Origin of the sequence: Pseudomonas sp. dw_358, from assembly GCF_018449655.1 — a bacterium.
Taxonomy (GTDB): domain Bacteria; phylum Pseudomonadota; class Gammaproteobacteria; order Pseudomonadales; family Pseudomonadaceae; genus Aquipseudomonas.
The window spans coordinates 1-56860 of record NZ_JAAVUX010000003.1 but is presented as its reverse complement, the minus strand read 5'-3'; the positions used below and the strand labels follow the sequence as shown (position 1 = coordinate 56860).

Genomic DNA, 56860 nt, shown 5'->3' with positions numbered 1-56860 from the left:
GCTGTGGCGGCAGCGACTGCAGCGATGGCGGGCGCGATGGCGTCCAATGGCTCGCGCAGTTCGCGGACGCGCTCGACACGTTCGTCACCGCCACGGGGACGGCGGTCGCCACGGGGGGCACGCTCCTCACGGGGGGCGCGCGGTGCACGTTCCTCACGGGCGACCGGTGCGACGACCTCTTCGCGAGGCTCGCGGGGCGCGCGCTCTTCACGGGGAGCACGGTCTTCGCGCGGTGCACGCTCTTCACGAGGCTTGCGCTCTTCGTCGCGGCGACTGCTGTTGCGGTTGCGGCTCTGCTGACGACCATTGCGGCGCTCTTCGTTGCGCGCAGGGCGCTCGGCGGCCACGACGGGTTTCTCGACCACCACCGGCGCGACAGGCTCTTCCTTGCTGGCGAACAGGCTGACCAGCGACTTCACCAGGCCTTTGAACAGGCTCGGTTCAGCCAGTTGCGGGGCGGGTGTCGGCGCAACGGCAGTCGGTGCTTCGACGGTGGCCGGCATCGGTGCGGCAGCACGGGTCGGCGCGGTCTTCACCGCCGCTTCCTGGCGAACCAGGGTGCGGGTAGCGGCCGCCGGCTGGACTTCTTCGACCTCGGCCGCAGCGGCGGCGATTTCGTAGCTGGACTGGCTGTTCGCTGCTTCCGGGCTGTCATCACGCAAGCGCTGCACTTCGAAATGCGGCGTTTCGAGATGATCGTTCGGCAGAATGACGATGCGCGCGCGGGTTCGCAGTTCGATCTTGGTGATCGAGTTGCGCTTTTCGTTGAGCAGGAAAGCGGCCACCGGGATTGGCACCTGGGCACGAACTTCGGCGGTACGGTCTTTCAGGGCTTCTTCTTCGATCAGGCGCAGGATGGCCAGCGACAGCGATTCAACGTCGCGGATGATGCCGGTGCCGTTGCAGCGCGGGCAAACGATGCCGCTGCTTTCGCCCAGCGATGGACGCAGGCGCTGGCGGGACATTTCCAGCAGGCCGAAGCGCGAGATGCGACCGATCTGCACGCGAGCGCGGTCGGCTTCGAGGCATTCGCGAACTTTTTCTTCCACGGCGCGCTGGTTCTTGGCCGGGGTCATGTCGATGAAGTCGATGACGATCAGGCCGCCGATGTCGCGCAGGCGCAACTGGCGGGCAATTTCTTCGGCGGCTTCAAGGTTGGTCTGCAGCGCCGTCTCTTCGATGTCGCTGCCTTTGGTGGCGCGCGCCGAGTTGATGTCGATGGACACCAGGGCTTCGGTCGGGTCGATGACGATGGAGCCGCCGGAAGGCAGTTCGACCACGCGTTGGAACGCGGTCTCGATCTGGCTTTCGATCTGGAAACGGTTGAAGAGGGGGACGCTGTCTTCGTACAGCTTGATCTTGCTGGCGTACTGCGGCATCACCTGGCGAATGAAGGTCAGGGCTTCGTCCTGGGCTTCGACGCTGTCGATCAGCACTTCGCCGATGTCCTGGCGCAGGTAATCGCGGATGGCGCGGATGATCACGTTGCTTTCCTGGTAGATCAGGAAAGGTGCGGAACGGTCCAGGGAGGCTTCCTTGATCGCGGTCCACAGTTGCAGCAGGTAGTCGAGGTCCCACTGCATCTCTTCGCTGCTGCGGCCAAGGCCGGCAGTGCGCACGATCAGGCCCATGTCGGCCGGGGCCACCAGGCCGTTCAGCGCTTCGCGAAGTTCATTGCGCTCTTCGCCTTCGATGCGGCGCGAGATGCCACCGGCACGAGGGTTGTTCGGCATCAGCACAAGGTAGCGGCCGGCCAGGCTGATGAAAGTGGTCAGGGCGGCGCCCTTGTTGCCACGTTCTTCTTTTTCGACCTGAACGATGACTTCCTGGCCTTCGCTCAGGACGTCCTTGATGTTGACGCGACCCTCAGGTGACTTCTTGAAGTATTCGCGGGAGATTTCCTTGAGGGGCAGGAAGCCATGGCGCTCGGAACCGAAGTCGACGAAAGCGGCTTCAAGGCTCGGCTCGATGCGAGTGATACGGCCTTTGTAGATATTGGCCTTTTTCTGCTCGCGGGCACCGGACTCGATGTCCAGATCATAGAGGCGCTGGCCATCTACCAGGGCGACACGCAACTCTTCAGGTTGCGTGGCATTAATCAGCATTCTTTTCATGTAGTACCGTCGGTTTCCGGGCTGCCGGAAACAGCGTTCGGCACACACGACTTCTCACGGTCGGTGTCAGGTGCGTCAGTAGTGGCGGTGCTTCATCAAGGTGCCATTACCCTGTCTAGCGAGGCTCGGCCAGTGGGGCCGTTGTCGCGACGACGCGTCCTGCTTGCTGTGGTGTCAAAAGCACTCAGTCAGGAGGAGGAATCAGCCGCCGGTCGCGGGCACCATCAGGCGCCTTCAACGGGACCGGGGGTCGTCTCGCAAGGGCCTGTGGCCGCTTGCCAAGATGACGCCATACTGCACGGTCCGACGGTTGTGCATCTCCACCCTACACGTATCCCTGATAATTCGGGTGCTGCCGTGCGCTGTATCCGCAACGGGTTGGCATTTAGCGAACGCTCCGTTCGGGAACGCCCGCGTTGTGGCTAAGGCTCTGTGTTTCCGAAGCATCCGCCGAACAGAGCAAGAACGAACGCGCCGAGGAGGTGGCTTCGAAACAAACCCGGATACATGAAAGTTTCCAAGGTTCTTCCGGACTTCTCTCGTCTGCGCTGGTTACGTCTGCAATTGCTCCGTAAACGTGGCGAAAACCCCGTCGGACGGCCTCGCGTCCTCGTGAATTGCGTTGGAGCGGGCTGGCATCAGATCGGCCGATTGCCGGTTTGATCGCGCTTGCCCGTTTCCTGCCGCTGACAGGCGGCGTTCGCGACTATAGCAGCAATCATTAAGTGCTTCAATTCCATAAAAAATTGCTATCATCGGCGCCATGACGACTACTACACCCCCGACCTCCGGCGTTCAGCTGATCGAGGTTGCGCCGGAACTTGCCGGCCAACGCATAGACAATTTCCTGATCACCGCGCTCAAGGGCGTGCCGCGCACCCTTGTCTACCGCATTCTGCGCAAAGGCGAAGTGCGGGTGAACAAGGGGCGGATCAAGCCCGAGTACAAGCTGCAGGCCGGTGACATCATTCGTGTGCCGCCCGTGCGGCTGCCCGAGCGCGATGAGCCGGTGCCGGTGGCTCAAGGCCTGTTGCAGCGCCTGGAAGCGGCGATTGTCTATGAGGACAAGGCGCTGATCGTGCTCAACAAGCCCGCCGGTATCGCTGTGCACGGAGGCAGTGGCCTGACCTTCGGTGTGATCGAGGCGTTTCGCCAGATGCGCCCTGATGCCAAGGAGCTGGAGCTCGTGCACCGTCTGGACCGTGACACCTCCGGCCTGCTGATGATTGCCAAGAAGCGCAGCATGTTGCGTCACCTGCATGCGGCCTTGCGCGGCGACGGTGTCGACAAGCGCTACATGGCGTTGGTGCGCGGGCATTGGGCGACGGCCAGGAAGCAGGTCAATGCGCCGTTGCAGAAAAGCAACCTGCGCTCCGGCGAACGCATGGTGGAAATCAATGAAGAGGGCAAGGAAGCCTTGACCCTGTTCAAGGTGCTGAGGCGCTTTGGTGACTTTGCCACCCTCGTCGAGGCGCGGCCGATCACCGGTCGCACCCACCAGATCCGCGTCCACGCGCTGCATGCTGGCCACGAGATTGCCGGTGACACCAAGTACGGAGACGAGAATTTTTCCAGGGAAATCCGCGACCTGGGTGGCAAGCGTCTGTTTCTGCATGCCTACGCCCTGACTGTGCCGCTGCCCGATGGCGGCGAGCTCAAGCTCGAGGCGCCCGTGGATGAAATGTGGGCCAAGACTGTGGAGCGCCTGAGTGCCAGCTAACTATGATTTGCTGATCTTCGACTGGGACGGCACCTTGAGTGACTCCATCGGTCGGATTGTCCAGGCCATGAAACTGGCCGCGATCGACTGTGACGAACCTGTGCTCGATGACGATGCGGTCAAAGGCATCATCGGTCTGGGACTGCCGGAGGCGATTCGCACGCTCTATCCGCATGTTGACGATGACAAGGTGCAAGTGTTTCGCCAGCACTATGCCGACCGTTATATGGCGCTGGATCGTGAACCCTCCGAGTTGTTTCCAGGGGTGCTGGAGTCGCTTGAGGGCTTCAAGGCGGCGGGCTATCAGCTGGCCGTTGCCACCGGCAAGGCGCGTCGGGGCCTGGATCGGGTGCTCAAGGCGCACGGTTGGGAGGATTATTTCCAGATCACCCGTGGCGCCGACGAAGCCCGTAGCAAGCCCGATCCGCTGATGCTCGAGCAGATTCTGCGGCACTGCGGCGTCAGCGCCGGGCGAGCGTTGATGGTGGGGGATTCGGCCTTCGATCTACAGATGGCGCGCAATGCCGGGATGGACTGCGTGGCGGTCGGCTACGGGGCGCTGCCGCTGGAAGCGCTTCGGGTCTACGAGCCGGTGCTGGCTGTGGAGCATTTCTCTGAGCTGGGCGCCTGGCTCGCTCGGGCCCAATGAATTTCTGCATGGAGTAGGTGAACGATGTCGGATCAATGGAAGGCGCCGAGCGCCGGCGACGAAGAGCCCGTCGGCGACGCCAGAAGCTGGAAGCTGCTGGAAAAAACCTTGCTGGCCGGGGTTCAGGAGCAGCGACGTGCGCGGCGCTGGGGAATTTTCTTCAAGCTGCTGACCTTTGTATACCTGTTCGGTCTGTTCTTCATGTTCTCGCCCATGCTGAAGATGGAGAAGAGCGCCGGGCTGTCCAGCCACTACACGGCGGTCATCGACATCCGCGGCATGATCGCGGACAAGGAAGCGGCCAGTGCCGACAACATCGTCGGCAGCCTGCGCGCCGCATTCGATGACAAGAAAGTCAAAGGCATCGTCCTGCGCATCAACAGTGGCGGCGGCAGCCCGGTCCAGGCGGGCTATGTGTGGGACGAGATCAAGCGGCTGCGGGGTCTGCATCCGGACGTGAAGGTCTATGCGGTGATCAGCGATATCGGCGCGTCAGGCGCCTACTACATCGCCAGCGCCGCGGACCAGATCTACGCCGACAAGGCCAGTCTGGTGGGCTCCATCGGCGTGACGGCGGCCGGCTATGGCTTTGTCGGTACCATGGAAAAGCTGGGTGTGGAGCGGCGCGCCTACACCTCGGGCGAGCATAAATCCTTTCTCGACCCGTTCCAGCCGGCCAAGCCGGATGAGACCGCCTTCTGGCAAGGCGTGCTGGACAACACTCACAATCAATTCATCGATGTGGTGAAGAAGGGGCGGGGTGATCGCTTGAAGTTCAAGGAGCATCCGGAGTTGTTCTCCGGTCTCATCTGGAACGGCGAACAGGCCTTGCAACTGGGCCTGATCGACGGCCTGGGCAACACCGGTTCGGTGGCGCGGGACGTGATCGGCGAGAAGGAGCTGGTGGACTTCACCGCCGAGGATTCGGCATTCGATCGCATTTCCAAGAAGCTGGGCACCAGCGTGGCGGACCGGCTGGCGATGTACATGGGCTTCAATGGTCCGACGTTGCGCTGAACCTCACGCTGAGGTGCGAGTTTCAGAACTCGATGCCCTCCACCCGCAACATGTCCACCAGCCTGATCAGCGGCAACCCCACCAGGCTGGTGGCATCCTCGCCCTCCGTGCGTTGAAACAGACTGACCCCCAATCCTTCGGCCTTGAAGCTGCCGGCGCAGTCATAGGGCTGCTCGGCCCGCAGATAGCGCTCCACCTGCGCCTCGTCGAGCACCCGCATGTGCACGGTAAACGCTACCACGTCCACCTGGCAGCGACCGCTGGCGCTGTCCAGCAGCGCCAGGCCGGTCAGAAAGCTCACGCTGCGCCCGCTCGCGGCCAGCAGTTGCGCGCGGGCCTTGTCGAAGCTGTGGGGCTTGCCCAGCACCTGATCATCGAGAACGGCTACCTGGTCCGAACCGATGATAAGATGGGTGCGATGTGTCGGTGCCAGGGCGGCGGCCTTTTGTTGTGCCAGGCGGCTGACCAGTGCGTGGGGCGCCTCCCCGGCCTGGCGGCTTTCGTCGATGTCCGGCGAGGCGCACTCGAAGGGCAAACGTAACCGATTCAGCAGTTCGCGCCGATAAGGCGAGCTGGATGCCAGCAGCAAGGTGCGCATGAAGAGGTCTCCAAAGATGAACGGCAATGCTAACACGCTGTATCGCTCCGAATTTCCTTTGACAGGAGAGGGGGGCGTCCCTAGAATGCTGCGCCTATGTTGAATGACCCGATTCCACCTCACGTTGACCCGCGCAAATTGGCAGATCGTGGCGTAACCCTTGAAGGTTCGCTGCCCTTGGCCGATTTGGAGAGACTCTGCGACCCGCTTTCCGACACTGTCGGGACGGTGCAGGCCAAATTCGTTTTCGAACGAGACGAACGAAAAGCCGTGGTTATCCACAGCTCGCTGGACGTCGAAGTGAAAATGGTTTGTCAGCGTTGTCTTGAGCTGGTCACCCTGCCGATCCACAGCGAATGCAGTTACGCTGTGGTGAAAGAGGGTGCGAATACCCAGTCGTTACCGAAAGGCTATGACGTGCTGGAACTGGGCGAAGATCCTTTGGATCTGCAGGCATTGATCGAGGAGGAGCTATTGCTCGCCTTGCCCATTGTGCCTGCTCATCATCCGGAAGAATGCCAGCAGCCGGGGGGGTCAGATGATCCCGAGCCGAGCGAGGACGAGGTAACGCGGTCCAACCCGTTCAGTGTTTTGGCGCAGTTAAAGCGTGACCCAAACGTTTAGGAGTTAATCAATTATGGCTGTTCAGCAGAACAAAAAATCCCGCTCTGCCCGCGACATGCGCCGTTCGCACGACGCTCTCGAGGCTAGCACCCTGTCCGTGGAAAAGACCACCGGTGAAGTTCACCTGCGTCACCACGTATCGCCAGAAGGCGTATACCGTGGCCGTAAAGTGATCGACAAGGGCGCTGACGAGTAATTTCTTGTCCGCTCAGATCATCGCGATCGACGCAATGGGCGGGGACTTCGGTCCCCGTCTCATTGTCGAGGCCTGCCTCGCGCGCCTCGCTGCTTCCCCCTCGCTGCACCTGACCCTCGTCGGTCACCCCCAACTCCTTGCTGAACTTGTCGCCGGTTGCCCTGGCGAGATCCGCGCGCGCCTGCAGATTGCTGCGGCCAGCGAAGTGGTCAGCATGGATGACAAGCCTTCCCTGGCCTTGCGTGGCAAGCCGGATTCGTCCATGCGCGTGGCCCTCCAGTTGCTACGGGACGACAAGGTGCAGGCGGTGGTCAGTGCTGGAAATACGGGTGCGTTGATGGCGTTGTCCCGGTATGTGCTCAAGACCCTGCCGGGCATCGATCGCCCGGCCATGGTCGCGGCCATTCCTGTCCGGGGCGGGTATTGCCAGTTGCTTGACCTGGGCGCCAACGTCGATTGCAGCGCCGGGCAGTTGTTCCAGTTTGCCTTGATGGGCTCGGTGGCCGCGCAGGCGCTGGGGGTCGAGCGGCCGCGAGTGGGGTTGCTCAATATCGGCACTGAAGACATCAAGGGTAACCAGCAGGTCAAGCAGGCGGCCCTGCTGCTGCAGGGGGCGTCCGGGCTCAACTATGTCGGTTTTGTCGAGGGCGATGGCCTGTATCGCGGCGAAGCGGACGTGGTGGTGTGCGATGGCTTTGTCGGCAACGTCCTGCTCAAGAGCAGCGAGGGCCTGGCCAGCATGATCGCCGATCGCGTCGAAGCCTTGTTTACTGACGGCATGGTCGCGCGAATGATCGGTGCCCTCGCCTTGCCCCTGTTGCGTCGGCTGCGCAGCGACCTGGCGCCGTCACGCTACAACGGCGCCAGTTTTCTGGGTTTACAGGGGGTCGTGATCAAGAGTCACGGCTCGGCAGGGGTTGACGGGTTTCAGAGCGCCATCGAGCGCGCCGGCATCGAGATCCGCGAGAACACACCCGCTCGCCTGAAAGCGCGATTGCTGGCAGGCACGGCTGGCTGATTCGTGGCGGCTGCGCTTAAATGTGACGATTGGGTCGCCATTGCCATCCAAACCTCGGTTTTCTTCGCGTGCGGCCTGGGTTGCGCGCGTTTTCGAAAAGATCAATAAGGGCTTGTTTTTATGTCTGCATCCCTCGCGTTTGTATTTCCTGGGCAAGGTTCCCAGTCGCTGCGCATGCTCGCCGATCTGGGCGCACAGCAGCCGCTGGTCCTCGAGACCTTCAAGGAAGCGTCCGAGTCGCTGGGCTACGACCTGTGGGCGTTGACCCAGGACGGTCCGGCCGAATTGCTCAATCAGACTGACAAGACTCAACCGGCCATTCTCACGGCATCCATCGCCCTGTGGCGGTTGTGGCAAGCCGAAGGGGGGGGCGTTCCGGCCTTCGTCGCCGGCCACAGCCTCGGTGAATACAGCGCCCTGGTGGCGGCAGGCAGCCTGTCCCTGGCCGATGCCGCCAGACTGGTCGAGCGTCGTGGCCAGTTGATGCAGGAGGCCGTACCGGCCGGGCAAGGCGGCATGGCCGCTATCCTGGGCCTTGAAGATGCCGACGTGATTGCCGCCTGTGCCGAAGCGGCCCAGGGTGAAGTGGTCAGCGCGGTCAACTTCAACTCGCCGGGCCAGGTGGTGATCGCCGGGGCCAAGGCGGCCGTCGAGCGCGCCATCGAAGCCTGCAAGGCCAAGGGCGCCAAGCGCGCCCTGCCGTTGCCGGTCAGCGTGCCGTCGCACTGCGCACTGATGAAGCCGGCCGCCAAACGCTTTGCCGAGTCGGTGCAGGCCATCGACTGGCAAGCGCCACGGATTGCCCTGGTACAAAACGTCAGCGCCCAGGTGGTGACTGATCTGGATACGCTCAAGCGCGACCTTTTGGCGCAGCTGTACATGCCTGTGCGCTGGGTCGAGAGCATCCAGTGCCTGGCCGCCAAAGGCGCCACTCGTCTGGTGGAGTGCGGCCCGGGTACGGTCCTGGCCGGCCTCAACAAACGCTGCGCCGACGGCATCAGCACCGTTGGCATCAATACCCCGGATGCCCTGGCAGCCGCGCTCGCGGCCCAGGCCTGAACCCACTGAAGGAGAGCCTGCATGAGTCTGCAAGGCAAAGTAGCACTGGTCACCGGCGCCAGCCGTGGCATCGGCCAGGCGATCGCCCTGGAACTCGGTCGTCTTGGCGCCACGGTCATCGGCACCGCCACCTCGGCCTCGGGTGCCGAGCGCATCGCGACGACCCTCAAGGAGCACGGCGTCACTGGCACCGGGCTTGAGCTCAATGTGTGTGACGAAGCGTCCGTGGCTGCGGCCCTGGCAGCGATTCAGACGCAATTCGGCGCGCCGGCGATTCTGGTCAATAATGCCGGCATCACCCGCGATAATCTGATGATGCGTATGAAAGACGATGAGTGGACCGACGTCATCGACACCAACCTCAACAGCCTTTTCCGTCTGTCCAAGGGCGTTCTGCGCGGCATGACCAAGGCGCGCTGGGGCCGGATCATCAACATCGGTTCGGTAGTCGGTGCCATGGGTAACGGCGGGCAGGTCAACTATGCCGCCGCCAAGGCCGGCCTCGAAGGTTTTGGCCGTGCGCTGGCCCGTGAAGTCGGCGTGCGCGGTGTGACCGTCAACTCGGTGGCACCGGGCTTCATTGACACCGACATGACCCGCGAGCTGCCTGAAGCGCAGCGCGAAGCCCTGCTGACGCAGATCCCGCTGGGGCGTCTGGGGCAGGCTGACGAGATCGCGCAAGTGGTCGCTTTCCTGGCCTCGGAAGGTGCAGGCTACGTCACAGGGGCTACAATCCCTGTCAACGGTGGCATGTATATGTAAGGCGGATGTGGCGTCCGACTTGAAAAAAATGTCACACGAGCTGTTCGAAAATCCGTTATAAAGCTGCATCCAAATTCGGGGCGGCGGGTGGGTGTCACACATGGAATGCGCTTTCGGCTTGAAAAGCGGGGGCCTTTCTATAAACTTGCACACCGGCCAGCTGCCTGACTATGTCCATTAGGAGTGAAAACAAGGTATGAGCACCATCGAAGAACGCGTCAAGAAAATCGTTGCCGAGCAACTGGGCGTGAAAGAAGAAGAAGTGGTCAACACTGCTTCGTTCGTTGAAGATCTGGGTGCCGACTCGCTTGACACCGTTGAGCTGGTGATGGCTCTGGAAGAGGAATTCGAGACCGAGATTCCTGACGAAGAAGCCGAGAAGATCACGACTGTACAAGCCGCTATCGATTACGTTACTGCCCACCAGGCGTAACATTCTGTAATCGTAGCCTCTTGTCATGGAAAAACCGCACTGCCATTGCTGGCGTGCGGTTTTTTCTTTCAAACGAGCGGCACGGTGTATTTCATAGAATAAGGAGAGTGCTGTGTCGCGTAGACGCGTCGTGGTCACTGGTATGGGTATGTTGTCGCCACTGGGCACCGATGTGCCAAGCACGTGGCAGGCCATTCTGGCTGGCCGCAGTGGCATCGGTCCGATCGAGCATACCGATCTGTCGGCCTATTCCACCCGTTTTGGCGGCTCGGTCAAAGGCTTCAACGTCGAGGAATACCTGTCGGTCAAAGAAGCCCGCCGGCTCGACTTGTTCATTCAATACGGCCTGGCAGCCGGTTTTCAGGCGGTGCGCAATTCCGGCCTGGAAGTGACCGACGCCAACCGTGAGCGCATTGGCGTGGCCATGGGTTCGGGTATTGGCGGTCTGACCAATATCGAAGAAACCAGTCGCACGCTCCACGATGAAGGCCCGCGAAAGATTTCGCCGTTTTTCGTACCCGGATCGATCATCAACATGATTTCCGGATTCCTGTCGATCCATCTGGGTGTACAGGGTCCCAATTACGCCATCGCCACCGCGTGCACCACCGGTACGCACTGCATCGGCATGGCCGCGCGCAACATCGCTTACGGCGAAGCCGACGTGATGATTGCCGGGGGCGCCGAGATGGCGGCCTGCGGCCTGGGCATGGGTGGCTTCGGTGCCTCCCGCGCCCTGTCGACCCGTAACGATGAGCCCACTCGCGCCAGCCGTCCGTGGGACAAAGGCCGTGATGGCTTCGTGCTGTCCGACGGTGCCGGTGCGCTGGTGCTCGAAGAACTCGAGCATGCCAAGGCCCGTGGCGCGACCATCTATGCCGAGCTGATCGGGTTTGGCACCAGCGGCGATGCCTTCCACATGACGTCACCGCCCGAAGACGGTGCCGGCGCTGCACGTTGCATGGCCAATGCCTTGCGCGATGCGGCGATTCGCCCGGACGAAGTGCAATACATCAACGCCCACGGTACGTCGACCTCGGCCGGCGACATGGCCGAAGTCTCGGCCATCAAGACCGTCTTCGGCGAACATGCCTACCGTGTAGCGGTTAGCTCCACCAAGTCGATGACCGGCCACCTGCTGGGCGCTGCCGGTGCTGTGGAAGCGATTTTCAGCGTGCTGGCAATCAACAGCCAGATGGCACCACCGACCATCAACCTGGATGAGCCGGACGAAGGTTGCGACCTGGACTTCGTGCCCCATGTGGCCCGCAGCATGCCCATCGATGTGGTGCTGTCCAACTCCTTCGGCTTTGGCGGGACCAACGGTTCGCTGGTGTTCCGTCGGTTTGCCGACTGATGGAGGCATGGCTCGACGGGCTGCCGGCTGACTCGGTCGGCCTGCGCAATCGCGGCTTGGCCTACGGCGATGGTCTGTTCGAGACCATCGCCGTACACAACGGCCGCGCCGTCTTGCTGGAGCGGCATCTGCAGCGTCTGGCTGTGGGATGCCAGCGCCTGGCGCTGGGCCATGACGCCACACTGATCCTGACCGAAGTCACGCGCTACGCGGCCGCGATGGGCGAGGGCGTGCTCAAGCTCATGCTGGTGCGGGGCGATAGTCAACGGGGTTACGCCGCGGATCCGGGTCGACCTGCGATGCGTATCCTGCAAGCGAGCCCGCCTGCGGCTTATCCTGTCGTCCATGCCGAACATGGCATCAAGATGTTTCCTTGCGCCACGCGCCTGGCTGAACAGCCCATGCTGGCCGGCTTGAAACATCTCAATCGCCTTGAGCAAGTACTGGCCCGCGCTGAATGGCAGGATTCGACCTTTGCCGAAGGGCTGATGCTGGACACTGCCGGGCGTTTGGTGGAAGGGGTGTTCAGCAATCTGTTCCTGGTACGCGACGGTCGGTTGCTGACCCCGGACCTGAGCCGCAGCGGCGTCGCCGGCGTTATGCGCAGTGAGTTGCTGGCGCAAGCCGAGCGCGCCGGTATTCCCGTCTGGATCGGTGATCTGCGCCTGGACGACCTGGCACAGGCCGATGAAGTGTTTGTCTGTAATAGCGTTTATGGCGTCTGGCCGGTACAGGCTTTTGCAGCACTGAACTGGCCGGCAGGACCAGTGACCCGTAAACTGCAGGCCATTGCTCGCTCGCTATTGGATGCCTGAACTTGAGACGTAGAATTTTGCAGGTGCTGGGTGCCATGGTGCTCCTGGCGGGCCTGCTGACAGGCTTCGCTGCGTGGAAGCTGCACTCGGCGGTGCACCAACCGTTGCGTATCACCGAAGAACAATTGCTCGACGTGCCCGCCCGGGCCACGCCGATCGGCACCTTTATCCGCATGCAGGACGAGGGCCTGATCAGCGACGCCTTCTGGCTGCGGGTCTACTGGCGCTTCAATCGTGCCGGCCAGGCGCTGCATGCGGGCGAATACCGCATGACCCCCGGGATGACCATGGAAGACCTGTTTGGTCTGTGGCAGCGCGGTGAAGTGGTGCAGTACAGCCTGACCCTGGTGGAAGGCTGGAATTTCCGTCAGGTGCGCGCCGCACTGGCCAAGCAGGAAAAGCTCAAGCAGACCCTCGCCGGGCTGAGCGATGCCGAGGTCATGACCAGACTCGGCCATGCCGGCGAATTTCCCGAAGGGCGGTTTTTTCCCGACACCTACAAGTACGTGCGGGGCATGACCGACGAGGAATTGTTGACCCAGGCCTACAATCGTCTCGACGACGTGCTCGCCAAGGAGTGGGCCGAGCGTTCGCCGGACGCGCCCTATGCCGATGCCTATCACGCGCTGATCATGGCTTCGCTGGTAGAAAAGGAAACCGGCGTGCCCCAGGAGCGTGGCGAGATTGCTGGCGTATTCGTGCGACGCCTGCAGACCGGCATGCTGTTGCAGACCGATCCCACCGTGATCTACGGCATGGGCGAGCGCTACACGGGCAAGGTTTCCCGAGCCGACTTGCGTGAAGCTACACCGTACAACACCTACGTGATTGCCGGGCTGCCGCCCACGCCCATCGCGATGGTCGGGCGTGAAGCCATTCACGCCGCGCTGAACCCGGTGGCGGGCAGCAGCCTGTATTTTGTCGCCCGTGGTGACGGCAGTCATGAGTTCTCCGATGACCTGGCGGCGCATAACACGGCGGTGCGCAAGTTCCAGCTCAAACGCAGCGCCGATTACCGATCAAGCCCGGCGCCGGTGGCCCCCACGGCCACCGAGGCACCCGCTTCACCGGCACCTGTCAAGGACGCCGTTCCGGTGGAACCGGCGCCCACGCCTGTGATACCTGCGACCACCGACACATCTTCTTCGGACAAACCATAAGGACTGCCTGTGAGCGGCTTGTTTATCACCCTCGAAGGCCCGGAAGGCGCCGGCAAGACCACCAATCGCGAATACCTGGCCGACCAGCTGCGTCAGGCCGGTATCGACGTCGTGCTGACGCGCGAGCCGGGCGGTACCCCACTGGCCGAGCGCATCCGCGAGCTGCTGCTGGCACCGAGCGATGAAGCGATGCATGCCGACACCGAGCTGTTGCTGGTGTTTGCCGCACGGGCGCAGCACCTGGCCGAGGTCATCCGCCCGGCGCTGGCGCGGGGCGCGGTGGTGCTGTGTGATCGGTTCACCGATGCGACTTATGCCTACCAGGGCGGCGGCCGCGGCCTGTCCCAGCCACGCATCGCCCAGCTGGAACAATTCGTCCAGGGCGAGCTGCGTCCGGACCTGACCCTGGTCTTCGACCTGCCGGTGGAGATTGGTCTGGCCCGCGCCGTCGCCCGCGGCCGCCTGGACCGTTTCGAGCAAGAGGGCAGGGGCTTCTTCGACGCCGTGCGCACCACCTATCTGCAAAGGGCGGCGGCCGAGCCACAACGCTATCGCCTGGTCGATGCGGCGCAAAGCCTTGAACAGGTCCAGCACCAGCTGGACGGCCTGTTCCCCGAACTGCTGGAGCGCTGCAGCCGTGGCTGAAGCCTACCCGTGGCAGGGCGGGCTCTGGCAGCAACTGGCCGGACGCACCCAGCACGCCCATGCCTACTTGCTGCACGGGCCCCGGGGCATCGGCAAGCGCGCGCTGGCAGAGCGGCTGATGGCATTGCTGCTGTGTCAGCGACCGGGCCAACAGGCATGCGGTCAGTGCAAGTCCTGCCTGCTGCTGGCGGCCGGCAGCCACCCGGACAATTACATCCTCGAGCCCGAGGAAGAGGACAAGGCGATCAAGGTCGACCAGGTTCGTGATCTGGTCAGCTTTATCGTGCAGACCGCCCAGATGGGCGGGCGCAAGGTGGTGCTGATCGAGCCGGTGGAGGCCATGAACCTCAACGCTGCCAACGCCCTGCTCAAGAGTCTGGAGGAGCCGAACGGCAACACCGTGCTGTTGCTGGTCAGCCACCAGCCCAGCCGCTTGCTGCCGACCGTCAAGAGCCGCTGCGTGCAACAGGCCTGCCCGCTGCCCAGTGCGCAGATGAGCGCCGATTGGCTGGCCCAGGCGCTGCCCGCCAGCACGCCCGAGCAGCGGGGCGAATTGCTGACGCTGGCTGCCGGATCGCCGTTGACGGCGCTCAAGCTCAATGGCCAAGGGGTGTTGGAGCAGCGCGTGCTGGTGGTCGAGGGGGTCAAGAAGCTGCTCAAACAGCAGCAGACCCCGACCCAGCTGGCCGAGGCGTGGAATGCCCTGCCACTGCTGCTCCTGTTCGATTGGTTCTGCGACTGGTCCAGCCTGATCCTGCGCTATCAGTTGACGCAGGATGAAGACGGATTAGGCTTGAGCGATATGCACAAGGTGTTGCAGTATCTGGCGCAGAAGGCCTCGCAAAGCAAGGTGCTCAGCCTCCAGGACTGGATTCTGGCGCAGCGCCAGAAAGTTCTGTCCAAGGCCAACCTCAACCGTGTCTTGCTGCTCGAGGCACTCTTGGTGTCCTGGGCGGCCTTGCCCGGTCAGGGCTGAAAGGTGCATTGTATTGAGCGTATGTTTGCGCGACCGGTCGTAGTCAAGGAAATGGAATGAATCAGCCAGCTACTCCCCCAGGTCCCGGCCCCCGCAACGGTATCTTGTCCCTGACCATCAAGGACAAGGCCGTGCTCTACGCGGCGTACATGCCCTTCATCAAGAACGGTGGCCTGTTCATACCGACCAACAAAAGCTACAAGTTGGGCGATGAGCTGTTCATGCTGCTCAACCTGATGGATGAGCCGGAGAAGATTCCGGTGGCCGGCAAAGTCGCCTGGATCACCCCCAAGGGCGCTCAGGGCAACCGTGCGGCCGGAGTCGGTGTGCAGTTCAACGACGGTGACAACACTGCGCGCAACAAGATCGAAACCTATCTGGCGGGCGCTCTGAAGTCCGATCGTCCCACTCACACGATGTAAGCCCATCCCATGCTTGTAGATTCCCATTGCCACCTCGATCGCCTGGACCTGGCGCACCATGACGGCTCGCTCGATGCGGCGCTGGCGGCGGCACGGTCCCGCGGCGTCGGCCATTTTCTGTGCATTGGCGTCAGCGCCGATAATGCGGCGGCGGTACGCGACCTCGCCAATCGCTACGATGATGTTGATTGTTCTGTGGGCATTCACCCGCTGGACGTCAGCCCCGGCCCATTGCCGGCGCTGGACTGGCTATTGGGTGAGCTGGACCACCCCAAGGTGGTGGCCATCGGCGAAACGGGCCTGGACTATCATTACGAGCCCGAGACCGCAGAGCTGCAGCGCGCGTCTTTCGAACTGCACCTGCAGGCAGCCGCTGTCACCGGCAAACCGGTAATCGTGCACACCCGTGCCGCTCGCCGCGACACCCTGGACCTGCTGCGAGCTGCTCAGCTGCCTCAGGGCGGCGTGCTGCACTGTTTCACCGAAGACTGGGACATGGCCCGCGCGGCACTGGACCTGGGTTTCTATATCTCGCTGTCCGGCATAGTCACCTTCCGCAACGCCGAGGCCTTGCGCGACGTGGCCCGGCAGGTGCCGGCCGATCGCCTGCTGGTGGAAACCGATTCACCCTACCTGGCGCCTATTCCCCATCGCGGCAAGCCCAACCTGCCGGAATACGTCCGTGACGTGGCCGAATACCTGGCCATGCTGCGCGGCCAGCCCTACGAGGCGTTTGCCGAACAAACCACGGCCAACTTCCGTCGTCTGTTCCCGTTGGCCGGTGTTCGTCAGGCCTGAGCAGCGAGAAATGGCGGGCAAAAAAAACCCGGGTTCTGGGGGGTGAATCCGGGTTAAGACCATTAGGAGTAATACAAAGGTGCACGGTCCGTTGACACCTTTATCGGCCGCGTCACTTGGGGGGTATGACGTGCCGACTGCTCAAGTATTGATCAGTGCGCGGACTATTCCAGCCAGTATTGGGTGTTTTTTAAACAAATTTGGAATACGTGGCAGGCTGCTGAGTACTCATTGCTGCGCCACCTCGGCGACGACGCGCAAAGTTTCGTCGATCACCTGACGTGGTGTATAGAAGTGCGGCGAAAAGCGCACACCCGGGCCACGGGGGATGCACACGACCTGTCGTCGCATCAGCGCTTGCCACACGTCGCCATTGTCTTTGCCGCTGATCGTGAACGACACAATGCCCGCTCGACGCTCCGATTGGGCCGGACTTTGCAGACGCACGCCAGGGATTTGCATCAGCCCATCGCGCAGCCACTGTACCCGTTCGTCGATGAGGCGACCCACTTTCTCCATGCCCACTTCCTCCAGTAACGACAGGCTGGCCTCAAGAGCCATGCAGCCGAGCACGTTGGGGCTGCCGCATTCGAAGCGGCGAGCGCTGACGGCCGGTTGCCACTCCTCGCGGCTGTAATCGCCCACCCGTTCGACCATGTGCCAGCCGTACTCTGTCAGCTTGAGTTGGGGTCGCAGGTCGGCCCGGCAGTAGAACACCCCGAGACCTTCCGGACCCAGCAGCCATTTATGGCCGTCGGCCATGGCAAAATCGCAATCATAGGCCTGTACATCGAAGGGCAGCGCCCCCAGCTGCTGGATGGCGTCGATGCAGAACAGCACCGCGCGCTCCCGACAGCCTTGGCCCAGCCGAGCCAGATCCAGGCGCAGGCCGCTGGCAAATTGCACGGCGCTGACCGACATCAACCGCGTACGGGGCGTGCAGGCCGCCAGTAATGCGGCTTCCGGGTCATCGCCCAGCAGGCTGACCTTGGTCAAGGTCACACCTTGGCTGGCCAGTGCCTCCCAGACGATGCGATTGGAAGGAAATTCTTCGTCGCTGATGACGATGTCGTCGCCCGCCTGCCAGGTCAGTCCCGATGCGACGAATGAAAGCGCTTCCGATGTATTTTTGACCAAGGCGATGTCGTCGGTCGAAGGTGCATTCAGCAGGCGCGTCAGGCGTTCGCGCAGTCGTTGTTCCACCAGCATCCACTGCGGGTAGTCCCGAGCGCCTCGGCTGACGTTCTCATCAGCGAAGCGGCGCACCGCTTCGGCGGCCCGCTTGGGCCAGGGCGCCACGGCCGCGTGGTTCAGATAGCAGAGTCCCGGGGTTTGGGGAAATTCATCTAGAAACAGTGTCATGGTCGGATGATCCGTGCATTTTGTCGCAAGTTAGGCATAATACCGGGCTTCGATTTTGACCCAGTCATTCATTCATATGCACAAAGAACCTCGTAAGGTCCGTGAGTTTCGTCGCCGAGAACAAGAAATTCTCGACACTGCACTCAAGCTGTTTCTGGAGCAGGGCGAAGACAGTGTCACGGTCGAAATGATCGCCGATGCGGTCGGTATCGGCAAAGGCACCATCTACAAGCACTTCAAGTCCAAGGCCGAGATCTACCTGCGCCTGATGCTCGACTATGAGCGCGATTTGAACGAACTGCTTCACTCTGCCGACATCGACCGTGACAAGGAAGCCCTGTCCCGGGCCTATTTCGAGTTCCGCATGCGTGATCCCCAGCGCTATCGGCTGTTCGACCGTCTTGAAGAGAAAGTGGTCAAGGGTCAGCAGGTGCCGGAGATGGTCGAAGAGCTGCACAAGATCCGCGCCTCGAATTTCGAGCGCCTGACCTCCTTGATCAAGGGGCGGATCGAAGAGGGCAAGCTGGAAGACGTGCCGCCTTATTTCCACTACTGCGCGTCCTGGGCGTTGGTGCATGGCGCGGTGGCGCTGTACCACTCGCCATTCTGGAGCAATGTCCTGGAAGATCAGGAAGGCTTCTTCCAGTTCCTGATGGACATTGGCGTGCGCATGGGCAACAAGCGCAAGCGAGAGCCTGATCCGGCCGCCTGATTTTTTCACCCGCTGGAGCATGTCCGGCCGGCATGCTCCAGCGGGTAGCCCAAAGGCCCTTGCAAATTCCTGACTTTTTAGTCAACTTACTCCCGCCCGACCTCACTCAGCTGGAGCCATCATGATCGTCGACCGCCAAGGCCGGCGCTTTCGCAACCTGCGCGTAAGCCTGACGTCCGCCTGCAACTACGCCTGTACCTACTGCGTGCCCGACGGCAAACGCCTGGTCGCGGCCCAGGATGAGCTCTCGGCCGAAGCCATGGCCCGTGGCGTGGCTTACCTGGTGGAGGCCGCCGGCATCGAGCGGTTGCGCATCACCGGCGGCGAGCCGTTGGTCAGCCCCAAGCTCGAAGCCTTGCTTGACGCGGTCAAGCCGCTGAACCTGCAAGACATCAGCCTGACCACCAACGGCCAGTTGCTGGCGCGTAAACTGCCGGTGCTGGTGGCGGCCGGCATCCAGCGTATCAACGTGTCCCTCGACACTCTGGACCCCGACGCCTTTCGTGGCATTGCCCGGGGCGGCGACCTGGCCACGGTGCTCGATGGCATCGAGCAGGCCGCCGCTGCCGGCCTGCGCATCAAAGTGAATATGGTGCCGTTGCGTGGGCAGAATCTCGACCAGGTCCTGCCACTACTGGATTACTGCCTGATGCGAGGCTATGAACTGCGCTTCATCGAATTGATGCGCATGGGGCATCTGGCACGTGACGGCCAGACCTTCAGTCAGCAGTTCATCAGTCTGGAGCAATTATTGGCGGTGATCGGCGAGCGCTATGCGTATCAGCAGGCCGAGGCACCTGTGGATGCCACCGCGCTGCGTTATGAAATTCCGCGCCAGGGCTACTTCGGCGTCATCGCCAATGAAAGCGTGCCTTTCTGCCGGACCTGTTCGCGCCTGCGGCTCTCTTCCACCGGCTGGTTACACGGCTGCCTGTCCTCCAGCAACCGTCATCGGGTCGGCGAGTTGTTCGATCAGCCGCGTCATCAAGCGTTGCCGGCTTTGCAGCGCTTGCTGGTGCGAGCGCTGGCGGACAAACAGGAAGTGGCTTTTTCGGGTGGCGCCACGGTGATGAAAGTCATCGGCGGCTGAATCCCCGCTCTGGCGCAGAACCTGCATTGCCTCGATATTCGCCGGTTTTCCGTCACCGGCCCCTGGAGGAATGATGCGTAACCTGGTTTTGTGGCTGGCGCTGTTATCGCTGGGCGGTTGCATGAGTGTCAGCGACATGGGCTCTGTCGTGCATGATGAAATGAGCGACGCCGGCATCCTTGATCATGCCAATACCCAGCGCTCGACCAACTTCCGTCTGCAGCCGGATTCCTACATCTACATCGGTCAGGGCGCCTTCGGTCCGCCGGGCAACGCCTATCCGCGGCCCAATGTCGTGGCCGAAGAGGCGTTCAACAGCTTCGTCGAATATTTCCCCATGGTCCGCCGGGCCAGAGGTCCATTGGGGCTGGAGCAGGCGTTGGGCGAGGCGCGCTCCCAGGGCGCACATTATTTACTGTACTGCCGCTTCGCTCGCGCCGATGACCGCATCGGCAATACGGACGAATGGTCTGACCAGGAACACATTGACCGGTTGGGCGTCGACAGCGGCGTCATTCAGGTCATGCTGATCGAAACCAGCACCCGTTATCTCATCGACACCGCCACCATCCGCATGCGCGGCGGTCTCTTGACGATGCACGACCACAAACCTGCCGATTTGCTCGAACCCCCCCTCAGGCAATATGCTCGCCAGCTTCTCGGCTCGTCCGATCGGCCGGATTTCCAATAAGGGAGCACGCATGAGCGGCAAGGTAAACGATCTGCTGGGCCAGATCCCCGCCTCCAAAGGCCTGCCGCCCGTGCACCAGTGGAACCCGGACTTTTGCGGCAACATCGACATGCGCATTGCCCGGGATGGCACCTGGTACTACCTGGGCACGCCCATCGGCCGCAAGGCGATGGTCAAACTCTTTTCCACCATCATCCGCCGTGATGGCGACGATTATTTCCTGGTCACTCCGGTGGAAAAAGTCGGCATCAGCGTCGACGACGCTCCGTTTCTGGCGGTAACCATGGAGGTCGCAGGACAGGGCGACCAGCAGGTCCTGCGCATGACCACATTGACCGATGACGTCGTCGAAGTCGGCGATGAACACCCACTGCGCATCGAAATCGACCCGGTCACCCAGGAGCCTGCGCCGTACGTTCGGGTGCGCGGGAATCTGGAGGCGTTGGTGCATCGCAATGTGTTTTATCAGTTGGTGGAGTTGGGGGTGGAACTGGAGATCGAGGGGAGGGCGTGGATCGGGGTGTTCAGTTGTGGCCGGTGTTTTCCGATCGGGCCGGTCGGAGGCTGATCGCCGACGTGCATGCCCCAGAAACGAAAAACCCCTCTAGTGAGGGGTTTTCAATATGGCTCCGCGACCAGGACTCGAACCTGGGACCCAATGATTAACAGTCATTTGCTCTACCGACTGAGCTATCGCGGAATCTGCTGCGTATGTTACTGATAACTAACGATTAGTCAAGCCGTCAGAAACCATTATGCAGCTTGTTCAGAGCACCGCCACGATCGCCTTGATCACTGCATCGATGTTGCGCTGGTTCAACGCCGCGACGCAGATCCGCCCGGTGTCCAAGGCATAGATTCCGAACTCGTTGCGCAGACGACCTACCTGCACGACGTTGAGCCCCGAGTAGGAAAACATTCCGCGCTGACGGGCAACAAAGCTGAAATCGTGCTCCGGTGCCTGTGCGGCCAGGCCCTTGACCATCTGCTCGCGCATGCCGCGAATGCGTTCGCGCATCTCGCCCAGTTCCGTTTCCCATTGGGCGCGCAGGGTCGGGTTGTCCAGCACGGTGGCCACGATCATCGCGCCGTGGGTCGGCGGGTTGGAGTAGTTGGTGCGAATGGTGCGCTTGACCTGGGACAGCACGCGGGTGGCTTCTTCGCGGGACTGGGTGACGATGGACAGCGCGCCGACCCGTTCGCCGTACAGCGAGAAGGACTTGGAGAACGAGCTGGAGACGAAGAAACTCATGCCGGATTCGGCGAACAGCCGGACCGCAGCTGCGTCTTCGTGGATGCCGTCGCCGAAGCCCTGGTACGCCATGTCGAGAAAAGGCACCAGGCCTTTGGCCTTGACGGTTTCCAGCACATTGACCCAGTCAGCCGGGGTCAGGTCGACGCCGGTAGGATTGTGGCAGCAGGCGTGCAGCACGACGATGGAACCGGCGGGGAGGGCGTCGAGGTCTTCGAGCATGCCGGAACGGTTAACGTCGTGGCTGGTCGCATCATAGTAGCGGTAGTTGCGCACCTCGAAACCAGCGGTTTCGAACAGGGCGCGGTGGTTTTCCCAGCTCGGGTCGCTGATGGCGACAACCGCGTCAGGGTTGAGCTGCTTGAGGAAGTCGGCGCCGATCTTCAGTGCGCCCGTACCACCGACGGCCTGCGCAGTGATGACCTGGCCGTTGGCCAGCAGCGGCGAGTCGGCGCCGAACAACAGTTTTTGCACGGCCTGATCGTAGGCGACAATGCCGTCGATAGGCAGGTAGCCACGGGCGGCATGCTGGGCCACGCGTTGGGTCTCGGCTTCGACGACAGCACGCAACAGGGGGATTCGCCCCTCTTCGTTGCAATACACGCCCACGCCCAGATTGACCTTGGTGGTCCGGGTGTCAGTGTTGAATGCTTCGTTGAGGCCCAGGATCGGATCGCGGGGTGCCAATTGGACAGCGGAGAACAGGCTCATTTTCACCGTAGCTCTGAATGAAGGTGTGCATGGGGTACACCGCTCCATTCCAATGCACTGAGCGGTGCACAAACGGGGAGTCAGTATAAAGACAGTCCCGGTAAACGGCGACAGGTTGCACCTGGTTTCACCGGTTTTTTTACTCGAAACAGCGTAGTCGCAATTTTCGGGATTCGCCGGACATGTCTTGAAACATGGCCATCGACCCCTTATATGTATATCGATACAGTATTTGCACCTGCGTCGGTCTGCCGGCGCCCATGAGGTTACACCATGTCCGAGTTCCAGCTTGTCACGCGCTTCGAACCTGCGGGCGATCAGCCCGAGGCCATTCGCCAGATGGTCGAAGGCATCGAGGCAGGCCTGGCGCACCAGACGCTGCTTGGGGTGACTGGGTCTGGCAAGACCTTCAGCATCGCCAACGTCATTTCGCAAGTGCAACGTCCGACCCTGGTGCTGGCGCCAAACAAGACTCTGGCGGCGCAGTTGTACGGGGAATTCAAGGCGTTCTTTCCGAACAACGCCGTGGAGTATTTTGTCTCCTACTATGATTACTACCAGCCCGAAGCCTACGTGCCGTCATCGGACACCTTCATCGAGAAGGATGCCTCGATCAATGACCACATCGAGCAAATGCGCCTGTCGGCGACCAAGGCGCTGCTGGAGCGCAAGGACGCTATCATCGTCACCACGGTGTCGTGCATCTACGGTCTCGGCAGCCCGGAAACCTATCTGAAGATGGTGCTGCACGTGGATCGCGGCGACAAGCTTGATCAACGCGCCCTGTTGCGTCGCCTGGCAGACCTGCAATACACCCGCAACGAGATTGACTTCGCTCGCGCGACCTTCCGGGTCCGCGGTGACGTGATCGATGTGTTTCCTGCCGAATCGGACCTGGAAGCCATTCGCATCGAGCTGTTCGATGACGAGGTCGAGAATATCGCCGCGTTCGACCCGCTTACCGGTGAGGTGATCCGCAAGCTGCCGCGCTTCACCTTCTACCCCAAGAGCCACTACGTGACGCCACGGGAAACCCTGCTGGATGCCATCGAAGGGATCAAGGTGGAGCTGGCGGAGCGCCTGACCTACCTGCGCGACAACAACAAGCTGGTGGAAGCCCAACGACTGGAGCAGCGCACGCGCTTCGACCTGGAGATGATTCTCGAACTGGGTTACTGCAACGGCATCGAAAACTACTCGCGGTATCTGTCGGGTCGCCCCGCAGGGGCACCGCCGCCGACGCTGTACGATTACCTGCCGGCGGATGCCTTGCTGGTCATCGACGAGTCCCACGTCAGCGTTCCTCAAGTGGGGGCGATGTACAAAGGCGACCGCTCGCGCAAGGAAACACTGGTGGAGTACGGCTTCCGCCTGCCGTCGGCGTTGGACAACCGGCCGATGCGCTTTGACGAGTGGGAATCGGTGAGCCCGCAGACCATTTTCGTCTCGGCAACGCCGGGCAACTACGAGGCCGAACATGCCGGTCGCATCATCGAAATGGTCGTGCGTCCCACTGGCCTGGTAGACCCTCAGGTGGAAATTCGTCCGGCGCTGACCCAAGTGGACGATCTGCTGTCGGAAATCAAGAAGAACGTTGCCATCGACGAGCGGGTGCTGGTCACCACGCTGACCAAGCGCATGGCCGAGGATCTGACCGACTACCTGGCCGACCACGACGTGCGGGTGCGCTACCTGCACTCGGACATTGACACCGTGGAGCGGGTGGAAATCATCCGCGACCTGCGTCTGGGGGCGTTCGATGTGCTGGTGGGGATCAACCTGCTGCGCGAAGGCCTGGACATGCCGGAAGTGTCGCTGGTGGCCATTCTCGACGCCGACAAGGAAGGCTTCCTGCGTTCCGAACGCTCGATGATCCAGACCATCGGTCGCGCCGCGCGCAACCTCAACGGGCGGGCGATTCTGTATGCCGACCGCATGACCGGCTCGATGGAGCGGGCCATCAGTGAAACCGAGCGCCGTCGCGACAAACAGATCGCCTTCAACCTGGAGCATGGCATCACCCCCAAAGGGGTGATCAAGGATGTCGCCGACATCATGGAAGGCGCCACCGTGCCCGGGTCGCGCAGCAAGAAGCGCAAGGGCATGGCCAAGGCCGCGGAGGAAAGCGCCAAGTACGAGGCCGAGCTGCGTTCGCCCAGCGAGATCAACAAGCGCATTCGCCAGTTGGAAGAGAAAATGTACCAGCTGGCCCGCGACCTGGAGTTCGAGGCTGCTGCGCAGATGCGCGACGAGATCGGCAAGCTGCGCGAGCGGTTGTTGAAGGTGTGATGGTCACGCAGTCAATGCGCAGTTTCTGTCCGAGCACCGCCCCTGTTACCATCGCCGTTTGCCTTTACACCAGCTCGAGACCCAGCAATGACCACCGTTCGTACTCGCATCGCGCCATCGCCCACGGGTGACCCTCATGTCGGCACGGCGTACATCGCCCTGTTCAACTACTGCTTCGCCAAACAGCATGGCGGCGAGTTCATTCTGCGCATCGAGGACACCGATCAACTGCGCTCGACCCGCGAGTCTGAGCAACAGATTTTCGACGCCCTGCGCTGGCTGGGTATCGAGTGGAGCGAAGGCCCGGACGTTGGCGGCCCCCATGGTCCGTATCGGCAGAGCGAGCGGGGCGAGATTTATCGCAAATACGCCCAGCAACTGGTTGACCTCGGCCACGCCTTCCCATGCTTCTGCACCGCTGAAGAGCTGGACCAGATGCGCGCCGAGCAGACCGCCCGTGGCGAGACGCCGCGTTATGACGGCCGCGCGCTGCTGCTGTCGCCTGAGGAGGTGCAGCGTCGACTCGCGGCCGGTGAGCCCCATGTGATCCGCATGAAGGTCCCGGCCGACGGCATCTGCGTGGTGCCGGACCTGCTGCGCGGCGACGTCGAGATCCCTTGGGACCGCATGGACATGCAAGTACTCATGAAGACCGACGGCCTGCCCACCTACTTCCTGGCCAACGTGGTGGACGACCACCTCATGGGCATCACTCACGTGCTGCGTGGCGAGGAATGGCTGCCGTCGGCGCCCAAACTGATGAAGCTCTACGAGTACTTCGGCTGGGAGCTGCCCAAGCTGTGCTACATGCCGCTGCTGCGCAACCCCGACAAGAGCAAACTGTCCAAGCGCAAGAACCCCACTTCGGTGACCTTCTACGAGCGCATGGGTTTCATGCCCGAGGCAATGCTCAACTACCTGGGCCGCATGGGCTGGTCGATGCCGGACGAGCGCGAGAAGTTCTCCCTGGCAGAAATGGTCGAGCACTTCGATTTGTCGCGCATTTCCCTGGGCGGCCCGATCTTCGATATCGAGAAGCTGTCCTGGCTCAACGGCCAATGGCTGCGTGAGTTGCCGGTCGAGGAGTTCGCGACCCGGGTACAGAAGTGGGCATTCAATCCCGAGTACCTGATGAAGATTGCACCGCACGTGCAGGGCCGGGTCGAAACCTTCAGTCAGATCGCACCGCTGGGCGGCTTTTTCTTCGCGGGTGGCGTACAGCCGGACGTGGCGTTGTTCGAACACAAGAAGCTCTCCGCCGATCAGGTTCGTCAGGTGATGCAGCTGATTCTGTGGAAGCTCGAAGCCCTGCGCAGCTGGGAGAAGGACAACATCACCGGCTGCATCCAGGTCGTGGTCGAGTCCCTGAGCCTCAAGCTGCGTGACGCCATGCCGCTGATGTTCGCCGCCATTACCGGTCACGCCAGCTCGGTGTCGGTGCTCGACGCCATGGAAATCCTCGGGCCGGACCTGACCCGGTTCCGCTTGCGCCAGGCCCTGGATCTGCTGGGTGGGGTGTCGAAGAAAGAGAACAAGGAGTGGGAAAAGTTGCTCCAGCAAATTTGAGGCCGCCGCTAAGCTGCTGTTCTAGCGACGAAAAAAATTAAAAAAAATAGAAAATAAGTTTGACAGGGCGGGGAGGCAGTCTTAATATGCGCCCCGTCCACACAGCAACACACTGTTTGGGGCTATAGCTCAGCTGGGAGAGCGCTTGCATGGCATGCAAGAGGTCAACGGTTCGATCCCGTTTAGCTCCACCAATTTCCAGGCTTGAAGTCGTGGTTTGACTTCAGCCAGATCAGATCCAGACTGATCAATGGTAGAAGGTATGTCCCCTTCGTCTAGTGGCCTAGGACACCGCCCTTTCACGGCGGTAACAGGGGTTCGAGTCCCCTAGGGGACGCCAGTCGTACAGAAACAGAGAGTGAAGTCTCTGTTCCGCCGCAGGGCGATAAATTCGGGGCTATAGCTCAGCTGGGAGAGCGCTTGCATGGCATGCAAGAGGTCAACGGTTCGATCCCGTTTAGCTCCACCAATTTGCCACGGTTCGCTTCAGGCGGGCCGGCTCGAAGGTTATGCGTCCCCTTCGTCTAGTGGCCTAGGACACCGCCCTTTCACGGCGGTAACAGGGGTTCGAGTCCCCTAGGGGACGCCACTTTTACCCGCTCTGCGGGATTTCAAGGCTCATTCGCTTAGTTGAATGAGCCTTTTGTTTTTTCTGGCTCCTGTAAACTGGCCGCCGTCTTTCGTTGACACAAGGAGCGAGCTGCCATGAACTGGGACCGCACAACACCCTTCATCATCGACCTGCAGGTCGGCCCCGACGACATTGATGGCCTGGGTCATGCCAACAACGCTGTCTACGTTTCCTGGCTGGAGCGCTGCGCCTGGCGCCACTCGCAGCGCCTGGGGCTGGACCTGGTGGAATACCGTCGGCTGGATCGTGCCATGGCGGTGGTCCGTCACGAAATCGACTACCTGGCGGCCGCCTACGAGGCGGATGAGCTGCAACTGGGCACCTGGATTGTCGACTGGGACCAGCGCCTGAAGATGACCCGGCAGTTCCAGCTGATTCGTCCGGCCGACGGCACCACGCTGCTGCGTGCGCAAACCACGTTTGTCTGCATCGAGTTATCCACCGGCCGGCCCAAGCGCATGCCGGTGGAGTTCGTCGATGGATACGGGCAAGCCATTGGCTGAGTGCTACAATCACGCCCTTTTTTGACCGAGAATCACCCCATGCAAATTGCCCTCGCCCCCATGGAAGGCCTGGTCGACGACATCCTGCGAGACGTGCTGACCCGTGTCAGCGGGATCGACTGGTGCGTCACCGAGTTCATCCGGGTCACCGAGCGGTTGTTGCCGGCCAGCTACTTTCACGGCTTTGCCCCGGAGTTGCGCCACGGTGCGCGCACGGCGGCGGGGGTGCCCTTGCGCGTCCAGCTGCTCGGTTCCGACCCTGGTTGTCTGGCCGAGAACGCCGCGTTCGCCTGCACCTTGGGCGCACCGGTGATCGACTTGAACTTCGGGTGCCCGGCCAAGACCGTGAACAAATCCCGGGGCGGGGCGGTATTGCTCAAGGAACCGGATTTGCTGCATCGGATTCTCGAGCAGGTGCGCAGGGCCGTGCCTGCGCATATTCCGGTTACCGCCAAGATGCGTCTGGGGTTCGACAGCCCCGACGTCGCCCTCGACTGCGGCCGCGCCCTGGCCGATGGTGGCGCGTCGCAGATCGTCGTGCATGCCCGCACCAAGGTCGAAGGCTATAAGCCGCCGGCTCATTGGGAATGGGTGGCGCGGGTGCAGGAAGTGGTCAAGGTGCCGGTGTTCGCCAACGGCGAGATCTGGACGGTCGAGGACTGGCGCCGTTGCCGTGAAATCAGCGGCGCCGAAGACATCATGCTCGGCCGTGGGCTGGTCTCGCGCCCGGACCTGGCCCGGCAGATCGCTGCCGCCCGTGCCGGCACCGAGGTGGCGCCGATGACCTGGGCCGAGTTGATGCCGATGATCCAGGATTTCTGGCGTCAGGCCGAGGCTCAGCTCACCCCGCGCCAGGCGCCCGGCCGACTCAAGCAGTGGGTATCGATGTTGACCCGCAACTACCCCGAGGCGATGGAGCTGTTCACCCTGCTACGACGCGAGCAGGACTGTGTGAGGGTCGGTGAGTTGCTTGGCATGCATGAGTTGGCTGTCGCCTGACCGCCTTTGAAAAAAATTTGCTTGAGCTTGCTTGAAAATTTTTCGACGGTCCCTATCTCTTTTGTACGCGATGCCGAAGTCGGGTCGCGGAGACAAACCCTTGCTGAATTTTCAGGAGTTACACCATGACCAGTGCATTTTCCCTCGCTCCCCTGTTTCGCAGTTCCGTGGGCTTCGACCGTTTCAATGACCTGTTCGAACTGGCTGCCCGTAACGAATCCGCCAGCACCTACCCACCCTACAACGTGGAAAAGCATGGCGATGACCAGTACCGCATCGTGGTGGCCGCGGCTGGCTTCCAGGAGTCTGACCTGGAGTTGCACGTCGAGAAGGGCGTACTCACCGTGACCGGTGGCAAGCGCGATGCCAAGGCCGAAGGCGTGACCTTCCTGCATCAGGGCATTGCCCAGCGCGCGTTCAAGTTGTCGTTCCGCCTGGCCGACCACATCGAGGTCAAGGCCGCCGGATTGAGCAACGGCCTGCTGAACATCGACCTGCTGCGCCTGGTGCCCGAAGAGGCCAAGGCCAAGCGCATTCCGATCGATGGCGAGCACAAACCCGTATTGCAATAAGCGAGCATTAGAAAAAGGGCGCCTGGGTGGCGCCCTTTTTTGTGGTCGGGCCTACCGATCCTCCAGCAACATTTGCCGAAACAATGCCAACGGCATCGGCCGGCTGTGCAGATACCCCTGATACAGATGGCAGCCCAGGCGCTGCAGAAAGTCCAGCTGCTGGGACTGCTCCACCCCCTCGGCGATCACCGTCAGATCCAGGCTGCGGGCCATGGCGACGATTGCGCGGATGATTTCAGCGTCGTTGGGGTCGTGGGTGGCGTCGCGCACGAATGACTGGTCGATCTTCAGCGCATCCACCGGCAGGCGCTTGAGGTAAGTCAGGGACGAATAGCCAGTGCCAAAGTCATCCATGGCAAAGCTCACGCCCACCCGCTGCAAGGCGCGCATCTTGCCGACGGTATCTTCCACGTTCTGGATCACGATCCCTTCAGTGATTTCCAGTTTGAGCATGCGGTTTGGCAGGTTGGCCTGGCTCAGACTGCGCTGCACCCGCTCGACAAAGTCGGCCTGGCGGAACTGTCGCGGGCTGATGTTCACGCACAGGCTGAAACCGTTGTCGGCAATCAGACCATCGCGCAGCAAGTGGGCGAAGGCGGCGCAGGCTTCGTCGAGAACCCAGCTGCCCACTTCGAGAATCATCCCGCTTTCTTCCAGCACCTGAATGAACTGCGCGGGAGACTGCTGGCCCAGAACCGGATGTTGCCAGCGCAACAGCGCTTCGGCGCCGACGATGCGGTCTTCCCGGGCATCCACTTGAGGCTGGTAATGCAGGCTCATCTCCCCCCGCGCCAGGGCCAGGCGCAGGTCGTTTTCCATCTGCAGGCGTTCGCTGGCGGCCTTTTGCATCGTGTGGTGGTAAAGCTGGGTGGCATTGCGCCCGGCATCTTTGGCTCGATAAAGGGCAATATCGGCCCGTTTGAGCAGGTCGGCCGGGTTGTTGCCGTGGTCGGGAATCAGCGCCACACCGATGCTGGGGGTGACTTGCAGGCGATGACCATCCAGGGACATGGGCTCGGCCAGCAGATCACGCAGGTTATCGGCCACTTCCTGCACTTGCTCGGCGACTTCGGTGCGCGAGCCCGTGAGCCCGGTCAGCAAGACCACGAACTCATCACCACCCAGGCGCGCCACAGTGTCTTCCAGGCGCACGCTGGCTTCCAGCCGCGCGGTGACGATCTTGAGCACGGCATCACCCACCGGGTGGCCGAGGGAGTCATTGATGTGCTTGAAATGATCCAGGTCCAGAAACAGCAGGGCGCCGCGCAGGTCGCTGCGTTTGAGCAGGGCGATCTGCTGGCTGACGCGTTCCATCAGCATCGCCCGGTTGGGCAGGTTGGTCAGGGGGTCGTGGTAGGCCAGGTGGCGGATCTGCGCCTGGGCGTTTTTCAGTTGGCTGATGTCTCGCGCAGTGATCAGCAGGCAAGGCGCTTCGTTGAGGGTGATGGGTTCGACCGACAGTTCCATGGTCAGGATCTCGCCACGTTTGTTGCGGCCAAGCATCTCGCGCAGGGTCACGCGGCCATGGTCCAGCAGGTCTTGCAACAGCTGGTTGCGCTGGCCGACATCGGGCCAGATGTCGATGTCGCTGACCGTGCGCCCGAGCACCTCGCTGGCTTGATAGCCGGTCAGGCGGCAGAAACCCTCGTTGACCTCCAGGTAACGGCCGCTCTCGCGCTCGGTGATGACAATGGCGTCGGGGCTGAAATGGAAGGCCTTGGCGAATTTCTCCTCGCTGGCCTTGAGCGCAGCTTCGGCGCGCTGCTGCTGGGAGGTGTCGGTAAAAGTACTGAGCAGGTAGGCACAGCCCTGCATTTCAATGTTCTGCGTGCATAGCAGGCCCAGAACCACTTCGCCAAAGGCCGTGCGCACCGAGAGTTCGGTGGTGTAGGGCTCAGGGCTGTCCTGGATGGCCTTGAGGATCCGCCGGCGCTGGTCGTCATCCAGCCACAGATCCAGCTCGGTGGACGTGCGATTGATGATCTGCGCGGCGGGCCAGCCGAACAGCGTTTCGAAGGCCTTGTTCACCTCGATGATCATGCCATCGCTGCGCCGGGTCAGCACCACCACGTTGGGGCTCAGGTGAAACAGCTTGGCAAAGCGTTGCTCGGACTGCAGCAAAGCCAGCTCCCGCTCTCGCTGACGGCTGACCTCGCGGACCACGCCGAGCATCTGCGGGCGGCCGTCGGTGTCGGTGTGCAGGCTGCCGTTGATTTCCAGCCAATGCAGGCTGCCGTCCGGCCAGCGCACCCGATGACGCATGGCCTGGGCTTCCGGCTCGCCGCGCAGCACCGCTTGAAAAGCGCAGATAGTTCGCTGGCGGTCTTCTTCAGGCAAAAGGTCGAGGTAATCCAGGTCCTGGGGCAGCGGCAGGTCCGGGTCGAAACCGAACAAGGCCTGGGTGCGTCGCGACCAGCTGATAGTGCCTTCGTCGATGCGCCAGCGCCACGCCCCCAGATGAGCGGCATTGAGGGCGGCCAGCAACTGCGGGGCATTGCCCCAGGCTTGTTCGGATTCGTGCGGGTCGGCGGCCTGGATCCGTGGCAACCGAGGTCGGGTGGCGGTATGGGGCATGGGACCAGACCTGTGCTGAGTGGCTTCCCTGCAGCTCTGCTTCTAGACCACCTGGCCGCCGTTCTGGGCGTCCAGCAAGGCCATGAATGCCCGTGCTGCGTTCGACAGCGTCCTTTCGGTGTGCAGGATATAGCCTAGCTGGCGGCTTAGCTGTATGCCCGGCAATGCGACCCGTGCAACCTGCTCATCGAGCATAGTACGTGGCAGCACACTCCACGCCAGGCCGATGGAGACCATCATCTTGATGGTCTCCAGGTAGTTGGTGCTCATGGCGATGTTAGGGGTCAGGCCTTGGGCCTCGAACAGGCGCTGGACGATGTGGTGGGTGAAGGTATTGCCGCCCGGAAACACGGCGGGGTGGCCCGCGATGTCCTTCAGGTTGACGGCCGGGTTCTGCGCCAGCTCGTGTTCTGGAGCCACCACAAAGTCCAGCGGATCGTCCCAGACGCCCACGGCGCGCACCAAGGCGTGGGGTTCCGGGGCCAGGGTGATCACCGCCAGTTCGGCGCGGCCGTGGAGTATTTCTTCGTAGGCCACTTCCGAATCGAGAAACTGGATGTCCAATGCCACGGCAGGGTATTGCCGGGTGAAGGCGCGCAGCAGGGGCGGCAGGCGGTGCAGGCCGATGTGGTGGCTGGTGGCCAGAGTCAGACGACCGGTCACTTCTCCCGACAGGTTGGTCAGCGCGCGACGGGTGTCGTCCAGCACATTGAGGATCTGATAGGCCCGAGGCAGCAGTGCGCGTCCCGCTTCGGTCAGGTTGACCTCGCGGCCGAGGCGGTCGAACAGGCGCACATTGAGTTGTTGTTCCAGGCCGGCAATGCGCTTGCTCACAGCCGGCTGGGTCAGGTGCAGGCGCTCACCTGCATTGGAAAAACTGCCGGTCTCGGCAATGGCAATGAAGGCGTTGAGGTTGGCAAGGTCCATCTGTAGTCCTAAAAGTTATCCAAAGCATAAAAAAGATGAATTTGAGTTATCCAATTTAAGCTTTTACTATCACCCCTACAAGCCAAGCGGTTATTTGTGAACAGCCACTGGCATAAAAAAGCTGTAATGAAAGACGCTGATGAGGAAAGTCTGATGGCCGGCAAAACGCTCTATGACAAGCTCTGGGATTCGCATTTGGTCAAGCAGCGCGACGATGGCTCTGCGCTGATCTACATCGATCGCCATATCATCCACGAAGTGACCTCGCCCCAGGCCTTCGAGGGCCTGCGCCTGGCCGGCCGTCAACCGTGGCGCATCGACGCCAACATCGCTACCCCCGACCATAACGTGCCGACCACCCCGGAACGTAAAGGCGGCATCGAGGCCATCGCCGACCAGGTCTCGCGCATTCAGGTGCAGACCCTCGACGACAACTGCGATGAATACGGCATCACCGAGTTCAAGATGAATGACGTGCGTCAAGGCATCGTCCATGTCATCAGCCCGGAGCAGGGCGCGACCTTGCCCGGCATGACCGTGGTCTGCGGCGACTCCCACACTTCGACCCACGGTGCGTTCGGCGCGTTGGCCCACGGGATCGGCACCTCCGAAGTGGAGCACGTGCTGGCCACCCAGTGCCTGGTCGCCAAAAAAATGAAGAACATGCAGGTGCTGGTGGAGGGCAAACTGCCTTTCGGCGTTACCGCCAAGGACATCGTCCTGGCCGTGATCGGCAAGATCGGCACCGCCGGCGGTAATGGCCATGCCATCGAATTCGCCGGCAGCGCCATTCGCGACCTGTCCGTCGAAGGCCGCATGACCATCTGCAACATGTCCATCGAGGCGGGCGCTCGTGTAGGCCTGGTCGCCACCGACGAGAAGACCGTCGCCTACGTCGAAGGCCGCCCTTTCGCGCCCAAGGGCGAAGACTGGGCCCACGCCGTCGAGGCCTGGAAAGACTTGGTGTCCGACGCCGATGCGGTGTTCGACACCGTGGTGAAACTGGACGCCGCGTCGATCAAGCCACAGGTCAGCTGGGGCACCTCGCCCGAGATGGTCCTGGCCGTGGATCAGAACGTCCCGGACCCGGCGCAAGAGGCCGATCTGGTCAAGCGCGGTTCCATCGAGCGCGCGTTGAAATACATGGGCCTCAAGGCCAATCAGGCGATTACCGACATTCAGCTGGACCGGGTGTTCATCGGCTCGTGCACCAACTCGCGGATCGAAGATCTGCGCGCCGCTGCCGTGATCGCCAAGGGCCGCAAAGTGGCCTCGACCGTCAAGCAGGCTATCGTGGTCCCGGGCTCGGGCCTGGTCAAGGCGCAGGCCGAACGCGAAGGCCTGGACCGCATCTTCCTTGATGCCGGTTTCGAGTGGCGTGAACCGGGCTGCTCCATGTGTCTGGCGATGAACCCGGACCGTCTTGAATCGGGGGAGCATTGTGCCTCCACCTCCAACCGTAACTTCGAAGGCCGTCAGGGCGCCGGTGGCCGTACCCACCTGGTGAGCCCGGCCATGGCTGCCGCCGCTGCGGTGACCGGTCGTTTCATCGACGTGCGTGAATTGAGCCAAGGGAGCGCAGCATGAGAGCTTTTGTCCAACACACCGGCCTCGTCGCGCCGCTCGACCGTGCCAACGTCGACACCGATCAGATTATCCCCAAGCAGTTTCTGAAGTCGATCAAGCGCACCGGCTTCGGCCCGAACCTGTTCGACGAATGGCGGTATCTGGACGTGGGGCAACCCTACCAGGACAACACCAACCGCCCGTTGAACACCGAGTTCGTGCTCAACTTTCCGCGTTATCAGGGCGCCAGCGTATTGCTGGCCCGGGAGAACTTCGGTTGCGGTTCCAGCCGCGAGCACGCGCCGTGGGCGTTGGAAGAATATGGGTTTCGTACCATCATTGCCCCCAGCTATGCCGACATCTTCTTTAACAACAGCTTCAAGAACGGCCTGTTGCCGATCATTCTGGGCGATGCCGAAGTCGATGAACTGTTCAAGCAGGCCGAAGGCGAGGTGGGTTACCAGCTCAACGTCGACCTGGCGTCGCAGACCGTGACCCGTCCCGACGGCAAGGTCTACCACTTCGAGATCGACGAGTTTCGCAAACATTGCCTGCTCAATGGCCTCGACGACATCGGACTGACCTTGCAGGACAGCGACGCGATCGCCACCTTCGAAGGCAAGCACCGCGTCAGCCAGCCCTGGTTGTTCCGCGACGCTTGACTCCCATCGCGGGCTCGCGCAAACCACCTCCTGTGGGAGCGTGCAGCCCGGGATGCCTCAACCCGAATTTCCTTAGACAAAACGGATACCCCATGAGCAAGCAGATTCTCATCCTCCCAGGCGACGGCATCGGTCCGGAAATCACCGCAGAAGCCGTCAAAGTGCTTGAACTGGCCAACGACAAGTTCCAGCTGGGCCTGACCCTGAGCCACGACGTGATCGGCGGCGCTGCCATCGACAAGCACGGTGTGCCACTGGCCGATGAGACTCTGGAGCGCGCCCGCGCTGCGGATGCTGTGCTGCTGGGTGCCGTGGGTGGCCCGAAATGGGACAAGATCGAACGCGACATTCGCCCTGAGCGCGGCCTGCTGAAAATACGTGCGCAACTGGGCCTGTTCGGCAACTTGCGCCCGGCCATCCTCTACCCGCAACTGGCCGAGGCTTCGTCCCTCAAGCCGGAAGTGGTGTCCGGCCTGGACATCCTCATCGTGCGCGAACTGACCGGCGGCATCTACTTCGGTACCCCCCGTGGCAACCGTGTGCTCGACAATGGCGAACGTCAGGCCTATGACACGCTGCCCTACAGCGAGAGCGAAGTGCGCCGCATCGCCAAGGTCGGCTTTGAGAGCGCCCGCGTGCGCAGCAAGAAGCTGTGCTCGGTGGACAAGGCCAACGTGCTGGCTTCCAGCCAACTGTGGCGTGAAGTGGTCGAGGAAGTGGCTAAAGACTACCCGGACGTCGAACTGAGCCACATGTACGTCGACAACGCCGCCATGCAATTGGTGCGTGCGCCCAAGCAGTTCGACGTGATCGTCACCGACAATATGTTCGGCGACATTCTGTCGGATCAGGCTTCCATGCTGACCGGTTCCATTGGCATGCTGCCTTCCGCGTCGCTGGATGCCCACAACAAAGGCATGTACGAGCCGTGCCATGGTTCGGCGCCGGACATCGCCGGGCAGGGCATCGCCAATCCGCTGGCGACCATTCTGTCGGTGTCCATGTTGCTGCGTTACAGCCTCGACCAGGCGGCTGCGGCCGACGCCATCGAGAAGGCCGTGAGCCTGGTGCTCGATCAAGGTCTGCGCACCGGTGACATCTGGTCCGAAGGCCATGTCCGGGTTGGTACGCAGCAAATGGGCGATGCAGTAGTCGCGGCGCTGCGGAATCTGTAATCTTCTGGGCCCGTCGCGTGAGGCAATACTGCTTGCTGGTGGCGGACCACTTTATCTTCAAGGGTGTAGCAGATGAAACGTGTAGGTCTGATCGGTTGGCGCGGTATGGTCGGTTCCGTGCTCATGCAGCGAATGCTGGAAGAGCAGGACTTCGACCTTATCGAACCGGTGTTTTTCACCACTTCCAATGTCGGCGGGCAAGGCCCGGCCGTGGGCAAGGACGTCGCTCCTCTGAAGGACGCCTACAGCATTGAAGAGCTGAAGACACTGGACGTCATCCTCACCTGCCAAGGTGGCGACTACACCAGCGAAGTCTTCCCCAAGCTGCGTGAAGCCGGCTGGAAAGGCTACTGGATCGATGCCGCTTCCAGCCTGCGCATGCAGGACGACGCGGTGATCGTGCTGGACCCGGTCAACCGCAAGGTGATCGACCAGCAGCTGGACGCCGGGACCCGCAACTTCATCGGCGGCAACTGCACCGTCAGCCTGATGTTGATGGGCCTGGGCGGTCTGTTCGAAGCCGGTCTGGTGGAATGGATGAGTGCCATGACCTACCAGGCGGCCTCGGGCGCCGGCGCGCAGAACATGCGCGAGCTGATCAAGCAGATGGGCGCGACGAATGCGGCGGTTGCCAGCGAACTGGCCGATCCGGCCAGCGCCATCCTCGACATCGACCGCAAGGTCGCCGAGGCCATGCGCAGTGAAGCCTACCCCACCGAGAACTTCGGCGTGCCGCTGGCCGGCAGCCTGATTCCTTGGATCGACAAGGAGCTGCCGAGCGGGCAGAGCAAGGAAGAGTGGAAGGCCCAGGCCGAGACCAACAAGATTCTCGGTCGCTTCGCCAACCCGATCCCGGTCGACGGTATCTGCGTGCGCATCGGCGCCATGCGTTGCCACAGCCAGGCGCTGACCATCAAGCTGAACAAGGATGTGCCGATTGCCGATATCGAAGGCATGATCAGCCAGCACAACCCTTGGGTGAAGCTGGTGCCGAACAACCGCGAAATCAGTATTCAGGAGCTGACCCCGACCAAGGTTACCGGCACGCTGAACATCCCGGTCGGCCGTCTGCGAAAGCTGAACATGGGTCCGCAATACCTCGGTGCCTTCACCGTTGGTGACCAGTTGCTGTGGGGCGCGGCCGAACCGCTGCGCCGCATGTTGCGCATTCTGCTGGAGCGTTGATGGCCTGACGGCTGCATCCGGACCCGCGCCTTGGCGCGGGTTTTGTTTTTTTGGCGCGGAGAAACCGCTAAAGTGCGCCCCCTCGTCTCTGCCCCAGGAATGCCCGCCATGACTCAACCCCTCGACATCGCCGTCATCGGCGCCACCGGTACCCTCGGTGAAACCCTGGTGCAGATCCTCGAAGAGCGCGATTTTCCGGTGGGCAATCTTTACCTGCTGGCCAGCAGCGAATCGGCCGGTCATGCGGTGGCCTTTCGCGGCAAGAACGTGCGGGTGCGGGAAGTGGACGCATTCGACTTCGCCAAAGCGCGGCTGGTGTTCTTTGCCGCCGGCCCCGCCATTACCCGCAGTTACGCGCCGCGCGCCGCCAATGCCGGCTGCCTGATCATCGATCTGGGCGCCGGTCTCGACGCGGTGCCCAATGTGGTCCCCGAGGCCAACCCGCAGGTGTTGGCCGGCCTGAAGTCGCCGGCGCAGGTAGCCAGCCCCAGTTCGGCGGCCATCGCCCTGGCCGTTATCCTTGCACCCTTGAAACAGCAACTGCAACCGCAACGCATCGACGTCACGGCGTGTCTGGCCGTGTCGGCTCTGGGTCGCGAGGGGGTCAGTGAACTGGCACGTCAGACGGCCGAGTTGCTCAACGTGCGTCCTTTGGAGCCCCGTTTCTTTGATCGGCAAATGGCGTTCAACGTACTGGCGCAAGTGGGCAAGTCCGATGATCAAGGTCACGGTTTGCTGGAGCGTCGTTTAGTCACCGAGTTGCGCGAACTGCTGGGGACGCCTTTACTCAAGATTTCCGTAACTTGCATTCAGGTTCCGGTGTTCTTTGGCGACAGTTTCAGCGTTTCGGTGCACTGCGCGGCAGCCGTGGCGCTGGCGGGTGTGGAAAAGACCCTGGACACCGCTCCCGGCATCGAACGGGTCGAGGCCGGCGACTACCCTACTGCCGTAGGCGATGCGGTGGGGCAGGATGTGGTGTATGTAGGCCGGCTGCGTGGTGGCATCGATGATGGCAATCAGCTCAACTTCTGGGCTACTGTCGATAACGCACGCAAGGGTGGCGCATTGAATGCTGTGCAGATTGCCGAGTTGTTGATAAAAGACCTTGTGTAAAAGATACTTGGGTGCAATTTGCATAACGGTTCTCGCTGTGTGGGACGCGTGTCGTTGATACGTCACCCGGCAAAGGCGTGTTCTCGCTAGCCGAGGAATATACAAACAAAGGATGAGGTCATGGTTCAAGTTCGCAAGCTGGTGTTAGCAATTGCCGCCGCTACGGCGCTGTCCTCCGGTATGGCGCATGCACTGGGCCTGGGGGAACTGACCCTGCGCTCCAGCGCGAACCAGCCACTGCAGGCGGATATCGAACTGCTCGATGTCCGTGATCTCACCGCCAACGATGTCAAGCCTGTGCTGGCGCCAGCGGCCGAGTTCGCCAAGGCCGGCATCCCGCGGCCGGCTTACCTCGATGATCTGACCTTCACCCCGGTGATCACCCCCAACGGGCGCAGCGTCATTCGCGTGACCTCCAGCAAGCCGGTCAGCGAGCCGCTGGTTAAGTTTCTGGTCCAGGTCAACTGGCCAAGCGGTCGCCAATTGCGCGACTACAGCATGTTGCTGGACCCGAGCAAATTCTCGCCACAGACCGCCCAGGCGGCTGCCGCCACCCCGGCGACGCAGACCCCGGCGCCGGCCGTGACTACACCGACGGCACCCAGCGCCCAGTACACCACCACGCCCCGAGACACCCTATGGGATATCGCCCAGAAGGTCGGCAAGGGCGCCAGCGTGCAGCAGACCATGCTGGCCATTCAGGCGCTCAACCCCGATGCCTTCATCGACGGCAACATCAACCTGATCAAGACCGGCCAGATCCTGCGTCTGCCGGATCCACAGCAAAGCACCGCCCTGCCGCAAAACCAGGCAGTGGCCGAAGTCTCCCGGCAGAATGCCGCCTGGCGAGAGGGCCGTCGCCTCGGGCCACGGGCTCAGCAGGTGGATGCGACCCGCCGCGGGGCTGGCAGCCCGGCTCCGGCGCCCAAGCAGCCCGCCGACAAGCTCAGCCTCGTCTCCGGCAGCGGTGAAGGCAAGGCCGGCAAAGGTCGTGCGGGCGATGCCCGGGTACTCAGCGAGAAACTCGCGGTGGCCCAGGAAAGCCTCGACACCACCAAGCGTGCCAATGACGAATTGCAAAGCCGCAATGCCGACCTGCAAAGCCAGCTCGACAAGGCGCAGAAACTGCTGCAATTGAAGACCGATCAACTGGCGCGTCTGGAAGCGGCAGCGACAGCGACCCCGGCCGCCACACCAACTGCTGCCGCGACGCCAACTCCGGCAACCGCGCCTGCGGCCACGCCGGCACCGGCGACCGCCACGCCGCCGGTCAACGCGCAACTCGCTTCGGCGCCTGACGCGGCCACACCTCAGGCCGCCCCGGCGGACAAGCCGCTGGAAGCCAGCCAGCCTCCGCTGGACACCCGCAGCGACACTGACAAACTGCTGGCCAATCCGCTGTTGCTGGGCCTGATCGCAGGGGGGGGGCTGCTGGTGGTGCTGCTCCTGCTGCTGTTGCTCGCGCGACGACGCAAGGCCCAGTTGGAGGCCGAAAAGCATACGCGCATGGCCCGCGCTCTAGCAGAAGAGGCCGAGATCAGTCATGAGGACTATGACATGCCCGAGAGCAGTTTCGACGGTCTCGAGCGTCCAGGTCCGAATGTCCAGTTAGCGCCGGCGGTGGTGGCGGCTTCTGCCGCTGCTGCTGCAGCCGCCGCAGCGGCAGCCGCCAACCACACCCCGACCACCTTCGCTCCGCCGCCGGCACAGACCGTGATCCCGACGCCTGGCCTGGTGCCGAGCGCCGAGATGCCGGTCGATGTGCTGCCCGAAGTGGAGCAGTCGATCACTCTGGGCCGGCTCAACCGCGCCGCCGAGCTGCTGGAAGGCGCCATCGACCGCGAGCCCAAGCGGAGCGATCTGCGCCTCAAACTGATGGAAGTCTATGGTCGCCAAGGCGATCGCGACGGCTTCATCGGCCAGGAGCGTCTGCTGACCGCCACCGGCCAGAATCATGCCGATGTCGAGACCCTGAAAAACCGCTTCCCGGCCATGCTTGCTGTGGCTGCCGCCGCCGCCGGGGCCGCAGCGGTGGCCGCTCAGATGGACGCCGACTACGTCAAGGACCTGCTCAACGACGAACCTGGCGCTGCCGATCCAATCGACACCTTCGACAGCGACTTCGATCTCAGCCTGGACGATTTCGAGGGCACGGGTGACGCCGCCAATCATGCCGAGCTCGACAACGACCTGGATTTCGAGTCGATGCTCGCCGAGCAGCAGGCTCCGAAGCCGGCCGAAGTGGAAGCCGATCACGACGACCTCAGCGACTTCGACCTAGATGTCAACGAGCCGCCGGTGACCCCAGCGGCCGAACATGAAGATGACCTCGACCTGCCGGACGATTTCGATCTGGCGCTGGCTGAAGACCCGGAACCGCAGCCGCCCAAGGCCGATCACGCGCGGGTGACGGCGGAGCTGGATCGCCTGTCTGAAAGCCTTGGTCGTCCGGCCGTGGCCGAGCCATTCAACAAGCCGCCGAGCCCGGAAGAACTGGCTGAGCTGGACAACGAAGAGGACTTCGACTTCCTCTCGGGCACTGATGAAGCCGCCACCAAGCTCGACCTGGCGCGTGCCTACATCGAGATGGCCGACAACGAAGGTGCACGGGACATCCTTGACGAAGTACTGCGCGAAGGCAATGCCAGGCAACAGGCCGAAGCTCAGGAAATGATTGCCCGGCTGGCTTGACGCGTGACGGGGCCCAATGGATGTTGCCGTCCCGTGCCCGTATAATGCGCGCCCTCGCTGCAATCGACAGGCACGCCTTTCTTGAACACTTTCGACGACACGGCGGCGGCTGAAATGGCCGCCGCCGGCTTTTCCCGAATCGCCTTGGGCGTGGAATACAAAGGCTCGCGTTACCGCGGCTGGCAGCGTCAGGCCAGCGGCGTGCCGACGGTTCAGGAAACCCTGGAAAAAGCCCTGTCGACCGTGGCCGACTCACCGGTCTCTTTGCAATGCGCCGGGCGTACGGATGCCGGTGTGCATGCCTGTGGGCAGGTGGTGCATTTTGACACCCAGGCCGTGCGCAGCATGAAAGCCTGGGTGATGGGCGCCAACATCAACTTGCCCCACGACGTCAGCGTGACCTGGGCGCGCGCGATGCCTGCGCATTTTCACGCGCGTTTCAAGGCCATTGCCCGGCGTTACCGCTACGTGATCTACAACGACCAGATCCGTCCGGCCCACCTGGGCGAGGAAATCACCTGGAACCACCGCCCGCTGGACGTCACGTGCATGGCCGAGGCCGCTGCGCATCTGGTCGGTACCCACGACTTCAGCGCCTTTCGTGCCGGGCAGTGCCAAGCCAAGTCGCCGATCAAGCAGATCCATCATCTTCAGGTCAGCCAGCACGGCAAGATGATCGTCATCGACATCCGCGCCAATGCGTTTCTGCACCACATGGTGCGTAACATCGCCGGTGTGCTGATGACCATCGGGGCAGGGGAGCGCGAGCCGCTGTGGGCCCGGGAAGTGCTGGATAGCCGTGTCCGTCGCAGTGGCGGCATCACCGCTCATCCGTTTGGCCTGTATCTGGTCAAAGTGGAATACCGCGACGAATTTGAACTGCCGGAACGCTACCTCGGTCCACACTTTTTGACCGGTTTCGACCTGCCGCTGGCGTAAGCCCTGACTTGGCCTGTGTACACGCCTACACGCGGCGCGCCGGATTTGCTACTATTCGACGCTTTGATGCCCTGCCGAGGTCCCTACGATATGTCCGCCGTTCGCAGCAAAATCTGCGGTATTACGCGCATTGAGGATGCTCTGGCCGCTGCCGAGGCAGGGGCCGATGCCATTGGCCTGGTGTTCTACGAGAAAAGCCCTCGGGCGGTGAGCGTGCAGCAAGCGCGGGCGATCCTCGCTGCGCTGCCGCCTTTCGTCACCACCGTGGGTCTGTTCGTCAACGCCAGCAGCTGCGAGCTGGAAGAGATTCTCGAAGCCGTGCCGCTGGACCTGCTGCAGTTCCACGGCGACGAGCCCCCCGAGCAATGCAGCCGTTACGCGCGTCCCTACATCAAGGCACTGCGGGTGCGCGCAGGGGATGATCTGGAGGCGCAGTGCCAACGTTACGCCAGCGCTCGCGGCATTCTGCTCGATACTTTCGTCCAGGGTGTACCCGGTGGCACCGGCGAGGCGTTCGACTGGTCACTGGTGCCCGAGCACCTGAGCCAGCCGATCATCCTCGCGGGCGGCCTCTCGGCCGACAATGTCGGCCAGGCCATTGCCCGCGTGAGGCCCTACGCCGTGGATGTCAGCGGCGGGGTCGAGGCGGCCAAGGGCATCAAGGACCCACACAAGATCGAAGCGTTCATGCGCGCCGTACGCGCTGCGCAATGATGTGACGGCTGTTGACTCGACGCCGTCCACTAACGTTCGCTTCACCCATGAATTTGATTTGCCGGTACTGGAGAAAAACAGCATGAGCAACTGGTTGGTAGACAAACTGATCCCTTCGATCATGCGTTCCGAGGTTAAAAAGAGCTCGGTGCCTGAAGGCCTCTGGCACAAATGTCCGAACTGTGAGGCCGTGCTCTATCGGCCGGAACTGGAAAAGACCCTCGACGTCTGCCCCAAGTGCAACCACCACATGCGCATTGGCGCCCGGGCCCGCCTGGACATCTTTCTCGATGAAGAAGGTCGCGCCGAGCTGGGGGCTGATCTGGAGCCGGTTGATCGCCTGAAATTCCGCGACGGCAAGAAGTACAAGGACCGCCTCACTGCGGCTCAGAAACAGACCGGCGAGAAAGACGCGCTGATCTCCATGAGCGGCAGCCTGCTGGGCATGCCCGTGGTCGCCTGCGCCTTCGAATTTTCCTTCATGGGTGGCTCCATGGGCGCCATCGTCGGTGAGCGCTTTGTGCGCGCCGCCAACTATGCCCTGGAAAACCGTTGTCCGATGATCTGTTTCGCCGCCTCCGGTGGCGCGCGGATGCAGGAAGCCCTGATCTCGCTGATGCAAATGGCCAAGACCTCCGCCGTCCTTGCCCGTCTGCGTGAAGAGGGCCTGCCGTTCATTTCTGTGCTGACCGACCCGGTCTACGGTGGCGTTTCCGCCAGCCTGGCGATGTTGGGCGATGTGATCGTGGCCGAGCCCAAGGCGCTGATCGGCTTTGCCGGCCCGCGCGTGATCGAGCAGACAGTGCGCGAAAAACTGCCCGAAGGCTTCCAGCGCAGTGAATTCCTGCTGGAGCATGGCGCCATCGACCTGATCGTTTCCCGTCAGGAGCTGCGCCCACGCCTGGGCAACCTGCTGGCGCAGATGATGGGCCTGCCGACGCCGCACTTCGTGGCCAAGGCCATCGAACCGATGGTCATCCCGCCGGCGCCTGCCAACGTATGACCGAGCGCAACCTGGGCGAGTGGCTCGCCTATCTCGAACAGCTTCACCCGTCGGCCATCGACATGGGGCTGGAGCGTTCGCAACAGGTGGCGGCCCGGCTCGGTCTGGATCGCCCGGCGCCACGGGTGATCACAGTCACCGGCACCAATGGCAAAGGCTCGACCTGCGCCTTTCTGGCCGCGTTGCTGGCTGATCGCGAATTGAAGGTCGGCGTCTACAGCTCGCCGCACCTGCTGCGTTACAACGAGCGGGTGCAGATCAATGGCGTCGAGGCCAGCGATGCCCAGCTATGCGAAGCCTTCAGTGCCGTGGAAGCGGCGCGGGGGGACACTACCCTGACTTACTTCGAGATGGGTACCCTGGCGGCGTTCTGGTTGTTCCAGCGCAGCGAGCTGGACGCCGTGGTGTTGGAAGTGGGGCTGGGCGGCCGACTGGACACGGTGAATCTGATCGATGCCGACCTGTCGCTGATCACCAGCATTGGCCTGGACCATGCCGAATACCTGGGCAATACCCGCGAATCGGTGGCCATGGAGAAAGCCGGCATCCTGCGTGCGGGCCGTCCGGCCCTGTGCGGTGACCTGCAGCCGCCGCAACCGCTGCTGGACAAGGTCGCCGAACTGGATTGCCCGTTCTACCGCCGGGGTCACGAGTACGATCTGACCGTGGGCAGTGACGACTGGTCATGGCGCGGCCTGGACAGCGAAGGTCTGCCAGTGGAGCTGATGTCGCTGCCGCTGCTCAGCCTGCCCATGGAAAACGCTGCGCTGGCCTTGCAGGCGTTTGTCCTGCTCGATCTGCCTCGGGATGCCGCACGCATGGCGCGCGCGCTGCAGGAAACGCGAGTCACCGGGCGCCTCGACCGGCGCACGGTGGTTTGGCAAGGCAAGACCCTGAACCTGCTGCTGGACGTGGGCCACAACGCCCATGCAGCGCATTACCTGGCTGGCCGTCTGGCGGTGCAGCCCTTGGTGGGTCGACGTCTGGCGGTGTTCGGCTTGTTGGCCGACAAGGATTTGCCAGGGGTACTGGCGCCGTTGGCTACCCAGGTGCAGAGCTGGGCGGTGGCCCCATTGCCCACCCCGCGTTCACGTCCGGCAAACGAGTTGCAGGCCGCGCTGGAGAACCTTGGCGCCGATGTGGCGTCCTATGGCAGCATTGCCCAGGCACTGGACGCTCAGTGCCGCAATGCCAGCGCCGATGATGAGATTCTCGTATTCGGATCATTTTATAGCGTGGCCGAGGCTCTCGAATGGACCGCTCGGCACGCCCCGGAGGATGGGCTCGATGGCTTTGCTGGATAACGTCTTCAAGCAGCGGATGGTCGGTGCGCTGGTACTGATCGCCTTGGCGGTGATCTTTCTGCCGATGCTGTTTTCCCGTGAAGACGAGTTGCGTCAGGTGCGTGTCGATGCACCCCAGGCGCCGCAAGCGCCGGTGCTGCCTGAGGTGAAGGTGGACAGCGTGCCGGTGCCCGAGCCCCAGCCGTTGACGTCCGAAGCCCAGGCGCAAGAGGAGCAGGAGCAACAGGAGCAGGACCAGCAGGCGCAGGCAGTTCCAGCGACGGCCGAGCCCATCAAGGCGGCGCCGTCCATGCCGATCAAGCCCATGGCCACGGCACCGAGCAAGCCGGCGGCGGCCAGGCCGGCGCCGGTTCAGCCGGTGGCCGCCACACCAGCGAAAGCTGATACCGCGCCGAAGATCGACCCCAACGGCTTGCCCATCAGTTGGTCGATCCAACTGGCCAGCCTTGCCACCCGCGCCAGCGCCGACGGCTTGCAGAAGACGCTGCGCAGCCAAGGCTATAACGCCTATGTGCGTTCGGCCGATGGCAAGAACCGGGTCTTCGTCGGGCCGCTGATCGACCGCGCCGAGGCCGAGCGGGTCCGTGACGTGATCGCCCGCCAGCAGAACATCAAGGGCATCGTGGTGCGGTTCGCGCCGGAGAAGGGTTAGATCACTCCCGAGTTGGCTCGGGAACTCCCCCGTCGGGTTCCATAGAATGGAACTATCCCCCGCCCAGACAATCACCGCTTACCCATCAGCCACCGCTCTGCTAAAATGCGCCGCCTTAACTGTCAGCGGGCCGTAACGTGGCATTTACCTGGGTCGACTGGGCAATAATCGCGATTATTGCCATCTCCGCTTTGATCAGCTTGAGCCGTGGCTTCGTCAAGGAAGCGCTGTCGTTGGTCACGTGGATCGTTGCCGGCGCGGTGGCCTGGATGTTCGGCGGCGGGCTGGCACCGTATTTCGAAAACTATATACAGACGCCATCGGCGCGGGTCATTGCTGGCTGCGCTGTACTGTTCGTCGCGACCTTGCTGGTCGGCGCCTTGATCAACTATGTGATCGGCGAGTTGATTCGTGTCACCGGGCTGTCTGGCACCGACCGCTTTCTGGGCATGGTGTTCGGCGCGGCGCGCGGTGGCCTGCTGGTGGTGGTGGCCGCCGGGTTGTTGAGCCTGGGCCCCGTACAACAAGATCTGTGGTGGCAGCAGTCCGCCTTGTTACCCAAGTTTCTCTTGGTTGCCGACTGGTCGAAAAACCTCGTTCTGGGGATGACCAGCCAGTGGCTTGCCAGCGGAATCACCGCGCCGGTGGACATTCCGTTCAAAGAGCACCTGTTTCCCGCTGCCGCCAAAGCGCAGTGACGGGGCAGGTACTTCGTCAAGATTCATTATGTAGGGGTTGCGTCGCATGTGTGGCATCGTCGGTATCGTCGGTAAGTCGAACGTCAATCAGGCGCTCTATGACGCCTTAACCGTTCTCCAGCATCGCGGCCAGGACGCTGCCGGTATTGTGACCAGTCATGATGGCCGGTTGTTTCTGCGCAAGGACAATGGCCTGGTGCGTGACGTGTTTCATCAACGTCACATGCAGCGCCTGGTCGGCCACATGGGCATCGGCCACGTGCGCTACCCAACGGCGGGCAGCTCGACCTCGGCCGAAGCCCAGCCGTTCTATGTCAACTCGCCGTATGGCATCACCCTGGCCCACAACGGCAACTTGACCAACGTCGAGCAACTGGCCAAGGAGATCTACGAGTCGGATCTGCGCCACGTCAACACCAGTTCGGACTCCGAGGTGCTGCTCAACGTGTTCGCCCATGAGCTGGCCGTGCGCGGCAAGCTGCAGCCCACCGAGGAAGACGTGTTCGCTGCCGTGACCGACGTGCACAAGCGCTGCCTGGGCGGCTATGCGGTCGTGGCCATGATCACCGGTTATGGCATCGTCGGTTTCCGTGACCCGAATGCCATTCGCCCCATCGTCTTCGGCCAGCGGCACACCGACGAAGGCGTCGAGTACATGATCGCCTCCGAGAGCGTGTCCCTGGACGTGCTCGGCTTCACCCTGATCCGCGACCTCGCGCCAGGCGAAGCGGTGTACATAACCGAAGGCGGTCAGTTGCACACCCGCCAGTGCGCGCCGAACCCGAAATATGCCCCATGCATTTTCGAGCACGTCTACCTGGCGCGTCCGGACTCGATCATCGACGGTATCTCGGTGTACAAGGCCCGCCTGCGCATGGGCGAAAAGCTCGCCGAGAAGATCCTGCGCGAGCGTCCCGAGCATGACATCGACGTGGTCATCCCGATTCCGGACACCAGCCGTACCTCGGCACTGGAACTGGCCAACCACCTGGGCGTCAAGTTTCGCGAAGGCTTCGTGAAGAACCGCTACATCGGCCGGACCTTCATCATGCCCGGCCAGGCGGCGCGGAAAAAATCCGTGCGCCAGAAGCTCAACGCCATCGAACTGGAATTTCGCGGCAAGAACGTGATGCTGGTGGACGACTCCATCGTCCGTGGCACCACCTGCAAGCAGATCATCCAGATGGCCCGCGAAGCCGGCGCCAAGAACGTCTATTTCTGCTCGGCCGCGCCCGCCGTGCGCTACCCGAACGTCTACGGTATCGACATGCCGAGCGTTCACGAGCTGATCGCACACAACCGCAGCACCCAGGAAGTGGCCGACCTGATCGGCGCCGATTGGCTGATCTATCAGGACCTGCCGGACCTGATCGATGCGGTGGGTGGCGGCAAGGTCAAGATCGATCACTTCGACTGCGCGGTGTTCGACGGCAAATACGTCACGGGCGATATCGACGAAAACTACCTGAACCGGATCGAGCAGGCGCGTAACGACGCCTCCAAGGTCAAGACCCAGGCCGTGAGCGCGATCATCGATCTGTACAACAACTGACAGCACCAGAGGAGCGAGCGGCATGACACAGGATTGGGATGCCGGGCGACTGGACAGCGACCTCGAAGGGGTCGCTTTCGACACCCTCGCGGTGCGCGCCGGCCAGCACCGTACGCCGGAAGGGGAGCACAGCGACCCGCTGTTCTTTACCTCCAGCTATGTTTTCCGTACCGCGGCCGACGCTGCGGCGCGCTTTGCCGGTGAAGTGCCGGGCAATGTCTATTCCCGTTACACCAACCCAACGGTGCGCTCGTTCGAAGAGCGCATTGCGGCGATGGAAGGGGCCGAGCAGGCCGTCGGTTTCGCCACCGGCATGGCCGCGATCACCGCCGTGGCCATGGGCCTGTGCAGCGCGGGCGACCACGTGCTGATTTCCCAGAGCGTGTTCGGCTCGACCATCAGCTTGTTCGACAAGTATTTCAAACGCTTCGGCATCGAGATCGACTACGTCCCCCTGGCCAACCTCGACGGTTGGGAAAAGGCCATCAAGCCGAACACCAAGTTGTTGTTCGTCGAATCGCCGTCCAACCCGTTGGCCGAACTGGTGGATATTGCCGCCCTGGCCGAAATCGCCCACGCCAAGGGTACGTTACTGGTGGTGGACAACTGCTTCAGCACCCCGGCGCTGCAGCAACCGCTGAAGCTGGGGGCCGACATCGTCGTGCACTCGGCGACCAAGTTCATCGACGGCCAGGGCCGTTGCATGGGCGGCGTGGTGGCGGGGCGTGCCGAGCACATGAAGGAGATGGTCGGCGTGGTGCGCACTGCGGGCGCCTCGCTGAGCCCGTTCAACGCCTGGATTTTCCTCAAGGGCCTAGAGACCCTGAGCCTGCGGATGCGTCAGCATTGCGCCAACGCCCAGACCTTGGCCGAATGGCTGGAGCAGCAAGACGGCATTGAAAAGGTGCACTACGCCGGACTGCCGAGCCACCCGCAGCACGAGTTGGCCAAACGCCAGACCCGCGGTTTCGGTGGTGTGGTCAGCTTCGAGGTCAAAGGCGGCAAAGAGGGCGCCTGGCGCTTTATCGATGCCACTCGGCTGATTTCCATCACCGCCAACCTGGGTGACAGCAAGACCACCATCACCCACCCGGCCACCACGTCTCACGGGCGCCTGTCGCCGGCCGAGCGTGATGCTGCCGGCATTCGCGACAGCTTGATCCGCGTGGCGGTCGGTCTTGAAGATGTCGCCGACTTGCAGGCCGATCTGGCCCGTGGCCTGGAGGCCCTGTGACCACGCAGACCGGCATCGACTTCGGCGCCGGCGCCAGCAGCAGCCATAACGGCCGTGTTGCGCTGGTCACCGGCGCGGCGCGGGGCATCGGCCTGGGCATTGCCGCCTGGCTGATCAGCGAAGGTTGGCAGGTGGTCATCAGTGATGTGGACCGCCGTCGCGGCCCGCTCGTGGCCAAGGCACTGGGCGAGAACGCGCTGTTCATCGCCATGGATGTGGCGGATGAGAGTCAAGTGGTCGGCGGTGTTGCGCAGGTCTTGCGCCAGTTCGGACGCCTGGACGCACTGGTGTGCAACGCCGGCATCAGTGATCCTCATCAGACCGTGCTGGAAAGTCTCGAACTGTCTGCTTGGAACCGCATGCTGGCGGTCAACCTCAGCGGCCCCATGCTGCTGGCCAAGCACTGCGCGCCCTACCTGCGCGCGCATTGCGGGGCTATCGTCAATCTGGCTTCCACCCGGGCCCGCCAATCCGAGCCCGACACCGAAGCTTATGCCGCGAGCAAGGGCGGCCTGGTGGCGCTCACTCATGCGCTGGCCATCAGCCTGGGCCCGGACATCCGGGTCAACGCCGTCAGCCCCGGCTGGATCGACGCCCGCGACCCCCGTGAGCGCCGTGCCCAGCCTCTGAGCGACGCCGACCACGCCCAGCACCCCACGGGGCGCGTAGGCACCGTGGAAGACGTGGCGGCGATGGTGGCGTGGTTGCTGTCGAGGAACGCCTCCTTCGTCACCGGACAGGAGTTCGTGGTGGACGGCGGGATGACGTGCAAGATGATCTATACCGCCTAAGCGCCCTGGGGGCAGCTTGCGCGACGATGCCGGGATTTTGCCAAATGCCTTTTTTTGAAAAAAAACCTATGTGGGCTATTGACTTAGGTGCAGTAGGTGCGTAAATTTCGCGGCCTCAGCGAAGCAAAGGGTGATTAGCTCAGCCGGGAGAGCATCTGCCTTACAAGCAGAGGGTCGGCGGTTCGATCCCGTCATCACCCACCACTTCCTGAGAATGCAACACGTGATGCTTCACCGTCTCTGAGAGACAACGCAATGCGCAGCGGTAGTTCAGTCGGTTAGAATACCGGCCTGTCACGCCGGGGGTCGCGGGTTCGAGTCCCGTCCGCTGCGCCACTTTTGTACAAGTCGGGTTCACCCGATTTGTGATTCAAAGGCCTTGAGCCCACGAGTCAAACCAGTTTCAAATGGACGCAAGTCCGAGCGATACGCAGCGGTAGTTCAGTCGGTTAGAATACCGGCCTGTCACGCCGGGGGTCGCGGGTTCGAGTCCCGTCCGCTGCGCCATACATAGCTTCGAGGCCCTTGAACTCCTGGAAGCGAAACAGAGAAGCCCCAGGCCGTCAGGTCTGGGGCTTTTTTGTTTTGGGCTTTTTGAGCCCCGACGACGAGGCATGAGGAAATTTCCCACAGTCCTTCGGAAATTTCCTACAAATTTTCAGAAATTTCCGCTGCCAACTTCAGATCCGTCTGATTATTTTGCCCGTGCCGGATAGGTAACGTGCATTTCCCTTAGCCGCCGGATCCATCCCGGCCGCTGATGAATTCATTCATCAGGGAAATGCCATGGCCAACACCAGCTTCCAAAACGAAGTGCCCAAAGCACGCATCAATATCCGCCTTGACCTGCACACCGGCGGTGAGCAGAAAAAGGTCGAGCTGCCACTCAAGCTCATGCTGCTGGGCGACTACAGCAACGGTCGCGAGCAACGCCCAGTCTCCGAGCGCAGCAAGCTGGACATCAACAAGAACAATTTCGACAGCGTGCTCGGCGAGTTTCATCCCGGCCTCAACCTTGTCGTGGCCAACACCTTGGCCAATGACGGCAGTGAAGCCACCGTCTCCCTGCAATTTCAGCGCATCAAGGATTTCGAGCCCGAACAAGTGGCCCGGCAGATCCCGCCACTGCGTGCCTTGCTGGCGATGCGCAATCTGCTGCGCGACCTCAAATCCAATCTGCTGGATAACGCCACCTTGCGCCGCGAGCTTGAGCTGATCCTCAAGGACCCAGCCCTGAGCACAGCCCTGCGGGCCGAATTGGCCAGGCTGGCGCCTCCCGCCGCCTGAATCTCTCTCCTGGCCACAACAATAATCATTGCAGAGAAGAATTCCCATGACCACCGAAAATATGGCCACGCCGCCGGGCGCACCTTCGACAGGGACCTATGAAGCACCCAGCGTCTACGCCACGTTGTTTTCCAGCGTCAACCTCACCCCCGTCACAACGTTGCAGAGCCTCGAGACATTCCAGAGCACGGATGCGTTGTCCGAGGTCTCTGCCGACGAGCGCGTCACCGCCGCCGTCAGTGTCTTTCTGGAGTTGCTCAGTACGTCTCCCCACACTGTCGAGCGCCTGGACAAAAGCCTGCTGGACCGACACATCTGGGCCCTTGACGAGCAGATCAGCCGCCAGCTTGACGAGGTGATGCATCATCCCGATTTTCAGCAGGTCGAGTCCACCTGGCGCGGGGTCGAGTCCCTGGTCAACCAGACCGATTTTCGTCGTAACGTGCGGATCGAACTGCTGGACGTCAGCAAGGCTCACTTGATCCAGGACTTTGACGATGCCCCGGAAGTCGCCCAGAGCGGGCTGTATTTCCACACCTACACCCAGGAATACGACACCCCGGGTGGTGAGCCCGTGGCTTCGATCATTTCCGACTACGAATTCGACCGCAGCCCTCGGGACATCATCCTGCTGCGCAACCTGTCAAAGGTCTCGGCTGCGGCACACATGCCCTTCATCGGCGCGGTAGGGCCGGCCTTTTTCGGCAAGCGGACGATGGAAGAAGTGGCGGCCATCAAGGACATCGCCAGTTATTTCGATCGTGCCGAGTACCTGAAATGGAAAGCCTTTCGTGAAACGGAAGACGCCCGTTACATAGGTCTGACCATGCCGCGTGTGCTTGGCCGCCTGCCTTATGGCCCCGACACGGTACCCGTGCGCAGCTTCAACTACATCGAGAGCGTCAAGGGCCCTGACCATGACCGGTACCTGTGGACCAATGCGGCTTTTGCGTTTGCGGCGAACATGGTCAAGAGCTTCGTCGACAACGGCTGGTGCGTGCAGATTCGCGGGCCTCAGGCCGGGGGTGCGGTCACCGATCTGCCCATTCATCTGTACGACCTGGGGGTGGGCAACCAGGCAAAGATTCCGTCGGAGGTCATGATTCCGGAAACCCGTGAATTCGAATTTGCCAACCTGGGCTTCATCCCGCTCTCGTACTACAAGAACCGCGATTACGCCTGCTTCTTCTCCGCCAACTCGGTGCAGAAACCGGCGCTGTTCGACACGGCCGATGCCAGCGCCAACAGCCGTATCAATGCGCGGCTGCCGTACCTGTTCCTGCTGTCGCGGATCGCCCATTACCTCAAGCTCATCCAGCGGGAAAACATTGGCTCCACCAAGGACCGTCGGTTGCTGGAACTGGAACTCAATAACTGGGTACGTAGCCTGGTCACCGAAATGACTGATCCTGGCGATGACCTGCAAGCCTCCCATCCCCTGCGGGACGCCAAGGTCACGGTGGAGGACATCGACGACAATCCGGGGTTTTTCCGGGTCAAGCTCTATGCCGTGCCGCATTTCCAGGTCGAGGGCCTGGACGTTAATCTGTCGCTGGTCTCGCAGATGCCGAAGGCCAAGTCATGAGGGTGCCCATGAAACTCAATCGTCCGCTCTGGATGAGCGGGGCACTCCTGACACCGCAACCCTTCCAGCAGCAGGCCGCCTGGGAGGCCTACACCAACGAACGCATTGCGCGCCTGGCCACCGTGCAGCCCTGGGGCATCGATGCGGTTGCGGTCGACGCACAGGCGCTGCGCCTGGGCAAGCTGCAACTGTCGCGACTGTGCCTGCGCCTGCCCGACGGCACGCTGCTCGACAGTGCCGATGCTGACCGCCTGCCCGCCGCCATTGATCTGGCAGGCACGATCGGTGCGGACCCTTCGCCAGCGGTGTACGTGCTGGCCCTGGCCCTCGAGCAGGGCAATGGGGGCAACTGCCTGATGGAAGGCCAGATGAGTCCCGGACCGGTCCGCTATCGTCAGGCCTGGCAGGAGGTGCAGGATGCCTACGCCCATGCCGGGCACGCTATGGCGGTGCTGGAACCGGTCCTGGTGCTGCGTCCGGCAACCGATGACAACGCGGGTTTCGTGACCTGTCCGGTGGTGCGCCTGGAGCATGACGGTCAGGGTAGCTGGAGCGTGGACCCGCACTTCATCCCGCCGCTGCTGAGCGTGCAGGCCCATGCCGGGCTGCTCGACTCGCTGCATCACCTCATGACTCAGCTGTCTGCCAAGCGCAGCCGTCTGATGGCCATGCGCCGAGAAAGCAATCAGCGCATGGCCGACTTTGCGGTGGCGGATGTGTCGCTGTTCTGGCTGCTCAATGCGCTGAACACCTACCAACCGGTACTGGCCGATTTTCTTGCTCACCCGAGCCGGCACCCGGAGCCGGTCTACCTGGCGTTGGTGCAGTTGGCGGGGAGCCTGCTGACCTTCTCCCTCGAGCATGATCTGAGCGATATCCCGCCTTACCGGCACGATGATCTGGAGCAGGTTTTTCCCCCGCTGATGAAGCTGATTGCGACGTTGCTCGAATCCAGTCTGCCGTCCCGCGTGCTGGCCCTGGCGCTCGACCGCACCGTTGCCAACCGCTGGCAGGTGGCCTTGCGCGATCCGCGACTGCGTGAGCTGGAGGGGACGGACTTCTACCTGTCGGTACGTTCGGGGCTGCCCGCCGCGCAGGTCCAGGCCCAGCTGCCGAGGCTGTGCAAGGTCGGTGCCCCGGACGATGTCGACCGCCTGATCAATGCCGCGCTGGACGGTATCGCGCTGGTCTCGCTGGCCCATGTGCCGGCCGCAATCCCCATGCGCCTGGGCAATCAGTATTTCGCCCTGGACCTGAGTGGGCCGCCCGGGCAGGCCATGCTCGCGGCAGGCGTCTGTGCGTTTTACGTGCCGACAACCCTTGCCGACCTTGAGCTGGAACTGTACGCGGTGCTGCGCTCATGACCGGTCAATCACCAGCGTCTTCGAACATCGACATTGACGCGGCGTTGATGGGCACCTGGTTGCGGGTGGTGCAACTGCGCCTTGGCGGTCCGGTGCTGGACAGCCAAGGCTTGTGGGCACGCTGCGCCGAAGAGGTAGAGCGTTGCCGCCAGAGCCTGCAACAAAGCGGGATGAGCCAGCGTTCCGTGCAACTGATCGGTTACGCGCAGTGTGCCCTGCTCGACGAGGCGGTACTGGGCTGCGCCTTGGCAGAGGTGCAGGCAGGGTGGGCGGCCCGGCCTTTGCAGGCGCACTTTTTCGACCGTCATGAAGGCGGCATCCAGGTCTATGAAGACCTGCGTGCCGCGTTGGCCGACCCTGCTACCGACCCCTGCGTACTGTGTTGCTATCAGCGGCTGTTGCTGCTGGGCTTTCGCGGGTGCTATCCCGACCTGGGCAGCCCAGAGCGCGAGCACCTGCTGGCGCGTCTCAACGAGCGAGTTCCAGCGCTGGCAGTGGCCGAACCACCGCTGAAAACGGCGGCTACAGGCGTACATCAATGGCATGGCTGGAGTGCGCCGCTGACCCACGGGGTGTTGGCCATTTTGCTGCTGGCCGGCGTCTGGTGGGCGTTGCACCGCAGCTTGGCGAGTGTCGTTGCCAGTCTGACATTGAGCCCGGTCTGAGGAGCCGTCATGCCATTGAAAATGACTCGCATCCTTTGGCTCTGGGCCGCTCTGCTGACGTGGGTGCTTATCACCTGGGTGTTTGTCCTGCCAGAGGCGGTACGCCTGGCGCTGGGTGCAGCCGTTTTGATGGCATTGTCCTGGGGCTGGGTCCGGGCGGGTCGGCAGGCTGCACAGGCCTGTCCTGATTGGGCAGCGGGCCAGCGGTTGCCACCGGCCGGCTATCGTCAGCCAGTGATTCTGGTGGGTGGCGACGGTTTGCCTGGGTTGTTCGCTACAGAGCAGGCTGATGGCTCGCTCGTGCGTGTCGGCGAGAAGGCCTGCTACCTGCGGCTCGATACGCCCGATCAGTTGCTGGAGAGGGTGGAGCAGGTGCTGGTCAGCCGCCCGCATTGGGGGGCGCAATTGGCCGTGCAATGGCAGGTCAATCCGGCTACGCACACCGATCAGGCTGTACTTGCGGCGCAGCTTCGTGGCGTGCGCCACCAGCTTGAGCTGCTGCGTCAGCGTGGGCAGGTGCTGCCGTTGCTGGTGACTGGCTGCGTGCAGGGTGAACAGGGCCAAGGTGGCTGGTTTGCCTGGCAGGATGGGCAAAGCGATCCCTGTGTCTACGAGCATGCGCACCGGCAGAGCTTCGCCCACTGGCAGCTGGCGCCATCCGACAGCACCGTGCGCAGCCTGCGTCTGCAGACCGCCGTGCAGCTGCGTAGCGCTGCTCAGTGGTGGCACGGGGCGGTCCTGGCGCCGTTGCAGGAGCCAGATCGCTACGATCCACCCTGTACTCCGGTGGTCTGGGCCTTGACCGTGCTGCCGAGCTGGCCCTGTGCCGTCGTTGGCAATCTTTGGCAACAGTGGCTGATCGAGCGCTGTGGGCTGCCAGGCACATCGGTCGATGGATCGACCGGCCCCGGCTTGCCCTTTGTCGATGCCCTGGCGCACCTGCTGCCACGCCGTACGGTCAACCAGGCGCTGCGTTTGGCGACGGTGCGCGGCCTGTGGTTGCTGACGGCCGCTGCCGCAGCCGCCATGGCCAGTTCGGCTTGGCAGAACACGTTGCTGGTACGGCAGTTGAACGATGACATCCATGGCTATCACACGGCTGCTCATCAGCCGCTTTTGCAAGAACCTGCGCTGAACGTGCTGCGTGAGGACGCTGCGCTGCTCACCCGGCATTATCGCCACGGCGTGCCCTTGCATCTGGGGTTGGGTTTTTACCGTGGTGAGCCAATACGCCTGCCGCTGTTGGAGCTGATTGCGCGCCACCGTCCACCGGTCGTCACGCCCGAGGCGGTTCGCCTGGACAGCCTGGCACTGTTCGAGGTGGCCAGCGCCGAGCTCAAGCCCGGCTCGGACAAGCTGCTGATCAAGGCGTTGGTTGGCATCAAGGCGCAGCCGGGCTGGCTGATCGTGATCGCTGGCCACACGGACTCCAGCGGTGATGGCGCGCGCAACCTGCAGTTGTCGCAGCAACGTGCCGAATCCGTGCGTCAGTGGATGCAGCGTATGGGTGATATCCCCGACAGCTGCTTCGCCGTGCAAGGCCATGGCGCCAGCCAGCCCATCGCCAGTAATGGCACACCACTCGGCCGTGGCCTCAACCGACGAGTCGATATCCGTCTGCTACCGGAGGAGGGCGCTTGTCGGCGACCTGATGCGGTGGCGGACCTCACAGTCGCCCAATGAGCGGGCGATCTACAAGAAAGCAAAAAGGAGCTTCATATGGCTATTCCTGTTTACCTGTCACTGACCGATTCTGTCGGGACGACCATCCAGGGCTCGGTGAGTGTTGTCGGTCGCGAAGGCAGTATCGAAGTGGTGGCTTTGGAACACGCAGTGACCATTCCCACTGACGACAGCTCCGGCAAGCTGACCGGGACCCGAATTCACCAGGCGCTGGCGTTCACCAAGGAGGTAGATGCCAGCAGTGTCTACTTTTACAAGGCTGTGACTACCGGGAATACCTTGAAAACGGCTGTTTTGGATTACTACCGTATCAACGATAACGGTCAGGAAACCAAGTACTTCACTCAGACGCTGACCAACGTGAAGGTGGTGAAGGTTGCCCTGAAAATGCATGACGCCAAGGACCCTGCCAAGAGCAAACACACCCACCTTGACGAGGTTGAGCTGCGTTACGAAAAAATCAGCTGGAAATACGTCGATGGCAACATCGAGCATAGCGACGCTTGGGACGAGCGTGCGCTGGGCGCTGCTTCGGCGGGCTGACCCCTGACCGGCAGGTGGCCTGGCGAAGGCTGCCTGCTTTCACTCAACACCGCGTGGTCTGGCCAAATCCGGTCGTCTTCCACGTGGCTCGAATAAAGTCAGGAGGCCTTTCCTTCATGAGTGTTTTTTTCGATCACACCCGCCACAAGCTCGAGATCGAGGGCGTTACCGCCGCGCTTGATCTGCTTGTTTTCGAAGGCCGGCATGGCCTC

52 protein-coding genes and 8 tRNA genes (1 of these 60 cut by a window edge) are annotated in these 56860 nt (G+C 62.3%); 53 read left to right on the top strand and 7 right to left on the bottom strand.

What is annotated here, in order from left to right:
* Positions 1–2105, bottom strand: partial view of a ribonuclease E gene (rne, locus tag HB675_RS06085; RefSeq protein ID WP_213877280.1) — the 5' portion only. It extends 1222 nt beyond the left edge of the window; the window shows 2105 of its 3327 coding nt (coding positions 1–2105); it begins with the start codon at positions 2103–2105; its stop codon lies off the left edge, out of view.
* 772 nt (positions 2106–2877) lie between these two features.
* Between rne and rluC the strand changes: the two genes are divergently transcribed.
* From rluC to HB675_RS06070, 3 genes are read left to right on the top strand one after another with little or no spacing between them, the layout of a single operon-like run.
* Positions 2878–3834: a 23S rRNA pseudouridine(955/2504/2580) synthase RluC gene (rluC, locus tag HB675_RS06080; protein ID WP_213876695.1), complete on the top strand. Its 957-nt coding sequence runs from the start codon at positions 2878–2880 to the stop codon at positions 3832–3834.
* The gene (locus tag HB675_RS06075; RefSeq protein WP_213876693.1) at positions 3824–4483 is read left to right on the top strand and encodes an HAD-IA family hydrolase; all 660 of its coding nucleotides are present in this window, start codon (positions 3824–3826) and stop codon (positions 4481–4483) included. The genes rluC and HB675_RS06075 overlap by 11 nt, the downstream gene beginning before the upstream one ends.
* Before the next feature lie 24 nt (positions 4484–4507).
* Positions 4508–5500: a S49 family peptidase gene (locus HB675_RS06070; protein ID WP_213876691.1), complete on the top strand. Its 993-nt coding sequence runs from the start codon at positions 4508–4510 to the stop codon at positions 5498–5500.
* A gap of 22 nt (positions 5501–5522) precedes the next feature.
* On the opposite strand, the gene HB675_RS06065 is transcribed toward HB675_RS06070, so the two are convergent.
* A complete protein-coding gene (locus HB675_RS06065; protein WP_213876689.1) occupies positions 5523–6098 on the bottom strand; it encodes a Maf family nucleotide pyrophosphatase in 576 nt (191 codons plus the stop codon).
* A 96-nt stretch (positions 6099–6194) separates the two neighbouring features.
* Between HB675_RS06065 and HB675_RS06060 the strand changes: the two genes are divergently transcribed.
* From HB675_RS06060 to HB675_RS06000, 13 genes are all read left to right on the top strand, one after another.
* Positions 6195–6722: a YceD family protein gene (locus HB675_RS06060; protein ID WP_213876687.1), complete on the top strand. Its 528-nt coding sequence runs from the start codon at positions 6195–6197 to the stop codon at positions 6720–6722.
* Positions 6723–6735: 13 nt separating this feature from the next.
* Entirely contained in the window at positions 6736–6918 is a 183-nt protein-coding gene (rpmF, locus tag HB675_RS06055; protein WP_003179396.1) for a 50S ribosomal protein L32, read from the top strand.
* A gap of 4 nt (positions 6919–6922) precedes the next feature.
* Positions 6923–7936 (top strand): phosphate acyltransferase PlsX, encoded by a 1014-nt coding sequence (plsX, locus tag HB675_RS06050; protein ID WP_256737480.1) that lies wholly within the window; start codon positions 6923–6925, stop codon positions 7934–7936.
* A gap of 120 nt (positions 7937–8056) precedes the next feature.
* Positions 8057–8995 (top strand): ACP S-malonyltransferase, encoded by a 939-nt coding sequence (gene fabD, locus HB675_RS06045; RefSeq protein ID WP_213876685.1) that lies wholly within the window; start codon positions 8057–8059, stop codon positions 8993–8995.
* 21 nt (positions 8996–9016) lie between these two features.
* Complete coding sequence (gene fabG, locus HB675_RS06040; RefSeq protein ID WP_213876678.1) at positions 9017–9757, top strand: 3-oxoacyl-ACP reductase FabG; 741 nt, start codon at positions 9017–9019, stop codon at positions 9755–9757.
* A gap of 196 nt (positions 9758–9953) precedes the next feature.
* Positions 9954–10190 (top strand): acyl carrier protein, encoded by a 237-nt coding sequence (acpP, locus tag HB675_RS06035; protein ID WP_007987170.1) that lies wholly within the window; start codon positions 9954–9956, stop codon positions 10188–10190.
* 112 nt (positions 10191–10302) lie between these two features.
* Positions 10303–11547: a beta-ketoacyl-ACP synthase II gene (gene fabF / locus HB675_RS06030; protein WP_213876676.1), complete on the top strand. Its 1245-nt coding sequence runs from the start codon at positions 10303–10305 to the stop codon at positions 11545–11547.
* Positions 11547–12362, top strand: a complete 816-nt coding sequence (pabC, locus tag HB675_RS06025; protein ID WP_213876674.1) for an aminodeoxychorismate lyase — start codon at positions 11547–11549, stop codon at positions 12360–12362. The genes fabF and pabC overlap by 1 nt, the downstream gene beginning before the upstream one ends.
* 2 nt (positions 12363–12364) lie before the next feature.
* Positions 12365–13522, top strand: a complete 1158-nt coding sequence (gene mltG, locus HB675_RS06020; RefSeq protein ID WP_213876672.1) for an endolytic transglycosylase MltG — start codon at positions 12365–12367, stop codon at positions 13520–13522.
* 9 nt (positions 13523–13531) lie between these two features.
* Positions 13532–14167, top strand: a complete 636-nt coding sequence (gene tmk, locus HB675_RS06015) for a dTMP kinase (protein ID WP_213876670.1) — start codon at positions 13532–13534, stop codon at positions 14165–14167.
* Positions 14160–15143, top strand: a complete 984-nt coding sequence (locus HB675_RS06010; RefSeq protein WP_213876668.1) for a DNA polymerase III subunit delta' — start codon at positions 14160–14162, stop codon at positions 15141–15143. The genes tmk and HB675_RS06010 overlap by 8 nt, the downstream gene beginning before the upstream one ends.
* Before the next feature lie 56 nt (positions 15144–15199).
* Entirely contained in the window at positions 15200–15565 is a 366-nt protein-coding gene (locus HB675_RS06005; protein ID WP_213876666.1) for a PilZ domain-containing protein, read from the top strand.
* A 9-nt stretch (positions 15566–15574) separates the two neighbouring features.
* The gene (locus HB675_RS06000; protein ID WP_213876665.1) at positions 15575–16363 is read left to right on the top strand and encodes a TatD family hydrolase; all 789 of its coding nucleotides are present in this window, start codon (positions 15575–15577) and stop codon (positions 16361–16363) included.
* A gap of 228 nt (positions 16364–16591) precedes the next feature.
* Here the strand turns inward: HB675_RS06000 and HB675_RS05995 are convergent, their stop codons facing one another.
* Positions 16592–17725, bottom strand: a complete 1134-nt coding sequence (locus tag HB675_RS05995) for an aminotransferase class V-fold PLP-dependent enzyme (protein ID WP_213876663.1) — start codon at positions 17723–17725, stop codon at positions 16592–16594.
* Positions 17726–17801: 76 nt separating this feature from the next.
* Between HB675_RS05995 and HB675_RS05990 the strand changes: the two genes are divergently transcribed.
* The 4 genes from HB675_RS05990 to HB675_RS05975 all read left to right on the top strand — a co-directional run bounded on the left by HB675_RS05990 (position 17802) and on the right by HB675_RS05975 (position 20786).
* The gene (locus tag HB675_RS05990; protein WP_213876661.1) at positions 17802–18437 is read left to right on the top strand and encodes a TetR/AcrR family transcriptional regulator; all 636 of its coding nucleotides are present in this window, start codon (positions 17802–17804) and stop codon (positions 18435–18437) included.
* 121 nt (positions 18438–18558) lie between these two features.
* Complete coding sequence (locus tag HB675_RS05985) at positions 18559–19527, top strand: radical SAM protein (protein WP_213876659.1); 969 nt, start codon at positions 18559–18561, stop codon at positions 19525–19527.
* Between the two features lie 73 nt (positions 19528–19600).
* Complete coding sequence (locus HB675_RS05980) at positions 19601–20218, top strand: DUF4823 domain-containing protein (protein WP_213876657.1); 618 nt, start codon at positions 19601–19603, stop codon at positions 20216–20218.
* 10 nt (positions 20219–20228) lie between these two features.
* On the top strand, positions 20229–20786 hold the full coding sequence (locus tag HB675_RS05975) for a DUF1285 domain-containing protein (RefSeq protein WP_213876655.1): 558 nt from the start codon (positions 20229–20231) through the stop codon (positions 20784–20786).
* Positions 20787–20842: 56 nt separating this feature from the next.
* On the opposite strand, the gene HB675_RS05970 is transcribed toward HB675_RS05975, so the two are convergent.
* Together HB675_RS05970 and HB675_RS05965 are read right to left on the bottom strand one after the other, a co-directional pair.
* Positions 20843–20918, bottom strand: a tRNA-Asn gene (locus tag HB675_RS05970).
* Positions 20919–20984: 66 nt separating this feature from the next.
* Positions 20985–22181 carry an amino acid aminotransferase gene (locus tag HB675_RS05965; protein WP_213876653.1) on the bottom strand — a complete coding sequence of 399 codons (1197 nt, stop codon included), beginning with the start codon at positions 22179–22181 and terminating at the stop codon, positions 20985–20987.
* Between the two features lie 273 nt (positions 22182–22454).
* On the opposite strand from HB675_RS05965, the gene uvrB reads away from it, so the two are divergent.
* From uvrB to HB675_RS05920, 9 genes are all read left to right on the top strand, one after another.
* Entirely contained in the window at positions 22455–24470 is a 2016-nt protein-coding gene (gene uvrB, locus HB675_RS05960) for an excinuclease ABC subunit UvrB (RefSeq protein ID WP_213876651.1), read from the top strand.
* Between the two features lie 87 nt (positions 24471–24557).
* Entirely contained in the window at positions 24558–26036 is a 1479-nt protein-coding gene (gene gltX, locus HB675_RS05955; protein ID WP_213876648.1) for a glutamate--tRNA ligase, read from the top strand.
* A 118-nt stretch (positions 26037–26154) separates the two neighbouring features.
* Positions 26155–26230, top strand: a tRNA-Ala gene (locus HB675_RS05950).
* Between the two features lie 70 nt (positions 26231–26300).
* Positions 26301–26376, top strand: a tRNA-Glu gene (locus HB675_RS05945).
* Positions 26377–26429: 53 nt separating this feature from the next.
* Positions 26430–26505: transfer RNA gene (locus HB675_RS05940), tRNA-Ala, on the top strand.
* Positions 26506–26549: 44 nt separating this feature from the next.
* Positions 26550–26625 (top strand) — tRNA-Glu (locus tag HB675_RS05935).
* Between the two features lie 116 nt (positions 26626–26741).
* Positions 26742–27170 carry a thioesterase family protein gene (locus HB675_RS05930; protein WP_213876646.1) on the top strand — a complete coding sequence of 143 codons (429 nt, stop codon included), beginning with the start codon at positions 26742–26744 and terminating at the stop codon, positions 27168–27170.
* Between the two features lie 39 nt (positions 27171–27209).
* Complete coding sequence (locus tag HB675_RS05925) at positions 27210–28169, top strand: tRNA-dihydrouridine synthase (protein ID WP_213876644.1); 960 nt, start codon at positions 27210–27212, stop codon at positions 28167–28169.
* A 125-nt stretch (positions 28170–28294) separates the two neighbouring features.
* Positions 28295–28741, top strand: coding sequence for an Hsp20 family protein (locus HB675_RS05920; protein ID WP_213876642.1), 447 nt, complete (start codon positions 28295–28297; stop codon positions 28739–28741).
* Between the two features lie 51 nt (positions 28742–28792).
* Here the strand turns inward: HB675_RS05920 and HB675_RS05915 are convergent, their stop codons facing one another.
* The gene (locus HB675_RS05915) at positions 28793–31315 is read right to left on the bottom strand and encodes an EAL domain-containing protein (protein WP_213876640.1); all 2523 of its coding nucleotides are present in this window, start codon (positions 31313–31315) and stop codon (positions 28793–28795) included.
* A gap of 42 nt (positions 31316–31357) precedes the next feature.
* The gene (locus HB675_RS05910) at positions 31358–32242 is read right to left on the bottom strand and encodes a LysR family transcriptional regulator (RefSeq protein ID WP_213876638.1); all 885 of its coding nucleotides are present in this window, start codon (positions 32240–32242) and stop codon (positions 31358–31360) included.
* A gap of 153 nt (positions 32243–32395) precedes the next feature.
* Between HB675_RS05910 and leuC the strand changes: the two genes are divergently transcribed.
* The 24 genes from leuC (at position 32396) to tssD (ending at position 56648) form a co-directional block, all read left to right on the top strand.
* Entirely contained in the window at positions 32396–33829 is a 1434-nt protein-coding gene (leuC, locus tag HB675_RS05905; protein ID WP_213876636.1) for a 3-isopropylmalate dehydratase large subunit, read from the top strand.
* Positions 33826–34470, top strand: coding sequence for a 3-isopropylmalate dehydratase small subunit (gene leuD / locus HB675_RS05900; RefSeq protein WP_213876634.1), 645 nt, complete (start codon positions 33826–33828; stop codon positions 34468–34470). Before leuC ends, leuD begins: the two co-directional genes overlap by 4 nt.
* Before the next feature lie 92 nt (positions 34471–34562).
* Positions 34563–35645, top strand: a complete 1083-nt coding sequence (gene leuB / locus HB675_RS05895; protein ID WP_213876632.1) for a 3-isopropylmalate dehydrogenase — start codon at positions 34563–34565, stop codon at positions 35643–35645.
* Positions 35646–35717: 72 nt separating this feature from the next.
* Positions 35718–36830: an aspartate-semialdehyde dehydrogenase gene (gene asd / locus HB675_RS05890; protein ID WP_213876630.1), complete on the top strand. Its 1113-nt coding sequence runs from the start codon at positions 35718–35720 to the stop codon at positions 36828–36830.
* A gap of 108 nt (positions 36831–36938) precedes the next feature.
* Positions 36939–37943, top strand: a complete 1005-nt coding sequence (locus tag HB675_RS05885; protein ID WP_213876628.1) for an aspartate-semialdehyde dehydrogenase — start codon at positions 36939–36941, stop codon at positions 37941–37943.
* 120 nt (positions 37944–38063) lie between these two features.
* A complete protein-coding gene (locus tag HB675_RS05880; protein WP_213876626.1) occupies positions 38064–40634 on the top strand; it encodes a FimV/HubP family polar landmark protein in 2571 nt (856 codons plus the stop codon).
* Between the two features lie 114 nt (positions 40635–40748).
* Positions 40749–41573, top strand: coding sequence for a tRNA pseudouridine(38-40) synthase TruA (truA, locus tag HB675_RS05875; protein WP_213877276.1), 825 nt, complete (start codon positions 40749–40751; stop codon positions 41571–41573).
* 90 nt (positions 41574–41663) lie between these two features.
* A complete protein-coding gene (locus tag HB675_RS05870; RefSeq protein ID WP_213876624.1) occupies positions 41664–42287 on the top strand; it encodes a phosphoribosylanthranilate isomerase in 624 nt (207 codons plus the stop codon).
* Positions 42288–42369: 82 nt separating this feature from the next.
* Positions 42370–43290: an acetyl-CoA carboxylase, carboxyltransferase subunit beta gene (gene accD, locus HB675_RS05865; protein ID WP_213876622.1), complete on the top strand. Its 921-nt coding sequence runs from the start codon at positions 42370–42372 to the stop codon at positions 43288–43290.
* Positions 43287–44594, top strand: coding sequence for a bifunctional tetrahydrofolate synthase/dihydrofolate synthase (folC, locus tag HB675_RS05860; RefSeq protein WP_213876620.1), 1308 nt, complete (start codon positions 43287–43289; stop codon positions 44592–44594). The genes accD and folC overlap by 4 nt, the downstream gene beginning before the upstream one ends.
* On the top strand, positions 44578–45246 hold the full coding sequence (locus tag HB675_RS05855; RefSeq protein ID WP_213876617.1) for an SPOR domain-containing protein: 669 nt from the start codon (positions 44578–44580) through the stop codon (positions 45244–45246). Before folC ends, HB675_RS05855 begins: the two co-directional genes overlap by 17 nt.
* Positions 45247–45383: 137 nt before the next feature.
* Positions 45384–45944: a CvpA family protein gene (locus HB675_RS05850; protein WP_213876615.1), complete on the top strand. Its 561-nt coding sequence runs from the start codon at positions 45384–45386 to the stop codon at positions 45942–45944.
* Positions 45945–45990: 46 nt separating this feature from the next.
* A complete protein-coding gene (gene purF, locus HB675_RS05845) occupies positions 45991–47496 on the top strand; it encodes an amidophosphoribosyltransferase (RefSeq protein WP_213876613.1) in 1506 nt (501 codons plus the stop codon).
* Between the two features lie 22 nt (positions 47497–47518).
* Positions 47519–48730 (top strand): O-succinylhomoserine sulfhydrylase, encoded by a 1212-nt coding sequence (locus HB675_RS05840; RefSeq protein WP_213876611.1) that lies wholly within the window; start codon positions 47519–47521, stop codon positions 48728–48730.
* Positions 48727–49521: an SDR family oxidoreductase gene (locus tag HB675_RS05835; protein ID WP_213876609.1), complete on the top strand. Its 795-nt coding sequence runs from the start codon at positions 48727–48729 to the stop codon at positions 49519–49521. Before HB675_RS05840 ends, HB675_RS05835 begins: the two co-directional genes overlap by 4 nt.
* A 128-nt stretch (positions 49522–49649) precedes the next feature.
* A tRNA-Val gene (locus tag HB675_RS05830) sits at positions 49650–49725 on the top strand.
* Between the two features lie 55 nt (positions 49726–49780).
* A tRNA-Asp gene (locus HB675_RS05825) sits at positions 49781–49857 on the top strand.
* 94 nt (positions 49858–49951) lie between these two features.
* Positions 49952–50028: transfer RNA gene (locus HB675_RS05820), tRNA-Asp, on the top strand.
* A 279-nt stretch (positions 50029–50307) separates the two neighbouring features.
* Positions 50308–50808 (top strand): type VI secretion system contractile sheath small subunit, encoded by a 501-nt coding sequence (gene tssB / locus HB675_RS05815; RefSeq protein ID WP_213876607.1) that lies wholly within the window; start codon positions 50308–50310, stop codon positions 50806–50808.
* A gap of 61 nt (positions 50809–50869) precedes the next feature.
* A complete protein-coding gene (tssC, locus tag HB675_RS05810; RefSeq protein WP_213877274.1) occupies positions 50870–52393 on the top strand; it encodes a type VI secretion system contractile sheath large subunit in 1524 nt (507 codons plus the stop codon).
* Positions 52394–52401: 8 nt separating this feature from the next.
* Entirely contained in the window at positions 52402–53757 is a 1356-nt protein-coding gene (tssK, locus tag HB675_RS05805; protein WP_213876605.1) for a type VI secretion system baseplate subunit TssK, read from the top strand.
* Positions 53754–54422: a type VI secretion system protein TssL, short form gene (gene tssL / locus HB675_RS05800; protein ID WP_213876603.1), complete on the top strand. Its 669-nt coding sequence runs from the start codon at positions 53754–53756 to the stop codon at positions 54420–54422. Before tssK ends, tssL begins: the two co-directional genes overlap by 4 nt.
* Before the next feature lie 9 nt (positions 54423–54431).
* Complete coding sequence (locus tag HB675_RS25775) at positions 54432–56105, top strand: OmpA family protein (protein WP_256737479.1); 1674 nt, start codon at positions 54432–54434, stop codon at positions 56103–56105.
* A 36-nt stretch (positions 56106–56141) separates the two neighbouring features.
* A complete protein-coding gene (gene tssD, locus HB675_RS05790; protein WP_213876601.1) occupies positions 56142–56648 on the top strand; it encodes a type VI secretion system tube protein TssD in 507 nt (168 codons plus the stop codon).
* The last annotated feature ends 212 nt before the right edge of the window (positions 56649–56860 follow it).

What these genes read in the sequence shown, in the direction of transcription:
- HB675_RS05910 (WP_213876638.1), bottom strand. Translation starts at nt 32,242, where the DNA reads ATGGACCTTGCCAACCTCAACGCCTTCATTGCCATTGCCGAGACCGGC.
- HB675_RS06000 (WP_213876665.1), top strand. Translation starts at nt 15,575, where the DNA reads ATGCTTGTAGATTCCCATTGCCACCTCGATCGCCTGGACCTGGCGCAC.
- tssB (WP_213876607.1), top strand. Translation starts at nt 50,308, where the DNA reads ATGGCCAACACCAGCTTCCAAAACGAAGTGCCCAAAGCACGCATCAAT.
- rluC (WP_213876695.1), top strand. Translation starts at nt 2,878, where the DNA reads ATGACGACTACTACACCCCCGACCTCCGGCGTTCAGCTGATCGAGGTT.
- purF (WP_213876613.1), top strand. Translation starts at nt 45,991, where the DNA reads ATGTGTGGCATCGTCGGTATCGTCGGTAAGTCGAACGTCAATCAGGCG.
- rpmF (WP_003179396.1), top strand. Translation starts at nt 6,736, where the DNA reads ATGGCTGTTCAGCAGAACAAAAAATCCCGCTCTGCCCGCGACATGCGC.
- HB675_RS05965 (WP_213876653.1), bottom strand. Translation starts at nt 22,181, where the DNA reads ATGAGCCTGTTCTCCGCTGTCCAATTGGCACCCCGCGATCCGATCCTG.
- HB675_RS05925 (WP_213876644.1), top strand. Translation starts at nt 27,210, where the DNA reads ATGCAAATTGCCCTCGCCCCCATGGAAGGCCTGGTCGACGACATCCTG.
- HB675_RS05880 (WP_213876626.1), top strand. Translation starts at nt 38,064, where the DNA reads ATGGTTCAAGTTCGCAAGCTGGTGTTAGCAATTGCCGCCGCTACGGCG.
- HB675_RS06065 (WP_213876689.1), bottom strand. Translation starts at nt 6,098, where the DNA reads ATGCGCACCTTGCTGCTGGCATCCAGCTCGCCTTATCGGCGCGAACTG.
- HB675_RS05980 (WP_213876657.1), top strand. Translation starts at nt 19,601, where the DNA reads ATGCGTAACCTGGTTTTGTGGCTGGCGCTGTTATCGCTGGGCGGTTGC.
- HB675_RS05990 (WP_213876661.1), top strand. Translation starts at nt 17,802, where the DNA reads ATGCACAAAGAACCTCGTAAGGTCCGTGAGTTTCGTCGCCGAGAACAA.
- HB675_RS06060 (WP_213876687.1), top strand. Translation starts at nt 6,195, where the DNA reads ATGTTGAATGACCCGATTCCACCTCACGTTGACCCGCGCAAATTGGCA.
- truA (WP_213877276.1), top strand. Translation starts at nt 40,749, where the DNA reads ATGGCCGCCGCCGGCTTTTCCCGAATCGCCTTGGGCGTGGAATACAAA.
- HB675_RS25775 (WP_256737479.1), top strand. Translation starts at nt 54,432, where the DNA reads ATGCCATTGAAAATGACTCGCATCCTTTGGCTCTGGGCCGCTCTGCTG.
- HB675_RS05855 (WP_213876617.1), top strand. Translation starts at nt 44,578, where the DNA reads ATGGCTTTGCTGGATAACGTCTTCAAGCAGCGGATGGTCGGTGCGCTG.
- HB675_RS05870 (WP_213876624.1), top strand. Translation starts at nt 41,664, where the DNA reads ATGTCCGCCGTTCGCAGCAAAATCTGCGGTATTACGCGCATTGAGGAT.
- tssD (WP_213876601.1), top strand. Translation starts at nt 56,142, where the DNA reads ATGGCTATTCCTGTTTACCTGTCACTGACCGATTCTGTCGGGACGACC.
- accD (WP_213876622.1), top strand. Translation starts at nt 42,370, where the DNA reads ATGAGCAACTGGTTGGTAGACAAACTGATCCCTTCGATCATGCGTTCC.
- tssL (WP_213876603.1), top strand. Translation starts at nt 53,754, where the DNA reads ATGACCGGTCAATCACCAGCGTCTTCGAACATCGACATTGACGCGGCG.
- leuC (WP_213876636.1), top strand. Translation starts at nt 32,396, where the DNA reads ATGGCCGGCAAAACGCTCTATGACAAGCTCTGGGATTCGCATTTGGTC.
- HB675_RS05930 (WP_213876646.1), top strand. Translation starts at nt 26,742, where the DNA reads ATGAACTGGGACCGCACAACACCCTTCATCATCGACCTGCAGGTCGGC.
- fabG (WP_213876678.1), top strand. Translation starts at nt 9,017, where the DNA reads ATGAGTCTGCAAGGCAAAGTAGCACTGGTCACCGGCGCCAGCCGTGGC.
- HB675_RS05995 (WP_213876663.1), bottom strand. Translation starts at nt 17,725, where the DNA reads ATGACACTGTTTCTAGATGAATTTCCCCAAACCCCGGGACTCTGCTAT.
- uvrB (WP_213876651.1), top strand. Translation starts at nt 22,455, where the DNA reads ATGTCCGAGTTCCAGCTTGTCACGCGCTTCGAACCTGCGGGCGATCAG.
- asd (WP_213876630.1), top strand. Translation starts at nt 35,718, where the DNA reads ATGAAACGTGTAGGTCTGATCGGTTGGCGCGGTATGGTCGGTTCCGTG.
- tssK (WP_213876605.1), top strand. Translation starts at nt 52,402, where the DNA reads ATGAAACTCAATCGTCCGCTCTGGATGAGCGGGGCACTCCTGACACCG.
- HB675_RS05885 (WP_213876628.1), top strand. Translation starts at nt 36,939, where the DNA reads ATGACTCAACCCCTCGACATCGCCGTCATCGGCGCCACCGGTACCCTC.
- leuD (WP_213876634.1), top strand. Translation starts at nt 33,826, where the DNA reads ATGAGAGCTTTTGTCCAACACACCGGCCTCGTCGCGCCGCTCGACCGT.
- HB675_RS05915 (WP_213876640.1), bottom strand. Translation starts at nt 31,315, where the DNA reads ATGCCCCATACCGCCACCCGACCTCGGTTGCCACGGATCCAGGCCGCC.
- fabD (WP_213876685.1), top strand. Translation starts at nt 8,057, where the DNA reads ATGTCTGCATCCCTCGCGTTTGTATTTCCTGGGCAAGGTTCCCAGTCG.
- HB675_RS05920 (WP_213876642.1), top strand. Translation starts at nt 28,295, where the DNA reads ATGACCAGTGCATTTTCCCTCGCTCCCCTGTTTCGCAGTTCCGTGGGC.
- HB675_RS06005 (WP_213876666.1), top strand. Translation starts at nt 15,200, where the DNA reads ATGAATCAGCCAGCTACTCCCCCAGGTCCCGGCCCCCGCAACGGTATC.
- leuB (WP_213876632.1), top strand. Translation starts at nt 34,563, where the DNA reads ATGAGCAAGCAGATTCTCATCCTCCCAGGCGACGGCATCGGTCCGGAA.
- HB675_RS05975 (WP_213876655.1), top strand. Translation starts at nt 20,229, where the DNA reads ATGAGCGGCAAGGTAAACGATCTGCTGGGCCAGATCCCCGCCTCCAAA.
- pabC (WP_213876674.1), top strand. Translation starts at nt 11,547, where the DNA reads ATGGAGGCATGGCTCGACGGGCTGCCGGCTGACTCGGTCGGCCTGCGC.
- HB675_RS05840 (WP_213876611.1), top strand. Translation starts at nt 47,519, where the DNA reads ATGACACAGGATTGGGATGCCGGGCGACTGGACAGCGACCTCGAAGGG.
- HB675_RS05985 (WP_213876659.1), top strand. Translation starts at nt 18,559, where the DNA reads ATGATCGTCGACCGCCAAGGCCGGCGCTTTCGCAACCTGCGCGTAAGC.
- gltX (WP_213876648.1), top strand. Translation starts at nt 24,558, where the DNA reads ATGACCACCGTTCGTACTCGCATCGCGCCATCGCCCACGGGTGACCCT.
- tssC (WP_213877274.1), top strand. Translation starts at nt 50,870, where the DNA reads ATGGCCACGCCGCCGGGCGCACCTTCGACAGGGACCTATGAAGCACCC.
- acpP (WP_007987170.1), top strand. Translation starts at nt 9,954, where the DNA reads ATGAGCACCATCGAAGAACGCGTCAAGAAAATCGTTGCCGAGCAACTG.
- folC (WP_213876620.1), top strand. Translation starts at nt 43,287, where the DNA reads ATGACCGAGCGCAACCTGGGCGAGTGGCTCGCCTATCTCGAACAGCTT.
- HB675_RS06070 (WP_213876691.1), top strand. Translation starts at nt 4,508, where the DNA reads ATGTCGGATCAATGGAAGGCGCCGAGCGCCGGCGACGAAGAGCCCGTC.